Annotated in this window: 52 protein-coding genes, 3 tRNA genes and 2 pseudogenes (1 of these 57 running past the window's edge); 33 read left to right on the forward strand and 24 right to left on the reverse strand. The window is 45.7% G+C overall.

Features of this window, described 5'->3' with window-relative positions; all coding sequences use genetic code 11:
- Nucleotides 1-170: 170 nt before the first annotated feature.
- Nucleotides 171-953: an imidazole glycerol phosphate synthase subunit HisF gene (gene hisF, locus AAEY83_RS07560; protein WP_025646785.1), complete on the reverse strand. Its 783-nt coding sequence runs from the start codon at nucleotides 951-953 to the stop codon at nucleotides 171-173.
- 189 nt (nucleotides 954-1,142) lie between these two features.
- Between hisF and AAEY83_RS07565 the strand changes: the two genes are divergently transcribed.
- The 3 genes from AAEY83_RS07565 to AAEY83_RS07575 all read left to right on the forward strand — a co-directional run bounded on the left by AAEY83_RS07565 (nucleotide 1,143) and on the right by AAEY83_RS07575 (nucleotide 3,812).
- A complete protein-coding gene (locus tag AAEY83_RS07565) occupies nucleotides 1,143-2,390 on the forward strand; it encodes a homoserine kinase (protein WP_025646784.1) in 1,248 nt (415 codons plus the stop codon).
- 204 nt (nucleotides 2,391-2,594) lie between these two features.
- Nucleotides 2,595-2,915, forward strand: a complete 321-nt coding sequence (locus AAEY83_RS07570) for a hypothetical protein (protein ID WP_025646783.1) — start codon at nucleotides 2,595-2,597, stop codon at nucleotides 2,913-2,915.
- A complete protein-coding gene (locus tag AAEY83_RS07575; protein ID WP_025646782.1) occupies nucleotides 2,916-3,812 on the forward strand; it encodes a class II glutamine amidotransferase in 897 nt (298 codons plus the stop codon). It abuts the gene before it with no gap.
- A 4-nt stretch (nucleotides 3,813-3,816) separates the two neighbouring features.
- Here AAEY83_RS07575 and AAEY83_RS07580 read toward each other — a convergent pair whose 3' ends face one another.
- Nucleotides 3,817-4,329 carry a YchJ family protein gene (locus AAEY83_RS07580; RefSeq protein ID WP_025646781.1) on the reverse strand — a complete coding sequence of 171 codons (513 nt, stop codon included), beginning with the start codon at nucleotides 4,327-4,329 and terminating at the stop codon, nucleotides 3,817-3,819.
- A 36-nt stretch (nucleotides 4,330-4,365) separates the two neighbouring features.
- Entirely contained in the window at nucleotides 4,366-5,082 is a 717-nt protein-coding gene (locus AAEY83_RS07585; RefSeq protein WP_025646780.1) for a metal-dependent hydrolase, read from the reverse strand.
- Between the two features lie 143 nt (nucleotides 5,083-5,225).
- Here AAEY83_RS07585 and AAEY83_RS07590 point away from each other — a divergent pair, with 143 nt between their 5' ends.
- Complete coding sequence (locus AAEY83_RS07590) at nucleotides 5,226-6,302, forward strand: DUF3025 domain-containing protein (RefSeq protein WP_227501954.1); 1,077 nt, start codon at nucleotides 5,226-5,228, stop codon at nucleotides 6,300-6,302.
- A 335-nt stretch (nucleotides 6,303-6,637) separates the two neighbouring features.
- The gene (acnA, locus tag AAEY83_RS07595) at nucleotides 6,638-9,445 is read left to right on the forward strand and encodes an aconitate hydratase AcnA (RefSeq protein WP_025646778.1); all 2,808 of its coding nucleotides are present in this window, start codon (nucleotides 6,638-6,640) and stop codon (nucleotides 9,443-9,445) included.
- Between the two features lie 454 nt (nucleotides 9,446-9,899).
- On the opposite strand, the gene AAEY83_RS07600 is transcribed toward acnA, so the two are convergent.
- Nucleotides 9,900-10,553, reverse strand: coding sequence for a LysE family translocator (locus tag AAEY83_RS07600; protein ID WP_025646777.1), 654 nt, complete (start codon nucleotides 10,551-10,553; stop codon nucleotides 9,900-9,902).
- A 236-nt stretch (nucleotides 10,554-10,789) separates the two neighbouring features.
- Here AAEY83_RS07600 and AAEY83_RS07605 point away from each other — a divergent pair, with 236 nt between their 5' ends.
- A complete protein-coding gene (locus AAEY83_RS07605; RefSeq protein ID WP_025646776.1) occupies nucleotides 10,790-11,710 on the forward strand; it encodes a DMT family transporter in 921 nt (306 codons plus the stop codon).
- 587 nt (nucleotides 11,711-12,297) lie between these two features.
- Here AAEY83_RS07605 and AAEY83_RS07610 read toward each other — a convergent pair.
- From AAEY83_RS07610 to gltX, 3 genes are all read right to left on the reverse strand, one after another.
- Nucleotides 12,298-12,373: transfer RNA gene (locus AAEY83_RS07610), tRNA-Glu, on the reverse strand.
- Between the two features lie 166 nt (nucleotides 12,374-12,539).
- Nucleotides 12,540-12,615 (reverse strand) — tRNA-Ala (locus tag AAEY83_RS07615).
- A gap of 135 nt (nucleotides 12,616-12,750) precedes the next feature.
- Complete coding sequence (gltX, locus tag AAEY83_RS07620; protein WP_051397496.1) at nucleotides 12,751-14,307, reverse strand: glutamate--tRNA ligase; 1,557 nt, start codon at nucleotides 14,305-14,307, stop codon at nucleotides 12,751-12,753.
- 270 nt (nucleotides 14,308-14,577) lie between these two features.
- Here gltX and rsmH point away from each other — a divergent pair, with 270 nt between their 5' ends.
- From rsmH to AAEY83_RS07655, 7 genes are all read left to right on the forward strand, one after another.
- Nucleotides 14,578-15,630: a 16S rRNA (cytosine(1402)-N(4))-methyltransferase RsmH gene (gene rsmH / locus AAEY83_RS07625; RefSeq protein WP_025646773.1), complete on the forward strand. Its 1,053-nt coding sequence runs from the start codon at nucleotides 14,578-14,580 to the stop codon at nucleotides 15,628-15,630.
- Between the two features lie 256 nt (nucleotides 15,631-15,886).
- Complete coding sequence (ftsL, locus tag AAEY83_RS07630) at nucleotides 15,887-16,372, forward strand: cell division protein FtsL (protein WP_025646772.1); 486 nt, start codon at nucleotides 15,887-15,889, stop codon at nucleotides 16,370-16,372.
- Complete coding sequence (locus AAEY83_RS07635; RefSeq protein ID WP_025646771.1) at nucleotides 16,369-18,435, forward strand: peptidoglycan D,D-transpeptidase FtsI family protein; 2,067 nt, start codon at nucleotides 16,369-16,371, stop codon at nucleotides 18,433-18,435. Before ftsL ends, AAEY83_RS07635 begins: the two co-directional genes overlap by 4 nt.
- Nucleotides 18,436-18,489: 54 nt before the next feature.
- Entirely contained in the window at nucleotides 18,490-20,202 is a 1,713-nt protein-coding gene (locus AAEY83_RS07640) for a UDP-N-acetylmuramoyl-L-alanyl-D-glutamate--2,6-diaminopimelate ligase (protein WP_025646770.1), read from the forward strand.
- 117 nt (nucleotides 20,203-20,319) lie between these two features.
- Nucleotides 20,320-21,759 carry a UDP-N-acetylmuramoyl-tripeptide--D-alanyl-D-alanine ligase gene (locus AAEY83_RS07645; RefSeq protein ID WP_025646769.1) on the forward strand — a complete coding sequence of 480 codons (1,440 nt, stop codon included), beginning with the start codon at nucleotides 20,320-20,322 and terminating at the stop codon, nucleotides 21,757-21,759.
- A 3-nt stretch (nucleotides 21,760-21,762) separates the two neighbouring features.
- The gene (gene mraY, locus AAEY83_RS07650) at nucleotides 21,763-22,881 is read left to right on the forward strand and encodes a phospho-N-acetylmuramoyl-pentapeptide-transferase (RefSeq protein WP_025646768.1); all 1,119 of its coding nucleotides are present in this window, start codon (nucleotides 21,763-21,765) and stop codon (nucleotides 22,879-22,881) included.
- A gap of 155 nt (nucleotides 22,882-23,036) precedes the next feature.
- Complete coding sequence (locus AAEY83_RS07655) at nucleotides 23,037-23,963, forward strand: putative RNA methyltransferase (protein WP_025646767.1); 927 nt, start codon at nucleotides 23,037-23,039, stop codon at nucleotides 23,961-23,963.
- A 296-nt stretch (nucleotides 23,964-24,259) separates the two neighbouring features.
- Here AAEY83_RS07655 and AAEY83_RS07660 read toward each other — a convergent pair whose 3' ends face one another.
- The 5 genes and pseudogenes from AAEY83_RS07660 to AAEY83_RS07680 all read right to left on the reverse strand — a co-directional run bounded on the left by AAEY83_RS07660 (nucleotide 24,260) and on the right by AAEY83_RS07680 (nucleotide 27,290).
- On the reverse strand, nucleotides 24,260-24,688 hold the full coding sequence (locus AAEY83_RS07660; protein WP_025646766.1) for a hypothetical protein: 429 nt from the start codon (nucleotides 24,686-24,688) through the stop codon (nucleotides 24,260-24,262).
- A 155-nt stretch (nucleotides 24,689-24,843) separates the two neighbouring features.
- A pseudogene (locus tag AAEY83_RS07665) lies at nucleotides 24,844-25,368 on the reverse strand (DUF421 domain-containing protein); the annotation flags it as partial.
- A pseudogene (locus AAEY83_RS07670) lies at nucleotides 25,355-25,690 on the reverse strand (cation:proton antiporter domain-containing protein); the annotation flags it as partial. The pseudogenes AAEY83_RS07670 and AAEY83_RS07665, both read right to left, overlap by 14 nt.
- A 10-nt stretch (nucleotides 25,691-25,700) precedes the next feature.
- A complete protein-coding gene (locus AAEY83_RS07675) occupies nucleotides 25,701-26,495 on the reverse strand; it encodes a YdcF family protein (protein ID WP_025646763.1) in 795 nt (264 codons plus the stop codon).
- An 87-nt stretch (nucleotides 26,496-26,582) separates the two neighbouring features.
- Nucleotides 26,583-27,290 carry a hypothetical protein gene (locus AAEY83_RS07680; RefSeq protein ID WP_025646762.1) on the reverse strand — a complete coding sequence of 236 codons (708 nt, stop codon included), beginning with the start codon at nucleotides 27,288-27,290 and terminating at the stop codon, nucleotides 26,583-26,585.
- A 182-nt stretch (nucleotides 27,291-27,472) separates the two neighbouring features.
- Here AAEY83_RS07680 and AAEY83_RS07685 point away from each other — a divergent pair, with 182 nt between their 5' ends.
- Nucleotides 27,473-27,721 (forward strand): hypothetical protein, encoded by a 249-nt coding sequence (locus AAEY83_RS07685; RefSeq protein WP_156923988.1) that lies wholly within the window; start codon nucleotides 27,473-27,475, stop codon nucleotides 27,719-27,721.
- Between the two features lie 258 nt (nucleotides 27,722-27,979).
- Here AAEY83_RS07685 and AAEY83_RS07690 read toward each other — a convergent pair whose 3' ends face one another.
- Nucleotides 27,980-28,573, reverse strand: a complete 594-nt coding sequence (locus AAEY83_RS07690; RefSeq protein WP_198013368.1) for a BLUF domain-containing protein — start codon at nucleotides 28,571-28,573, stop codon at nucleotides 27,980-27,982.
- 593 nt (nucleotides 28,574-29,166) lie between these two features.
- On the opposite strand from AAEY83_RS07690, the gene AAEY83_RS07695 reads away from it, so the two are divergent.
- Complete coding sequence (locus AAEY83_RS07695) at nucleotides 29,167-29,580, forward strand: PaaI family thioesterase (protein WP_025646760.1); 414 nt, start codon at nucleotides 29,167-29,169, stop codon at nucleotides 29,578-29,580.
- A gap of 142 nt (nucleotides 29,581-29,722) precedes the next feature.
- Here AAEY83_RS07695 and AAEY83_RS07700 read toward each other — a convergent pair.
- Nucleotides 29,723-29,813 (reverse strand) — tRNA-Ser (locus AAEY83_RS07700).
- Nucleotides 29,814-30,013: 200 nt separating this feature from the next.
- Between AAEY83_RS07700 and AAEY83_RS07705 the strand changes: the two genes are divergently transcribed.
- The 3 genes from AAEY83_RS07705 (at nucleotide 30,014) to AAEY83_RS07715 (ending at nucleotide 31,914) form a co-directional block, all read left to right on the forward strand.
- A complete protein-coding gene (locus AAEY83_RS07705; protein WP_025646759.1) occupies nucleotides 30,014-30,874 on the forward strand; it encodes a DNA/RNA non-specific endonuclease in 861 nt (286 codons plus the stop codon).
- Nucleotides 30,875-30,975: 101 nt separating this feature from the next.
- Complete coding sequence (locus tag AAEY83_RS07710; protein WP_025646758.1) at nucleotides 30,976-31,239, forward strand: hypothetical protein; 264 nt, start codon at nucleotides 30,976-30,978, stop codon at nucleotides 31,237-31,239.
- Nucleotides 31,240-31,530: 291 nt separating this feature from the next.
- Nucleotides 31,531-31,914: a DUF2147 domain-containing protein gene (locus AAEY83_RS07715; RefSeq protein WP_025646757.1), complete on the forward strand. Its 384-nt coding sequence runs from the start codon at nucleotides 31,531-31,533 to the stop codon at nucleotides 31,912-31,914.
- Nucleotides 31,915-32,108: 194 nt separating this feature from the next.
- Here AAEY83_RS07715 and AAEY83_RS07720 read toward each other — a convergent pair whose 3' ends face one another.
- The 4 genes from AAEY83_RS07720 to AAEY83_RS07735 form a co-directional block, all read right to left on the reverse strand.
- Entirely contained in the window at nucleotides 32,109-33,371 is a 1,263-nt protein-coding gene (locus AAEY83_RS07720) for an ammonium transporter AmtB (RefSeq protein WP_025646756.1), read from the reverse strand.
- Between the two features lie 114 nt (nucleotides 33,372-33,485).
- Complete coding sequence (locus tag AAEY83_RS07725) at nucleotides 33,486-33,824, reverse strand: P-II family nitrogen regulator (protein WP_025646755.1); 339 nt, start codon at nucleotides 33,822-33,824, stop codon at nucleotides 33,486-33,488.
- A gap of 459 nt (nucleotides 33,825-34,283) precedes the next feature.
- Nucleotides 34,284-35,138: a universal stress protein gene (locus AAEY83_RS07730; protein WP_025646754.1), complete on the reverse strand. Its 855-nt coding sequence runs from the start codon at nucleotides 35,136-35,138 to the stop codon at nucleotides 34,284-34,286.
- Between the two features lie 168 nt (nucleotides 35,139-35,306).
- Complete coding sequence (locus tag AAEY83_RS07735; protein ID WP_025646753.1) at nucleotides 35,307-36,806, reverse strand: SulP family inorganic anion transporter; 1,500 nt, start codon at nucleotides 36,804-36,806, stop codon at nucleotides 35,307-35,309.
- A 530-nt stretch (nucleotides 36,807-37,336) separates the two neighbouring features.
- Between AAEY83_RS07735 and murD the strand changes: the two genes are divergently transcribed.
- Together murD and ftsW are read left to right on the forward strand one after the other, a co-directional pair.
- The gene (gene murD, locus AAEY83_RS07740; RefSeq protein ID WP_025646752.1) at nucleotides 37,337-38,764 is read left to right on the forward strand and encodes a UDP-N-acetylmuramoyl-L-alanine--D-glutamate ligase; all 1,428 of its coding nucleotides are present in this window, start codon (nucleotides 37,337-37,339) and stop codon (nucleotides 38,762-38,764) included.
- A 145-nt stretch (nucleotides 38,765-38,909) separates the two neighbouring features.
- Nucleotides 38,910-40,106 (forward strand): putative lipid II flippase FtsW, encoded by a 1,197-nt coding sequence (gene ftsW, locus AAEY83_RS07745; RefSeq protein ID WP_025646751.1) that lies wholly within the window; start codon nucleotides 38,910-38,912, stop codon nucleotides 40,104-40,106.
- A gap of 10 nt (nucleotides 40,107-40,116) precedes the next feature.
- On the opposite strand, the gene gluQRS is transcribed toward ftsW, so the two are convergent.
- The 6 genes from gluQRS to AAEY83_RS07775 all read right to left on the reverse strand — a co-directional run bounded on the left by gluQRS (nucleotide 40,117) and on the right by AAEY83_RS07775 (nucleotide 45,283).
- Nucleotides 40,117-41,067 carry a tRNA glutamyl-Q(34) synthetase GluQRS gene (gene gluQRS / locus AAEY83_RS07750; protein WP_084212656.1) on the reverse strand — a complete coding sequence of 317 codons (951 nt, stop codon included), beginning with the start codon at nucleotides 41,065-41,067 and terminating at the stop codon, nucleotides 40,117-40,119.
- A 183-nt stretch (nucleotides 41,068-41,250) separates the two neighbouring features.
- Nucleotides 41,251-41,688 carry an RNA polymerase-binding protein DksA gene (dksA, locus tag AAEY83_RS07755; protein ID WP_025646749.1) on the reverse strand — a complete coding sequence of 146 codons (438 nt, stop codon included), beginning with the start codon at nucleotides 41,686-41,688 and terminating at the stop codon, nucleotides 41,251-41,253.
- A gap of 266 nt (nucleotides 41,689-41,954) precedes the next feature.
- Complete coding sequence (locus tag AAEY83_RS07760) at nucleotides 41,955-42,800, reverse strand: metallophosphoesterase (RefSeq protein WP_025646748.1); 846 nt, start codon at nucleotides 42,798-42,800, stop codon at nucleotides 41,955-41,957.
- 202 nt (nucleotides 42,801-43,002) lie between these two features.
- Nucleotides 43,003-43,821, reverse strand: coding sequence for a metal ABC transporter permease (locus AAEY83_RS07765; RefSeq protein ID WP_025646747.1), 819 nt, complete (start codon nucleotides 43,819-43,821; stop codon nucleotides 43,003-43,005).
- Between the two features lie 77 nt (nucleotides 43,822-43,898).
- The gene (locus AAEY83_RS07770; protein WP_025646746.1) at nucleotides 43,899-44,669 is read right to left on the reverse strand and encodes a metal ABC transporter ATP-binding protein; all 771 of its coding nucleotides are present in this window, start codon (nucleotides 44,667-44,669) and stop codon (nucleotides 43,899-43,901) included.
- A 95-nt stretch (nucleotides 44,670-44,764) separates the two neighbouring features.
- Nucleotides 44,765-45,283, reverse strand: a complete 519-nt coding sequence (locus tag AAEY83_RS07775) for a Fur family transcriptional regulator (protein WP_025646745.1) — start codon at nucleotides 45,281-45,283, stop codon at nucleotides 44,765-44,767.
- Between the two features lie 119 nt (nucleotides 45,284-45,402).
- On the opposite strand from AAEY83_RS07775, the gene AAEY83_RS07780 reads away from it, so the two are divergent.
- The 13 genes from AAEY83_RS07780 to AAEY83_RS07840 all read left to right on the forward strand — a co-directional run.
- Nucleotides 45,403-46,275, forward strand: a complete 873-nt coding sequence (locus AAEY83_RS07780) for a metal ABC transporter substrate-binding protein (protein WP_025646744.1) — start codon at nucleotides 45,403-45,405, stop codon at nucleotides 46,273-46,275.
- 154 nt (nucleotides 46,276-46,429) lie between these two features.
- The gene (locus AAEY83_RS07785; RefSeq protein ID WP_025646743.1) at nucleotides 46,430-46,828 is read left to right on the forward strand and encodes an ATP synthase subunit I; all 399 of its coding nucleotides are present in this window, start codon (nucleotides 46,430-46,432) and stop codon (nucleotides 46,826-46,828) included.
- A gap of 529 nt (nucleotides 46,829-47,357) precedes the next feature.
- Entirely contained in the window at nucleotides 47,358-48,014 is a 657-nt protein-coding gene (locus AAEY83_RS07790; RefSeq protein WP_025646742.1) for an IS1595 family transposase, read from the forward strand.
- A 134-nt stretch (nucleotides 48,015-48,148) separates the two neighbouring features.
- Nucleotides 48,149-49,015: a F0F1 ATP synthase subunit A gene (gene atpB, locus AAEY83_RS07795; protein WP_025646741.1), complete on the forward strand. Its 867-nt coding sequence runs from the start codon at nucleotides 48,149-48,151 to the stop codon at nucleotides 49,013-49,015.
- Nucleotides 49,016-49,048: 33 nt separating this feature from the next.
- The gene (gene atpE / locus AAEY83_RS07800) at nucleotides 49,049-49,297 is read left to right on the forward strand and encodes a F0F1 ATP synthase subunit C (RefSeq protein WP_010197960.1); all 249 of its coding nucleotides are present in this window, start codon (nucleotides 49,049-49,051) and stop codon (nucleotides 49,295-49,297) included.
- 137 nt (nucleotides 49,298-49,434) lie between these two features.
- Entirely contained in the window at nucleotides 49,435-49,905 is a 471-nt protein-coding gene (locus AAEY83_RS07805; protein ID WP_025646740.1) for a F0F1 ATP synthase subunit B, read from the forward strand.
- 13 nt (nucleotides 49,906-49,918) lie between these two features.
- Nucleotides 49,919-50,542, forward strand: coding sequence for a F0F1 ATP synthase subunit delta (locus tag AAEY83_RS07810; protein WP_025646739.1), 624 nt, complete (start codon nucleotides 49,919-49,921; stop codon nucleotides 50,540-50,542).
- Between the two features lie 108 nt (nucleotides 50,543-50,650).
- On the forward strand, nucleotides 50,651-52,195 hold the full coding sequence (gene atpA, locus AAEY83_RS07815) for a F0F1 ATP synthase subunit alpha (RefSeq protein ID WP_025646738.1): 1,545 nt from the start codon (nucleotides 50,651-50,653) through the stop codon (nucleotides 52,193-52,195).
- Nucleotides 52,196-52,396: 201 nt separating this feature from the next.
- Nucleotides 52,397-53,278, forward strand: a complete 882-nt coding sequence (gene atpG / locus AAEY83_RS07820; RefSeq protein WP_025646737.1) for a F0F1 ATP synthase subunit gamma — start codon at nucleotides 52,397-52,399, stop codon at nucleotides 53,276-53,278.
- A 38-nt stretch (nucleotides 53,279-53,316) separates the two neighbouring features.
- Nucleotides 53,317-54,750 (forward strand): F0F1 ATP synthase subunit beta, encoded by a 1,434-nt coding sequence (atpD, locus tag AAEY83_RS07825; protein WP_025646736.1) that lies wholly within the window; start codon nucleotides 53,317-53,319, stop codon nucleotides 54,748-54,750.
- A 110-nt stretch (nucleotides 54,751-54,860) separates the two neighbouring features.
- On the forward strand, nucleotides 54,861-55,277 hold the full coding sequence (locus AAEY83_RS07830; protein WP_025646735.1) for a F0F1 ATP synthase subunit epsilon: 417 nt from the start codon (nucleotides 54,861-54,863) through the stop codon (nucleotides 55,275-55,277).
- Between the two features lie 521 nt (nucleotides 55,278-55,798).
- Nucleotides 55,799-56,515, forward strand: coding sequence for a response regulator (locus AAEY83_RS07835; RefSeq protein WP_025646734.1), 717 nt, complete (start codon nucleotides 55,799-55,801; stop codon nucleotides 56,513-56,515).
- 173 nt (nucleotides 56,516-56,688) lie between these two features.
- Nucleotides 56,689-57,671: the 5' portion of an ATP-binding protein gene (locus tag AAEY83_RS07840; RefSeq protein WP_025646733.1), read on the forward strand. The gene runs 700 nt beyond the window's last position; only the first 983 of its 1,683 coding nucleotides appear in the window; the start codon lies at nucleotides 56,689-56,691; the stop codon falls past the right edge of the window.

A 57,671-nucleotide genomic window follows, 5' to 3' on the forward strand; every position in this document is an offset into this window, starting at 1 on the left:
TTATCGTCGCTTTGTGCCTTGTCTGGAACAATTTTAGCGATCAGCAGTGCCTATTTGCGAATGTTCAACACGCCCTAATTGTTAAATAATAATTGAATAATGAAAAAGGCTAAAATAAGTTGTTGACTATGATAGCATTTTTTTGCGCTCATGGTTGACTTAAGCGCTTATTATAAACGCATTTCAATCCCGCGCGCTGCCATGTATTGCTTGGCCTCTTGTACGCTATACTCACCGAAGTGAAAGATGCTGGCGGCGAGTACCGCATCGACGCCGCCTTCAAGTACGCCATCGACTAAGTGCTGTAGATTACCGACACCGCCTGAAGCGATAACCGGAATGTTGACCTGATCGGTAATATGCTTCATTAGCGCTAAGTCATAGCCTTTTTTGGTACCATCACCATCCATCGAGGTGACCAATAGCTCGCCTGCGCCAAGCTCTGCCATTTTACGTGCCCAAGCGACGGCATCGATCCCGGTAGGCTTGCGGCCACCATGAGTGAAAATCTCCCAGCGTGGCACTTTTATGCCATTGATGTCGATATCGGCAACGCGCTTGGCATCGATGGCGACGACAATACATTGATTACCAAATTTCTGCGCAGCTTCACCGACGAATTCAGGTGTAAAAACCGCGGCTGAATTAATCGCCACCTTATCAGCGCCAGCATTGAGCAGATTGCGAATATCGCTAATTTTACGTACGCCGCCGCCTACGGTGAGTGGCACAAAGACGCTCTCCGCCATGCGCTCAACCGTATGGTAAGTGGTATCACGCGCATCGCTGGTGGCGGTAATATCTAAAAAGGTAATCTCATCTGCGCCTTGCTCATTATAGCGGCGGGCGACTTCGACAGGGTCGCCAGCATCGATAATATCGATGAATTGTACGCCTTTGACCACCCGGCCATTATCAACGTCCAAACAAGGAATGATACGCTTTGCTAACATAGGGCCTTTCACCTTATAATCAATGCATTCAAGGCGCTAGTCTACCAAAATCATTGCCATATCAGGCAGGTTTTCGCTAAATTTATCTGCTTTTAGTGACTGTTTACTCAGACCGCGTATAATTACCGGCATTACCTGCCAAATTCGCCTTATTTCTTTATTTTATTCTATTGCCACAAGTGAGATATCATGTCCGTCTATACCCAGTTAACCGATGATCAATTTGCTGCCTTTTGCGCAAGCTTTGGCGTGTCCTTTGTCCGCGCTATTCCTATTACCCAAGGCATCAAAAACTCGAACTGGTTTATTCAGACTACCGATGATGCTGAGGGCGATTACTCTTACGTCTTCACCTTGTTTGAAGAGCGCCCGCCAGAAGATATCGAAAAAATGGCGGTCATTCTTAATCAGTTAGACGGTGAGCTACCCGTTGCTGCCCCTTTAGCTTTGATTGAAGACAGTATGGGTAATAATGAAAATAGTGAAGATAAACGCTATGTCATTCGTTATGAAGATAAGGCCATCACTATCGTGCCGTGCCTGGCAGGCGCGCATCCGCAAGAGACCACGCCGGCGATGTGTCATGAGATCGGCGCGGCGTTAGCGATGCTGCATGAAACCCTGCAAGCGCTACAACCGGCACAAGACTACGGCGTGCCCCTCTATCCGTGGAGCGAGGTGCGCGACCGTGAAATGCAGTTTATGCCTGGCGATGAAGCCAAGCTGATGCGTGATATCTGGCAGGCATACGCGGATTTGCCTTTAGCTGAGCTGCCGCAAGGTCTATGCCATCTTGATATGTTTGCGGATAATACGCTATGGAACTTAGCAAGAGACAATGAGACATTAACGGGGCTGCTTGATTTTACTGAGGTCAGCGTCGAGCATTATGTGATGGATATCGCCATTACGATTAATGACTTTTGTACTACGTGGGGCGACGCTGAGCAAGGCGAAACGGTAAATTTTGATCGCCAAAAAATGAGCGCTTTTTTGCAAGGCTACGAGTCCAAACGCGCGCTGACTGATGATGAAAAGCAGGCCATGCCAGTGATGCTTGCCAAAGCGGCAGTGATTTTCTGGCTACTGCGCCTTAACGTCATCTACTACAATCGTTCTGAGGGGCGTACCGGCGACAACATCATGGTCAAAAACCCTGACCTGATGAAGCGCCTTGCCGCTTATCATTGGGCGCAGGTCGAAAAAGCGCAAGATTCGGTGTTTGTGCTAGAGCATACCCGCTATGAGGATGATAATAGCGATAATGACATCGAAGATTTTAAACTCATTGGCGTGTTTACAAGCTTAGAGCAAGCAAAAGCCGCGATCGCACAATTAACCACGCAGCCAGGCTTTAAAGACTATCCTAACGGCTTTCATATCGATGAATATCCGCTGGATCAAATCAACTGGTCATCAGGGTTTGTGGTTTACTAAGTTGGTTTGTACCTTTTTATCAGCTAATAAAAATATCTTTATGGTAAAGGCAGCGCTATTGTGACATTACTGGTGATAAAAATGTTGATCGCAAACAAGCGAGGTAAGGCTAAGCCTACGCGCGCAATCAATAAACGCGTGGCTGCAAGCTCTACGTTGCCAAATATTTCACCCCTTCACGCAGTACCTTCTAAGGATAACTCTATGAGCGATCAAGTCGACAACTGGCATAAGCTGGCGCGCTACGATACCAATATGCAAGGCGAGCTGCACGCCAACTTGCTCCGTAACAACGGCATCACCGTGTCTTTACAGCCGCTCAGCGCTATTCCCGGGATGAATTCTGGCGTAGTGCTCTGGGTGGAGGTAAGCGATTTGGCGCAGGCTCAGCGTATCTTAAGCAGTGTTGAGGACGATAGCGACGGCGAGGCGTTACTTAATACTATGAGCGATGCAGAATTAGGAATAGTGACCGATACGGCGATAAATAGTACAAATTCAGATAATCAGGGCGGTAATCGATAAATGTGTCAGCTTTTAGGAATGAACTGTAACACCCCAACAGATATTGGCTTTAGCTTTGCAGGATTTCGCAAGCGCGGCGGGATGACGGACAGTCATGAAGATGGCTTTGGCATTGCTTTTTTTGAGCGTAGTGAATGCGCGGTGCAAAACGACTCAACCGGTTTGCGCCTATTTCATGACAACCGTCCGAGTCACTTGTCGCCAGTGGCCGATTTGGTCAATAACTATCCGATCAAGGCCATGAATGTCATTGCGCATATTCGTAAAGCCACCCAAGGACAGAACTGCCTTGCCAATGCGCATCCCTTCGTGCGTGAGGTCTGGGGCGAGCAGTGGGTATTTGCGCATAATGGTCAGATGAATAAAGCCTTTATCGAGCGCTGTCAGCGGCTACAAGACAATGGTAACGCCGGGCATTGTCAGCCTGTCGGCTCGACCGATTCTGAAATGGCGTTTTGTTATTTGATTAACCGTCTTAAAAGTACATTTAAATCGCGTCCCGATGATAAGACGCTGTTTAACTTTTTGACGACCCAATGCCGTTATCTGTCCGCTAATGGGCTATTTAACTGCCTGATATCCAATGGGCGTTGGCAATTGGCTTATGCCGGCAGCTTACTGTTTTATCTCACCCGTCAAGCACCATTTGGTGAGGCTAAACTAGCGGATGATGACTTGGCCATTAACTTTGGCGATGTCACCACCGATACCGATAAAGTGACAATATTAGTCACCGTACCTTTGACCGAAAATGAAAAATGGCAACAAATTGCGGTTAATGAGTGCCTAATCTTTCAAGATGGCGAGATACTATTTAAAGACAGTCCAAGTCAGCGTAAGTTCTTGACGATTGAGGAAGGGATTGCGATTGCGCGGTCAGTCGGGGCGAGTGTTTAGGTGATTATGCTAAATAAACCCCACAACACCGCTTAAACTTCTCACCAGACCCGCAGATACACGGCTGCTTTTGTGTCACGCTCATCGCGACCGTTGGATCTAAAAAGAACCAAGTCTCATTAACAGCCTCATCTTTTACTTTTACAAAAGTAGAGCGCTCATGATGCGCCGCTTGCTGAGCATCCGCTGTCGTGTAAAACGCCTTAAACTCAACTTGCGCGTGACGCTTACCAAGCTTTGGCGTGTGTTGAATAATCTCTAATCCTGCCCAAGGCGTCTGTTTCGCCCAGTCCTCAATCGCTGCAACATCAAGTAAACTCTGCTGGGCAGGCAAGGTAGTGGTAACGATATACTCGGGTAAAACTTTGACAAAGGCGCTATAGCGAGTGCGCATCAGCCGCTCTGCAGTTTCCGCTTTTTTTAGCCCTTTATGATACGGCTGACAGCAGTCGCTATAAGCGATAGGTTGACTCAAAGAGTTTGGGGTGGGCGAGACTTGGCAAGGACATAGGGTCATAATTTACTCTACTATTGTTTCGTTTACTTATTCAGTTTAACGCAAATAATCTTCTAATATTGCAGGCAATATGCCTACTCTTAATTGGGCCCAAGGCTCAGGATTACGTAACTGCTGCCAAAACTCAGTTACAGGCGGCGCAAAATAGATAAGTAGCGCAATAAGTACATACAATAATAGATACCACCATTTATCCTTATGCTGATAAAACTTCATCGCTGTGCCTGATGAGCGCTTCATTTTCATATTTGATAAGTTAACGCTATACAGCTCATCGAGCAGCAAATGCACCATCGCCCCAGTGAACAAAAACAGGCCGTAAAACCAGCTGGCGCTCAAGGAAGCTTGTAGCACGTAATAGCTCAAACATGTCAACCCTAAGCCTAGTATCATCATATAGGGTACGGAGTGGATGACGCCGCGATGCACAGTTAAGTTGGTAAAGATATAGAACACCACATAACGCATGAACGCGTAGCCTGCCAGCCACAAAACCATCAGTGATAATAAGCTTAGCTCACTGCGCCAATGCATAACCAGAGCAAAGGCAAAGACGAACGAGATCAGATTAAACCCAAGCTTAATCGGCGTCGAGTTGTCCGAGTCCAGATCAGGTAGCAGACCGCCGACTGTGCCTAGCATTACGCACATCAAAAATCCAGAATCATCGATCAGTCCCGCTTTATACACAGTTAAGCTTGCTACCCCACTTGCCATAAATGCGACGTTTAAGTGGGTATTAAAATTTGCCATGTTTCTTTTTTATCCGTTATCTCGTTATTCATCATCTCTTGATAAGACGTACAGCCTGTTTGCCTAGCGCCAAAAAAGCGCTCTATGATAGCATAGGCCACTTTGCTATAGGCTCTAAGATAATTACTGCGACGATGCTTACTATGACTACTTCTACTTCTACTTCGACAAATCACAATTTTGCTAGCGCTCTTACTGAGCGGCGATTAGAGGCCAGCTTTGCCAATATCGATTGGCACGCGCCTTGGCTATATCATTTAAGTCAGCTTGATTATCTTAGTAAAACGATAAGCAGTTTAAGCCGCTCGTCTGACAATCAAGTGAATTCGGATAGGTATATTAACGATAATCAGCAAACAGCTCGTATCGCTAAAGTATTAAACCAAGCGCTAACGCAGCAAGGCGCGGCGGATAAACAGTCGCTACCTAGGACTAAACCTAGCGCTGATAATCACCCTCATACTCTTCAGTTTGTCTCTCAAAACGCATTGCCCGATGGCGAAGCTTACGAGCAGTTCATTGGCACCACTGGCAAGATTCCGACGCGCGATAACCTACATGATTTATTTAACGGCAGTATTTGGCTCACCTTTCCCAAGACCAAGGCCATGCTCAATTATCATCACATGCTTGAGATTGCCAAATGTAGTGAAGAGCCAACTGGTAGTAAAAACCGTGGCCGCGTGCGCGATACCATCAATGGTATGACGTACACCACTTTTAACTTGCGCAACCGTGGCCGCGTGCGCGATACCATCACCGTGTTTGATGAGAACGGTGCAATTTTAGTGACCTCTGATACTAGCATTGGTGAGGCTTTGATCGACTTTGATTGGCAAAACAGTCTAGTCAAACCAAGAAAGTATTGGGATAAAATGGATAGCCCTAGCAAAGACGCTAAAGCTGCGGTTTATATTTTTGGTCATGCCCTCCTTGAGCAATTGATAGCGCCGCGTAAGCCGTTGTGCGCGCATAGTGTGGTCATTCACGTTAGCCAAGATTTCTTTGCTTTGTCAACGAAGCAGCGCATCGCCTTTTTGGATGATAAATTGGCTGATTATATGAATGAATTATTATCAAAGGACGCAGTCACACCGCGTCATTTATCGCCATTGCCCATTTTAGGTGTGCCGCATTTTTGGTCCGACAATAGCGAGGTCAGCTTTTATGAGGACACTTTTGTCTTTCGTAGCGGTCGCCATCGGCCCAAAGGACGTTAGCAGTGACTCATAGACCTTTCAGCTGCCTTTTCTTAAGGCTTATTTCGGTTACGATTCTGCCACCATATGCCTACGCCTAGACGTTAACAAACGCCTACTTATTTGTTATGGTAAAAGAACGCTGCTGCTAACAGCAAAAGGAACGCACACCTATTTTGTTGAGCAAGCGCCTTATTAAACTCAATTAAACTGATGTTATTATTTAAGTAAATCCTGCAGATCTATTTTTCTACTTGCCAACTACAAATGTTGTCATGTATGAAAAAGATAGCTCAGACAGATCCATTAGCCACCGTTATAACAATAATTTCTACCCTGTAGATAAGGAAGCTACCATGAGTGATATTTTTAATGTAAAAGACACCATTTCGGTCGATGGCAAGGAGCATGCCTATTATAGCTTGCCCAAACTTGCCGAGACTTATGACAATATCAATACGCTACCATACTGTATGAAAGTCGTGTTAGAGAATCTACTGCGTAACGAAGATGATGGTCAGTCTGTCGGCAAAAACCATATCGAAGCAGTGGCCAACTGGGACGCTGGCGCTGAGGCGTCCAAAGAGATTGCCTTTATGCCAGCACGCGTGGTGCTGCAAGATTTCACCGGCGTGCCATCAGTCGTCGATTTAGCAGCGATGCGCGATGCAGTGGTTGAGCTTGGCGGGAAGGCTGAGCAGATTAACCCATTTATCCCTAGTGAGCTGGTCGTTGACCACTCGGTACAAGTGGATGCTTATGGCCGTGAGGATGCGCTGGACCTAAATGAGAAGATTGAGTTTAAGCGCAACAATGAGCGTTATGAGTTTCTCCATTGGGGCCGAAATGCCTTTGAGAACTTTGTCGTTGTCCCGCCAGCGACGGGTATCGTGCACCAAGTCAACCTTGAGTATCTTGCGCGCGTGGTCATGGCAGCAGAGGTCGATGGCGAGCTGACGGCCTATCCTGACACGGTATTTGGTACCGACAGTCACACGACGATGATTAATGGTATCGGTGTGCTTGGTTGGGGCGTTGGCGGTATCGAAGCTGAAGCGGCGATGCTTGGTCAGCCGTCTTCGATGCTCATCCCGCAAGTGGTTGGTTTTGAGCTGACAGGCAAACTCAGTGAAGGCGTCACCGCGACGGATTTGGTATTGCGTGTGGTCGAGATGCTACGGGCGCATGGCGTGGTCGGTAAGTTTGTCGAATTCTACGGTGAAGGCTTGCATCAAATGCCATTAGCGGATCGGGCGACGATTGCTAATATGTCGCCAGAATATGGCGCGACTTGTGGTATCTTCCCGATTGACCAAATGGCGATTGACTATCTGCGTCTATCAGGCCGTGACGAAGCGCAAATTGAGTTGGTCGAAAAATATGCCAAGGCGCAAGGCTTATGGCATGATGCCGATACGCCAGCGGCGACCTACTCAAGTAAGCTAGAGCTTGATCTGTCCTCTGTCCAGCCAGCACTGGCAGGGCCGAACTTGCCACAGCAGCGTATCAACCTGTCTGATATGCACGAAAAATTCGGCGAAACGCTTGAGAAGATGACCAAAGACCGCAAGGCAGAAGTTGAAGGCAAGGTACGCTTTGATCAAGAAGGCGGTGAGCAAGAGCAAGCCAAAAATCTAGCAGCTAAGCCGAAAAACTGCGATGAGGATGGTAACTTTTGTAGTATCGTTGACATTAACGATGAGAAGTATAAGTTACGTGACGGCGCGGTGGTGATTGCTGCGATTACCTCTTGTACCAACACCTCAAACCCAGCGGTCATGCTCGGTGCTGGACTGGTCGCCAAAAAAGCGGCGGCAAAAGGCCTTAAAGCCAAACCTTGGGTCAAAACCTCATTGGCACCTGGCTCAAAAGTGGTGACGGATTATTTAGAAAAAACCAAACTGATGGATGAGCTAGAAAAAACAGGCTTTTATTTGGTCGGTTATGGTTGTACCACTTGTATCGGTAACTCAGGACCATTGCTTGAAAGTATCGAACAAGGTATCGAAGAAAACGACTTAGTCGCCTCAGCGGTGCTCTCTGGTAACCGTAACTTTGAAGGTCGTATTCACTCACACGTCAAGGCCAGCTACCTAGCATCGCCGCCATTGGTTGTCGCTTATGCCTTAGCAGGTACAGTCGATATTGATTTAACCACCCATCCGCTCGGTCAAGATCAAGACGGCAATGATGTCTATCTAAAAGACATTTGGCCAACGTCAGATGAAATCAACGAGCTGATTGCCAATAATATCGATGCTGATATGTTCCGTAAAAACTATGGTGAAGTGTTCGATGGTAGTAAAGAATGGAACGCGATTAGCTCAGCCGATAGTCAGCTATATCCATGGGATGAAGGCTCAACGTACATCAAAAATCCACCGTTCTTCGATGGTATGACCATGGAGCCAGAGGGTATCCCTGATATCGAAGGTGCGCGTATCTTAGGTCTGTTTGGTGACTCAATCACCACCGACCATATCTCACCTGCGGGCAATATTGATCCAAATTCACCAGCAGGTAAGTACCTGCAAGAGCGCGGCGTCATGGAAGCGGACTTCAACAGTTATGGCTCACGCCGTGGTAATGATGCAGTCATGACTCGTGGTACCTTTGCCAATATCCGTATCAAAAACCAAATGATGTGCGGCAAAGAAGGCGGTTATACCTATTACTTCAAAGATGACAAGTCGACGCTACAAGATGGCGAAGAAATGGCCATCTATGATGCAGCGATGAAGTATAAAGAAGATAAACGTCCACTCGTCGTCCTCGGCGGGGCGGAGTATGGCTCAGGCTCTAGCCGTGACTGGGCAGCGAAGGGTACCATTCTGCTTGGCGTAAAAGCGGTACTCACCACTTCATTTGAGCGTATTCACCGTTCAAACCTAGTTGGTATGGGTGTGCTGCCATTGACTTTCAAAGATGGCGAAGACGCTCAAACCTACAAGCTCGATGGCTCTGAAGTGCTCAGCATCACTGGCCTAAACAATGGCGAGAGCAAAACCGCTCAAGTCACTGCCACCCGTGCCGATGGCTCGACTGAAACCTTTGAGGTCAATGTCGGCCTGCAGACACCAAAAGAGCGCGAATATGTGCGTCATGGCGGCGTACTGCACTATGTATTGCGTCAGCTCGCAAGTGACAGTAAAAACGCTGCGTAATGGTTGATTAGAGTTTATATAATACAAAGCCCATTCGCAATGAGTGGGCTTTTTTGTGTCTGCTTGCTTTTTAATTACGGTATGATCAGTCGTTTTGTGGTTGGGGTGCTGATCCTGCTTTTCGCTACTATCCGCTGCTAGAATTTGCAAGAATGCAAATTCTCTTGCACTCGGACAAAGCAGTGCTTTGTTATTTCCTCGCTCAGGGCTAGCGGTGATATCGTGTTCTTGCTGAGATTTATCGTGGTTTAAGTAGGTCTATATATCATGGTGCGCATGGCGCACCCTACACCAGACTTATTTCTTCGAGATGATTTTCGATATGAAGAGGGATTTGTAGGGGTAGGTTAGTCCAAGCGTAACCCGCCTAATTAATAACTATTAACTGGGATAAAACGCCTTTACATCATTCTCTACGAGAACTCAAAAAGCCCAACTCACATGCTAAGCACCCTTAGCCCTTCTCAGTAAGCAACTTAATCCCCAGCCCAATAAACACCGCACCGCTGATCTTATTCAGGATAGTCTCAATCGCTGGGTTTTCGCGTAGCTTTTTACTAAATCTTGACGCCAGTAGTGCCAAGCATAAGCACCACACTAAGCCGGTTACGGCAAAGGTAAGACCTAATACCAAGAATGATAGCGTGCTATGCGCGTAGCTTGAATCGATAAACTGCGGAAAAAAGGCAAGGAAGAATAGCGCGACTTTTGGGTTAAAGGTATTGGTTAAGACGCCTTGCTTATATATTTTGCCGTAATTAAGTCGCTTTGCTGACGCGGCCTTATCATTAGTAGGTAAGCCTTTTGCTATGACAGAGTCTGATTTTTGCGTGAGCATCTTGACCCCTAAGTAGCATAAGTAGATGGCCCCAATATATTTAACAAGGGTAAAGGCTAATGGCGAGTTGGCTAAGATAATCGACAACCCTAGCGCTGCTAATACGGTGTGTACTAGTATTCCGGTGACAATACCTAACACTGAGTATAAACCCGCTTTGTTCCCTTGTGAGACACTGCGTGTGATGATATACATGGTATCAGTGCCTGGGGTAAGGTTTAATAAAATCGCTGCCATGACAAAACCTAGATAGTTCTCGATACCAAACATAGCGATACGCCTTTTATTTTATTATTTGAGCTTATTATTTTTTTGATGAGGTCAGCTATTAACAGCAAAGACAGTGGCATCTGCACCAGAACAATAGCAAATACTGACGCTAAACCCACAGATAAACCCCCTTTTATACGTCTAAAAAGTTATCATCAACACTTTTTATTGCTTTAACTTTTCTTTAACAGTATTTTCAACCTATCCTATCAGACAACCGCTAAGCTGAGTACCTCATGAGTAGACGCGATCTTATTATTTTTATTAGCTTATCCTTTATGTGGTCGCTATCCTTTATATTTTATAGAGTCGGCGTGCCTGAGTTTGGCTCAATGTCGTTTGCTAGCTTGCGCGTCATATTTGCCGGTATCACGATGCTGGCTTTTGTGATGTTCAATCCTTCTCATTTAGCTGCGGTTCGGCAGCACTGGAAACTACTGACGGTAGTGGGACTAGTCTCTACAGCGATACCGTTTGTTTTATTCTCTTATGCCGCTCAAGCCGTGAATGCTGGAGTGCTCGCGGTGCTCAATGCTGCGGTACCGATGATGAGCGGCTTTATCGCTAGCACCTTTTTCAATGATAAGCTGTCAAAAAAGCAAACGCTTGGCTTATTTATCGGTATAGCTGGGGTGATTATCCTGATGAGCGAGAGCTTATTTGGCGGCGCGGTTACGGACTTAAGCTCAGGGCTATTGCCAATGGGCTATGCATTACTCGGCTGTGTCGGTTATGCAGTAGGGGCAAACGTCACCAAAAATTATTTGCAAGACACCTCGCCTGTTGCTATCACTATTGGCGCGATGCTGATTGCTAGTGTGGTAATGCTGCCGGTGGCGATTTATGAGTTCCCGTATGGTCAGACTATCAGCGTTAAGGCTTGGGTATCAGTGGTGTGTATCGGTGTATTCTCAACAGCTATCGCTTTTATCTTTATCAATGAGCTAATCAAGAGTATCGGACCGATGCGGGCGACCAGTATTACGCTCGTGATTCCGATATTTGCCATTATCTTTGGTTATATCTTACTAGGTGAAGCTTTGGATACGGCTGCCATTATAGGGTCAGCGGTGATACTTATCGGCACTTATTTATCACTGAACTTATCTTTGGCCAGCTTTACGAAGTCCTCGCCGTCATTAGATGTAGAGCATTGATAGCGCTATACAAAAAGCTTGACGCACAAAAAAGCTCAATCCTAATAAATTAAGGATTGAGCTTTTCTTTGTTTTAACCAATCAAATTTATGATAAGTCTAGTTTATCGTACATTATCACCATAAGTGACGATAGGACGATCTAAGCGATGGCTAGTAGCCGCGCTTTTTGCACCTGCTATAGCAGCTACGAAAGTTAAGATCGCACTGATTAACCAAAATAGACCACTGTATAGAGCCGCTTTACGAGCAACTTCTTCAGCATTAATAATACAGTTAAGTATAAAAACAAAGCCATCGTGTATAGGAGTGTTAAGCAATGTGAAAGAATCGAGCAAGTGTAAAGTTGTGTTGATACTGCGTGAGTTTTATACTCAATTTCCTATGGTAGATTATTGATATATATAGATATATAGATTAGTTATAGCGAATGAACCGCTTTTGGATCAGTTAAGAGATACATCAAACTATATAAAATGAAGACATAAAAAAAGCTCAGTCATCAAAGATGACTGAGCTTTTCGTAGTGTATCTATTAGTCTTATCAGATGCTATACAGCAAAAGCGCTAATAAATGACGCCAAATAGTGGCGTCCCCAGGGGGATTCGAACCCCCGTTACCGCCGTGAAAGGGCGGTGTCCTAGGCCTCTAGACGATGGGGACGCATAGAGTGTCACAGCGGCTATCTTTCAATAGGGCTACAACGGTACTGCACAATATCAGAGCGCTTATTTTATAGAAACAAGCCTTGCCTAGGTGCTGATACTGCTTCTTAACTGTGTTATCTAAAAGCTGTTTTATCTAAAAATAGCTTTTGACGATAAAAGTATGGTGGAGCTAAACGGAGTCGAACCGTTGACCCCTTGCATGCCATGCAAGTGCTCTACCAACTGAGCTATAGCCCCTCGTTAAGAGTGAGCGTATTTTAGGTAAGTTATGTCGTGCTGTCAATAACTATTTTTGAAAAATAGCAAATATACTAAAAAATAGCTGACAGGTGCGCGAGGCGCACCCTACCAAAAAAATAATACTTAAATAAACTACTCGCTATCAGCAGCCAAAAAGTCCGGTAGATCCGCCGCTTTTTTCTCAAGCTTTTTGAGTTTCTTTTTACCTAATCCGCCAAGCACCTCAACCGCGTGGCGCAAGCGGTTTAAGGTCATATCCGCGCCGATGATCCACATCGAGTTCATCACTGGTGTGGAGGAGGAGCTACCAGCGATAGCGATAAAGAAAGGCGCAATAAAGTCGCGCATCTTAATATCGAGCGCAGCAGATAAGCCTTTGATAGTGGCATAAATACTATCTTCTGACCATTCAGGTAATGACTCAAGCTGCCATAGTGTTAATTGGAGAATCTCCATGATTTGCTCAGGCGTGAGATTTTTGTGCTCAAAGTCGTCGCTGGTAATCTCAGGTAGGTTTTGGAAATAAAAACCACCCCAATTGACCGCGTCAGAGAGCAGCTCGATACGCGGCTGAATGGCGGCTGCCATTGCCGTAAGCTTATCGCTGTTATTCGCCCAATCGAGGATTTTGGTTTTTAGTTCTTCAGGCGTGAGCTCGCGTAGCCATTCGCTGTTCAGCCAATTGAGCTTTTCGATATCGAAGATAGGGCCGCCCAAAGAGACGCGCTGGATATCGAAGCTGGCTATCATCTCATCAAGCGTGAACTTCTCTTCATCATTCGGCATCGAGTAGCCCATACGGCCTAAGTAGTTGAGCAGCGCCTCTGGCAGCACGCCAGCATCACGATAATAAGTAATAGAGGTTGGGTTCTTGCGCTTAGACAGCTTGGATTTGTCCGGGTTACGTAGCAGCGGCATGTGACACAGTACTGGCATCTCCCAACCAAAATAGTCATAGAGCAGTTGATGCTTAGGCGCAGAGTTCAGCCATTCCTCGCCACGCATGACATGACTGATCTGCATCAAGTGGTCATCGACGACGTTGGCTAAATGATACGTCGGCAGGCCATCGGTCTTGAGCAGCACTTGCATATCGACTTGCTCCCACGGAATCTCAACGGTACCGCGTAGCATGTCTTCGACCCGACAAACGCCTTCGGTAGGCACACGCATACGGATCACAAACGGCTTACCCGATTCGGCAAGCTTGTCCGACTCTGCGCGCGGCAGGTCAGCATAACGACCGTCATAGCGCGGCGTCTCACCGCGCGCCATTTGCTCAGCTCGCATCGCATCTAGCTCCTCAGGCGTACAAAAGCAGCGAAACGCGTGATCATTATCGAGCAGCTTTTGCGCGTGTTCTTTATAAATATCCGCGCGCTCGCTTTGACGATAAGGCGCATGGGGTCCGCCGACATCAGGACCTTCCGCCCAGTCCAGTCCCACCCAACGTAGCGCATCCAAGATCATCTGCTCGGAGGCCTCAGTGGAGCGCGCCTGATCGGTATCTTCGATACGCAGGATAAACTCGCCGCCATGCGCCTTGGCAAAGGCTAAATTAAACAGCGCAATATAAGCGGTGCCGACGTGCGGAAAGCCAGTAGGGGAGGGCGCAATACGAGTACGCACAGGACGAGTGGCAGGGGCTAGATGGTGTAAAGTGTGTGAAGTATGTGAAGTGGTTTGCATCAGGTCGCCTTACATAGAATGATCAGTTAAAAAAATTGCTTATTGCTTTAGAAATGGAGTGAAGACGGTTATAACTAACCGCAAAAAATAGCGTAAAATAGAGCGCTATTATAACAGACAGCCAAGATATTTTTGGCGAAAAGCCCAGTTGGTGCTTGACTCGCTGTGTATCCTTGCGATAATAACGCTAGCGAGGCATAACTTGTTTATTTTTATCCTGTTTTTTTACAACATTATTGGCCCATAGGGTCGTCATCTATTGAGTTATTTGTGTCATTATCGAAGCCAAAGCCCAGTCCAAAATTAGCTGCCCAAGCAGCAACGCAGTCTGCTACTGCTAATGAATCAGAGTTTAGTCATCAAGCGGTGCTGCTAGAAGAAGCGGTCGCGGCGGTACTTGGTGTCAAATCACTGCCGAAAGCCAGTAGCGACAACAGTCTACAAGCGCGCGGCATCTATGTCGATGCGACTTTTGGGCGCGGTGGTCATAGCCGCCTGCTACTCTCGCAATTGGCTGACGATGCCAAGCTCATTGTCTTCGATAAAGATCCGACAGCGATTGCTGTGGCTAATGAATTGGCAGCTACAGATAACCGCGTAACCGTTGTGCATGATAGCTTTGCCACTTTGACAGATAGCTTAGCTGCGCTTGGTATTAGTCAAGTTGATGGGCTCATGGCAGATCTAGGTATCTCCTCGCCGCAGATAGATGATGGTAGCCGCGGCTTTAGTTTTATGCGTGATGGCGCTGTCGATATGCGTATGGATACCAGCCGTGGTCAGCCGGTTGCTGATTGGCTTGCGCAAGTCGATGATGAGACTTTGGCCAACGTGTTATACGAGTTTGGTGAGGAGCGCCACAGCCGCCGTATTGCGCGTGCAATCAAGCAGATGGACAGCTATGAGTCGACGCTTGCGCTGGCGGAGGTCATCAAAGAGGCGCATCCGAACTGGCAACGCGGTAAACATCCGGCGACGCAGAGCTTTCAGGCGATGCGCATCTTTATCAATAATGAGCTTGGCGATGTTGATAGCTTTTTGACGCAGAGCCTTAGGGTATTAAAGACGGGTGGTCAGCTGTCGGTGATCAGCTTTCACTCATTAGAGGATCGCCGCATTAAGCAGTTTTTGCAGCGCCATAGTAAGGGGCAGTATCCTGAGGACGAAAACCTGCCGATGCCGCCTAAGCGTCCGCGTTACTTTAATAAACCTAAGCGTATCGGCCCAAGCAAATCTGAGATCGCTCAAAACCCGCGCTCGCGTAGTGCTTGGCTACGTGCGGCGACTCGTACTGATATCGCTTATGAGCACCAATTTGATTGAGCGTTGAATCACTATAAGGTTTTACGGTGATCAAATAGTTAGTTAAAACTGAAAATCTCTTTATAGTAAAAATACAAAATTGCAAAAACATAAGGTTTTCAGCCATCGTTGCTTAGTATAATGTGGCAACGGATACGTAACCGTTAAAAAGCCGTAAGTAATGGCAGTTAAACTAACCTGCTAGTTACTATTGAGTTGTACTAAAAAATAGCTGTTCGTTTTTATTTATCTTTAAGTCCACCTTTTTGAGATCGTCATGGCAATATCTGGCAAACCTAAATCTGGCCGCGTAGCAAGCCCAACTCATAGCGATGTGGGCGAAATGTTTGCACAGCGTTTTAGTGTAATAAATATCTATGTAATGGTGCTATTACTGCTTGCGGCGGGTATTGTCTGGAGTGGTATCAAAACAGCTGAGGCAGTGCAACAATACCATCAGGACTATAAAACTTTGCAAGATATGAAAAAACAACAGCGCAAATTGCAAGTAGAGCATCAACGCTTGCTCATTGAGCAGCAAACCTTTAGTGCCACACCGCAGATTGCTAGCCGCGCAGTTGCAGAACTAGGCATGTACTCGCCGACGCTAAAAGACAAGCTCATTATTCAGCCGGGCGCTCCGGTGATAGCAGGCGACTCTTTTGCTCGCGCTGATACTGATAATAGTAGTACTGATGTTGCCAATACTGATCTTAGCCCAGAAAGCCCGTCCGCTGCAGACTCTAGAGGGGATGGACAATGAGTAGCAAAAAGTCATCAACCGATAAAAAATCAGCTAGCGGTAAAGTAATAAAACCACTGCGCCCGGCCAATAAAGCAAAAGCGCAGCAAAAAGCTAAAGGTAACGCTCCTAGTGCGGGTAAAAAAATATTCTCCCGTAAGAAAAAGAGCGACGCGCAAGGCGCTTACACTAGCGTAAAGAACCGTAAATCGAAACGCACCATTATGAGTAAGGCCTCAGGTGCGTCTTCGCGCGGCGGCTTTGAATATGACAAAAACCGCTTTCGGATGGTATGGGCCATCGCCCTAACGGTGTTGGTGCTATTGATAGGCCGTGCCTATTATATTCAAGTTGCCAACGCCCAGTTTTATCAAGATAAAGGTAATGAGCTAATCACCAGCGAGCGCACACAAAAATCCTATCGCGGCATGATTACCGACCGCAATAATTTACCTTTAGCGGTCAGTGCACCACTCGCGACTGTCTCCTTTAGTCCGCACGACTATGCGCGCGAGTACTATGAGCTCAACCGAGTCATCATTGAAAACCCCAGTCAACCAGTACTACGAGCGCGGATGCAAAAGCGCTTGGATAATATGGATCTGACGGTATTGGCAGCCGCGGCTAATATTCCGGTAGCTGAGCTTGAAAAGGCCGCCGCTATCGATAAGAGCGTCGATGTCACCGATGATGAGGCGGTTAAAGCGGCTCTGCCTTCAGGCCCAGGTTCACACTACCTGCCATTACTCAATAAAGTCACTCCAGAGATCGCTCAAAGCGTCAGCTCGCTTGACTTCCCAGGCGTCTATGAGAAAAACTTCTTTCAGCGCTATTATCCTCAGCCGCAGCCCAACGCGCAGCTACTTGGCTTTATGGGTCAAAACGCCAATGATCCTGACGGCGGCTATGAGGGCCGCGCGGGTATCGAGCGTCAATACGAGCAAGCGCTAGCAGGAGAGGACGGTAAGGTCTTAGTGCTAAAAGATGCCAAGCAAAATAGTCTCAAAGAGATTAAGCAATTAAAGCCAGAAGTCGCAGGCAAAGATGTGGCTTTGACTATTGATTCGCGCTTGCAGTACCTGCTTTATAAAGAATTAGAGAAAGCTGGACGTTTGCAGCAGGCGCGTTGGTCGACGGGTATGATAGTAGACGTGCAAAACGGTGAGGTATTAGCCTTGTCGACTTGGCCTTCTTTTAACTCCAATAATCTCAATGAGATGACCGGTGAAAACCAGCGCAATCGGGCGCTACTAGATACCTTTGAGCCAGGCTCAGTGATGAAACCTTTCACAGTGGCAGCGGCGCTTGATTCAAAAAAATACACCGCCAACTCAATGATTGATACCAACCCAGGCTCAATACGCGTTCGCGGCTATACGATTCGTGATCATAACAATTTGGGGGTGATTAACCTTGCCACTTTATTACAAAAATCAAGTAACGTTGCGTCAACGAAAATCGCCTTAGCACTGCCGCCTGATGGTATCACTAGTATGCAAAAGAAATTTGGTTTTGGCGCTAAGACCCCGCTACAGTTCCCAGGCGAGGGTAGTGGTAATGTCACTACACCTAAAGAAAAAGAAACCGCGCGCCGTGCTACGGTCAGTTATGGCTATGGTATGGAAGCGACACTTGCGCAAGTCGCGCAAGCTTATGCGGCATTAGCGGCAGGCGGGGTCATGCATCCTTTAACCTTGACTAAGACCAACAAACCGCTGCCTAGTAAGCGCATCATGGAGCATGATCAGGCGATGGCCATCGTCGAGATGCTTGAGTCAGTAACGCTGCCCGGTGGTACCGCAAAAGCGGCGAACATCGATGGCTACCGCGTCGCTGGCAAGACCGGTACCTCGCGCCGTATCAACCCAGATGGCGGCTACTATACCGATCAGTATCGTAATATCTTCGCCGGTATGGCGCCTGCGTCCAACCCAAGGCTAGTCGGCGTTATCTTATTAGAAGATCCGCGCGGGCTGCATTATGCTGGACTAACTGCCGCTCCCGTCTTTCATAACGTAATGAAAGAGGCGCTACGCCTGTATAATGTGCCACTTGATAAGCCACTACAAACGCAAGAGCAGTAGCAAGCTTGAGGCTAAGCATTCACTTTATTTTATTTTAAAGCTCTAGGATTTTTCATGACCGACGCTTATCAAGTTAACAGTGATCAAAGCAGTACTGACCAAAGCAATAATGACCAAAGCAATAATGACCAAAGCAGTACCGTGACCTTGCAGCAGCTACTAGAAAACAGAGACGTCAGCAGTACTTTGGCACGTGAGCGTCTAGCACAACAATTAGCGGCCATTACCGATTTGAATGCTGTGCTGGATATTGCTTTTGCGCAATTGCGTTTAGATAGTCGGCAAGTGAGCGAAAACGATGCTTTTATCCTTTTAAAGAGCCAAACACCAAACTGTCAGCAGAGCCGTCGTTATTTGCAACAAGCAGCAAAGAGCGCGGCTTTTATCTTATCTGAGCTAGATCCCGAAGCCCTGCTTAGCGAAGCTAACGCGCCAGCCGATGCTAATATTCAGCTGAATGATAATAAATTAGCGGCTGAGCAGCCACTAACGAATCTGCCTTGTCCTGTAGTTTATGTACCTAATATCCGCGATTTTCTTGGTGACTTAGTGCAGCTGCGGCTGCAATATGCGCAGCCGGTAGTCTTGCCAACAGTCGCTGCGGTCACTGGTACCAATGGCAAGACCACGATCAGCCAACTGGTCGCCCAGCTTACGCAGTTAGCGGGCATGAGTAGCGCGGTGATGGGCACAGCAGGTAATGGTAAATTAGAGGCGTTGGTACAAGCCAGCCATACCACTGGCGATGCGCTAGCGGTGCAGCAGTTTTTGCAGCATATGGGCGCGCAGCAAGTCGAGCGCTTAGCGCTAGAGGCCAGCTCGCACGGTCTTGACCAGCAGCGTCTGCAAGGCGTGCCGATTAAAGTTGCTATTTATACCAATCTGTCGCGTGATCATTTAGATTATCATGCCGATATGGATGAGTATGTGGCGGCCAAAGCGAAGCTTCTTGATAAACAGCATTTCCCTAGTCTGACTCATGCCATTATCAATATCGATGATGAGCATACGCAAACTATGCTCGATACCGCGCAAGCGAGTGGGCTTAAAGTTTGGACTTATAGTCTAGACCCATCTATGAATGCCACCTTTAGCGCCGCTAGTATTGAGCCAAGCTTGCAAGGCGTGACGATAGCTATGCAGAGCGAATTTGGTAATATTGAGATGGTCAGTCCACTATTAGGGCGCTTCAATGTTGCCAATCTATTGGCGGCTATTGCAGCGGCGGTGGCGCTCGGGGTAGATATTGAGCGCATCAGCGACTTGGTGCCTAAGCTGCACGGCGCTGTCGGACGCATGCAGCGCGTGGCTTCAAATAATGGCTGCTTTATCGTCGATTATGCACATACGCCGGACGCGCTCAGTCAAGTATTGACAAGCCTTAAAGCGCACTGTGAAGGTCAGCTTTGGGCAGTGTTTGGCTGCGGCGGCGATCGTGATGCTGGCAAGCGCCCTATTATGGCGCAAGCGGGGCTAGCTGGCGCTGATCGGGTCATATTGACCGCCGATAATCCGCGTAGCGAAGACCCCAATATCATCTTACAAGATATGCAAGCCGGCATGACGGACGAGCAATATGAGCGCATTTATATCGAGCCTGCGCGGCAAAAGGCGATAGAGCACGCCGTCAAAAATGCAGCGGCCAATGATATCGTCGTGATCGCCGGCAAAGGCCATGAGACTTATCAGGAAATCAAAGGCGTGCGTTATGACTTCGATGACAGTGTTATCTTGCAGCAAGCACTCAAACAAGCAAAGCTTGCCTAGTCTAAATCATCTAGAGCACAAGCTTTCTTGAAACATAAACACAGACTATGAGCTACTAAGTCTCAGTCAAACATCTATAAAAGTAGTCGTTAATTATTAATATACAAGGTATTCACTATGACAGCTGACCACCATAATACTATTCAGTCGCAAGGACTGTATGTCTGGCAAGCAGATAACTTGCTGGCAGCGACAGCAGCGCTTAGTGGACATTGGCAACCAGCGCAGGAGAGCCAAGACAGTACCGAGCTGGAGGTGACGAGCAATCGTATCACTACAGATACGCGTACCATCCAAGCAGGGGATATATTCTTAGCTTTGAGTGGTGATAATTTTGATGGACATGATTATATTAACGTTGCGGCCTCTAAAGGCGCTATCGCTGCTATCGTCTCGCGTCCTATCTCAACAAGCATTGCGCAGTTAGTCGTTGATGACACCCGTCTGGCTTTGGGTCAGCTCGCTGCGTATCGTCGTCAGCAGCATCCCAATCTAACCGTTATTGCCATTACCGGCTCCAGTGGTAAGACGACCTGTAAAGAGATGCTCGGTAGTATCTTTGGTCGCCTAGCGCCCACATTGATCACCCGTGGTAATCTCAATAATGATTTAGGCGTACCCATGATGCTGCTTGAGCTGTCTGATCATCATCGTTACGCCGTATTAGAATTGGGCGCCAATCATATCGGCGAGATCGCTTATACCACTGAGATTGTCCGTCCTGATGTGGCCTGTATTCTCAATATCGGTACGGCGCATTTAGGCGAGTTTGGTAGCCGTGAAGGTATCTGCCAAACCAAATCTGAGATTTACCACACCTTGACAGATAACCAGTTTGCGATTGTGCCGGACAAAGATGACTTCACCAATCAGCTGCGCCGTACTGCTGAAAAAAACACCGCAAAAGTAATCGGTTTTGGCAATACCGACGTCAGTGCGAGCCACTTAGACGTTGAGCCTGAGCGCAGCGAGTTTAAATTACATATCGGCACGCAGGTAAAAGATATCTGTCTGCCGCTCGCCGGTGAGCATAATGTCAATAACGCGCTAGCGGCAGCGGCTTGCGCTTATGCGTTAGCGATCGATGTTGAAGATATTGTCATCGGTTTAGAAAACGCCCGTCCAGCCAAAGGCCGTCTCAACAGTCAAATACTAGGCAATCATCGCTTGATTGATGATACTTATAATGCCAATCCGCACGCTGTACGCGCCGCTGCCAAAGTCTTAGCGGCGCAAACCGGTACGCAAGTTATGGTACTTGGCGATATCGGTGAGCTAGGCGACGCTGCAGTTAGCGAGCATCAAAGCTTAGGCCGTACTATTGCTGCTATCGGCATTAATGTACTGCTTTGCGTTGGGGAGTACGCTCGGTATACGGTGGCCGGAGCCGAAGAGATCGGCGGTATTACCGCGCATGATTTTGAGGATAAAGACAGATTATTACAGTATCTCCAGCAGTATCTACAAGCGCAGCAAGCACATCCTTGCACTGTGTTATTCAAAGGGTCTCGTTTTATGGAAATGGAAACCCTCATCAATGCGCTAATCAAGGAGTAAGCGGTGTTAGTTTGGTTTTTTGAATGGCTCAGCCAGTATTATTCGCCGTTTTCTGCGGTATCCTCTTTGACGCTGCGCGCACTATTAGCGGTCATTACCGCTTTAGGGTTTAGTCTGCTCCTAGGCCGGCGGGTGATTCGTCATCTGCGTACTCTTCGCTATGGACAGGCCATTCGTGATGATGGTCCGCAGTCGCATTTGGCCAAGACAGGTACGCCAACGATGGGCGGGGTGCTTATCCTCACCTCTATTGGCGTGGCGAGTCTGTTGTGGGCGCGCTTAGATAACCCTTACGTTTGGATTTTGCTCGTGGTGATGGTTATCTTTGGCGCGGTCGGTTGGGCTGACGACTGGTTGAAGATTAAATACAAAGATCCTAAAGGGCTGATTGCGCGTAAGAAGTACTTTTGGCTATCAGTCGGTGCTATCTTTGTCGGGGTCTCTTTATACTATATTGCGACCCTGCAACCTGATACTGCTACGACGCGAATGATGCAGGATCTGCTGCTGCCAGTATTTAAGGACTGGTACATTCCGTTTTCTGCAGTGCCGTTTGGCATTGCCTTTATTATCTTTACTTACTTTGTGATTAACGGTGCTTCTAACGCGGTTAACTTAACCGACGGTTTAGATGGTCTGGCGATACTGCCAGTAGTGTTGGTCGCTGCAGGCCTTGGCGCGATGGCTTATGTCTCAGGTGATGTGCGCTTCTCAGAGTACTTACACGTGCCTTATATACCTTATAATTCAGAGGTCATTATCGTCTGCGGGGCGATGGTCGGCGCAGGACTCGGGTTTTTGTGGTTCAACGCTCATCCCGCGCAAGTGTTTATGGGTGATGTTGGCGCGTTAGCACTGGGCGCGATGCTCGGTACGATCGCGGTGATGACCCGCCAAGAGATTGCCTTTGCCATTATGGGCGGCTTATTTGTCGCCGAAGCGATATCGGTGATATTGCAAGTTGGCTCTTATAAGCTACGCAAAAAACGCATCTTTCGTATGGCGCCGCTGCATCATCATTTCGAAGAGATCGGCTGGAAAGAGACACAGGTAGTAGCCAGATTTTGGATTATTGCTATTGTGCTCGTGGTGCTAGGGTTGATGACGTTAAAACTGCGTTAAATGCTTGCTTGATTAGGTTCAATACTTCTGATTACTCAGCCAAAAAGCCACTCTAGATCATTTTAGAGTGGCTTTTTTATCGCTTATCGGCAGTGATTTTTGCTAAGATGCTGATGTTAAACTATTGAGTAAATTTAGAAGAGGTTAAGAGACTGGTGTCGCTATTTATATGTCCTATTTGCCAATCACCGCTAGTACCAGCAGCTGATACTTGGCGCTGTGATGGCAGCTTAAACGCTAAAAACACTTGCCATCCTTTTGATGTAGCACGGCAAGGCTATGTCAACTTACTGCCTGTACAGCAAAAAAAGTCCAAAGCGCCTGGCGACAGTAGCGACTCTATCCTTGCTCGGAAGCGGTTTTTGGCTGCCGATTATTATCAGCCGTTACAAGATCTGCTCTGTGAGCAGATACAAAGCATCTTGCCGCAAGACGGCGCAAGAAAAAATAAAGAGTCTGTGACGTGGTTAGATATTGGCTGCGGCGAGGGGTATTACACTGAAGCCATTGCGCAAACCAAGGGCATTGATCGCTTGATCGCCGCCGATATTAGCAAGCCTGCCGTGTTAGAAGTGGCCAAAGCGAGCAAAGCGGCTAAGCGCTTATGGCTAGAGGCTGATAAGCTGGATGACAGCAAAGCGACTATTTATCCTATCGTCACAAGCGCCGCCCATCTTCCGCTAAGTAATAATAGCTTGATGGGTATCAGTAGTATTTTTAGCCCGATATTGCCTACAGCTTTTAATGATGTCTTGCAGCAGGGCGGCTATGTAGTGATAGCTAAGCCCGATATCAGCCATTTAGCTAGCGTGCGCGAGGCGCTATTTGATGAAGTACGTGAGCATAACTCAGATAAGTTTTTGACTGAGCTTGCGCCTTTTTTTGATTTATTAGAGACCCATAAAGTCAGCACTGAGCTGAGCTTGTCTGAGCAAGCATTAGCGGATTTATTAACCATGACCCCTTATGCTTATCGTGCCCAGCCAGATAAACGGCGAGCGCTCATGGCAAAAGCGGCAGCGGCGAACTTTAACACGGAAGCCAGATTTGTGGTTTATATTCTAAAAAAACGGCCGTTATAGCCTATTATAGTCGATTCTAAATAAAATAGAGACATATAAGCGGGTGTTTTGACACTGTTTTGAGAATATGTCTGATCAAGCTAAGGTCTGTTTAGCTCTTTAGAGTCGACTATACCGTATTTTATGCCGCTCAATATATCAAAACGTAAGCTAAAGACTGTGTTTAACTTGTGTTTAACATTATCAATACTACATTTGAGACAGGCATTAAAAAACGCAGCCAGCTTTTGAGCGACTGCGATTTCTTCGATTAGATTTTGAGAGTTAGACTTTTTTAATTAAGCCTAGCGTTTGCCTCATTGGTTCATATGACCCTCTTGATTCATGTGGCCTTTGTTTATCATATGGCCATCTTGATTCATATGACCTCGTTTCATCATATGACCGCCTTGTTTCATATGCTGCGCGCGCATTGTCGCAAGTTTCTGGCGTTGTTCTGGGGTTAATATATTCATCATGGCTTCACGGTTTTGCATATGATTACCACGATTATTCTGTCTAAGCGCTTGAATTTGCGCTTTTTGATTGGTGCTTAAATTTAGCTCAGCCATCATATTACTCATCATAGTGTTCATGCCGCTGTGCATATGCTGACCACCATTATTATGCTGCATTTGCTGCATATTGTTATGAGGCATAGTGTTATTAGCATTCGTATTGGCACAAGCGCTAATCGCTGTAAGGCTTGAGAGTGCAAGAGTGGCATTTAGTAATAACTTTTTCATAAAAGCTCCTTATTTTATAAGGAAATTTATATTATATGTTAACATAATTTATTTATAATGAAAGTATCTATAGTGTAAAGTATACTGCCGACGCTACTATGTATAAGACTTTATTAAAGGGAGTCAGCATTTTAGAGTTATATTTTATTGATAGATTAAGTGACGATCTCATTATTAATGGCTTTCGCCCAGCGCCGACTCTTGTTATGATAGCGATTACAAAGCTCATGCGCCTGCGTCAAATAAGCGACATTGCCGCAGTACATACAAGCGTAGTGATAGTCAGGCTGAACTTGCTGCACGGCTTGATAGGGTTTAGGAAATAGCGGCAGACCATAACGGATATCATCGAGCGGATAGAGCACGAGACTGAAATTGCCATTGACCTCTAACAGACCGATACGCACTTGCCGTAAGTGCTCAACGCCTTGTCGGCGCATCTCAGAGAAAAACTCATCGTGCGACATTTTACCTTCTTTTATTTTTTCTAGTACCAAGCGGCCATTTTCGACGATATAAACGGGTTTTCCTTCTAATAGATATTCAAAAGGCTGATACTTCATCATAAACCAAGTGCATAACCGATACAGGCCGATGACTACGCTCATGATGATCACCGCTTGAATAATGGGCAGATCCTCAGTGAACATCGGATCGCCTGCGATCGAGCCAAGTGACAAATAAGCCCAAAACCATAACGGTCGCAAAAACGCCCCAAGTAGCGAGAGTGACAGCCGGTTTAAGTCCGACTCGAAACGACTGAAAGGAAGTGCGCAGGCCGCCATCAAGCAAGATACAGGCTAAGGCAGCTTGACCGATAAAGTTGGCAATATTGTATTGTGAGAACTCAATACCCAGCAGACCTTCTTCACCTGCGAGCATGCCCACTATTAAGAATAGCAGCAACAAAGGTACGCCTAAACGCGCTGATAAGGTGCTCGCCATAATGCTAGCGAAAATCAGTAATGCCCCTACTAAATATAGGACGTTTAAAGTATCCACTTTTTATATCCTAATACTCGCCCAATAGCCAACCGCTCACAAAAGCAAAATACTCGCGAAACCAAGCGTTATAGCGGATAGATAGAGGTGTGGGGCTGGCGACGGTAATGGGCTGGGTATAGCCTTGATGGCGCGCAATAGCGGCTGAGCGTATAGTATGAAAATCGCTAGTAACGATAGCAATAGGTGCTTTGATACTGATTCCTTGTGCGGCAAGGAGTGCTTTTGAGTTCGCCAAGTTCTCCTCAGTGCTGGTGCTTTTGTCTTCTTGCCATACACTATCTAGTGCAATCTGGTGCGCCTCATTTAAGTAGCTGGCCATAATATCAGCCTCGCTACGATCGCGCCCGAAGCCAACGCCGCCACTAGTGATAGCGATGGCTGCTGGCTGAGCAATAATAATCGGCGCGGCGCTATCTAAACGACTCGCCAGTGTCGGGGTAGGTTTGCCATCGACCGTACCTGAGCCCAAAACGATAATCGCTGCGAGATCTGGTAGCGGCTGACGGCTGAGCTCAATTTGCTGCTGTAGCGAGATGATAAACACCGCGAAGCTGACTAACCAAACGCTGAATAACCCCCATAGCGCGTACCAACCACGCTTAAGTAAAGGCCTGCGCTTAATGAATCTTTGTATGCGTGGCCACGACAGTCCATGCGCGACAAATATCAGCCCAATCATCAAGGGGACAGTAGTGCCGAAGTTGATCTTGCCTACCGCTATTAGCGCGGCGCAGTCAACAATAATCACCGCGCCTGCCACGGTTAAAATAATACGAGTTAGCGTTAATAAAGGCTTTCGCATAGTAAGTATTGACTCGTGATAGTAGGGTAAAACTGGCAAACAAAACCCACCGGTTAAGTGGGCTCTGATTTTATAATAGGCTATAGGCTAGCGACTAGTAAAGGTGATGGTTTTATGACTACCGATATCGACAGGTTGGCTAATCGCGACTTTACTCGCTAGGATATCGCCTTGTGCGTTGATTTTGTAGCACTCTGTAGAGCTGCCATTAGCATCATTATTGAGCAGTAGGTTCTCTGAGGTCTCTATACACAGCCAAGCTTGGGTTTTACTCTCGCGCGTCAGTGACCAGCTTTGTTTATAGCTGCCGACTTTTTTGCGCATACTGCTATCACTATAGACGTTTTCAGTGATCAGCTGACTGCTGTCGCCAATGCTTGCCAGCTTGGGAATGGGTGCAGTCTGCTTAGATAGCGAGTATCTACCACTAGTGTCTGTAAAACCGTGAAACTCTAGTGGATTTGTCGTGAAGTAGTTGGTAGCGACCGATTGATTAGTGATTTGATCGAAGCGCTTAGTAATCGTGCCAATATCAGCCGCTTGTACGCTTTTATTATTAAAAACCGTAGCGCCTTTGGGAGTGACGTTGATGTCAGCGACGATCGTTTGCTCATCGACTTTGGCGTATAGTCTTTCGCTACGCGGCTGGGTGTAGATGTTAAGAAAAGCGGTCTCGATAGGGTACTGAGTGACGACGTTATCATTATCGTCACCCATGCCATGCATCGGCGCGTTGATGGTCACACAAGCGCTTAAACTCAGTCCTGCTAGTCCTGCTACTACTAAATTTTTCATGATTCATCCTTGCTATTGTTTTGCGTTAATGTGCAGTCGATATCGACCGCCAATAGCTACTATAAACGAGTTTTATAGCAGCTGCGTCTGACATTCGTTATTCGCCGCGCTATAGCTATAAGATTATCATTACTAGCGTTATAGTGATGACTAAATAGTTAGGGCGTGTTGAACATTCGACCTTGGCACTCACCGCGACGCTCACTCTGGTCGGGCCTATTTTGCTTGGCGCGTACATTTACGTGGTCTATTTATGGGTGATACTACGGCAAATTGAAGGCGCAGACGGACATATCGGCTATGATATGATATTCCATGGCATCCGGCGCATTTATTTCCCATCTATGAAGGGCCAGTCTATCACGACTTTCATCATGCCAAATTCAAAGGCAACTACGCGGGGTTTTTACCGTATTTGGATAAGTATCTAGGTAGAACTCATATTCCAGATTATCTGAATTATCTCAAACAAAAGAAAAAGGGCCTGAAGCCCGTTGAGATTGAGGGAAGTGCGAAGGAAGCAAAGCGGCAGGCAAAACTGCTTAAACGGCAGGCGCGGAGTGGTTAATGTTTAAAAAATTAACACCCCGTCTGGTATAAGCGCAAGTGGCATAAGTACAAGATTGTAAATATGTCAGGCAGGGTCAGCAGTAACAAAAAAGCAGAAGCTAATATAAAAGTAAGAGCGCTTAAGAGATTACGTTATATCGCAACAAGACAACGATCGTAGCAGCACTGATCAACACGCTGAGAAAGATATAGAATAAAACATTATTACTGACTAATTTCTTTTCGACGTCAGAATAGCCTAGACTATCAAAAGTAATAACTTCCTTATCGAGGGCAGAGTAGTCCAAGTTTTTCATAGAGTCGACAAAACTCTCAACAAACCAGTGCGGCCAGTGCTTTGGCTTAAAGGGGGAAATGCCATTCATACGAGTTTGATTCGAAAATCTCGCCCAGTTACTATCGCCTAAATTAAGGCTGTGCATACGCCAGTCAGTGAAGCTATAACCGCTTATCTTCTCGGTGAGGACCACATCGACGTCCTTGTGATTGGGGTCTTGGAAAATCCGCTGCATAAGGGAGAAGATGCTTTTTTTACTACCTTCCAAAAATTGCAAAAAGCTCTCATCGTCATTGCATAAAAACCCCATAATACGGTTATTTTTATTAAAATTCTCTGAGTGCTTTTGAATATGCTCAAAGACAGAACTCTCATTGGTATTTATCGTGCTCACGTATACCAATCTGATAAGGGTATCTGCAGGCGTCTTCTTCATTGACTCTTCTAGCATATCGTGAGTTGTTATAGTTATAGCGATACGCCTTGCTCCTTAGTTTATAATCTTACTTTCATTAAACACAATGTTTTTTATTGTACATTGTTACTGAATACTTATTCCGTTCTAGCGTATATAAAATAAAGTAAATCGTCCATATTTTAGTCATTTTACTATCAAAATCAACTAGTTTGTTAGCAACAAAGAGATAAAAGAGATAGTCTTGTGCATTAGCTGACGACTGGTATGCAATAGGTTCAGCATAAAGCACTACGTTTTTCATGACATCATGGCTACAATAAACTTAACCCAACACACGCTATATCTGATATGAAAGGCAAAAGACACGCCTTACGCCGTTAAACAGCTAGTAGATGATAAATCCGTATACCGATTGATACCTGCATCAAGATATCAAAGCTGAGCGGCAGATCGTTCTGAGAGTGAGGCTTCGCACTTAGGTTTATTGGCTTGTCTATCTAAAAGAGGCCTATAAAGAATTTTATAAATCAATATTCGAACAGCGGATAGTGTTAAGCACAGTAGGATGGCTTAAGACCCTTCACCACAATAGTTAATCTCAAGGAAGAGAGATGTCAGCAACCAAAGAAGAGATCATCGCTTTTATACAATCAGAGTCTCCAAACTCTAGATATAAGATTGAGTCCGTAGGGGATAGCAAAGCCACTTTGTCACTCGATGTCGGCACGGACGAACTACGACCTGGCGGCACCGTCTCTGGTCCTGTACTAATGAGTATCGCGGATATCGCGATTTATATTGCAATATTGGGTAAAATCGGTATCGTACCCTTGGCAGTGACCACTAGCTTGACGATTAACTTCTTGCGTCGACCCTCAGCAGATAGGAGTATCGTCGCCGAGTGTAGCTTGATAAAAGTCGGACGCGCACTAGTCGTAGGCGAAGTGTCGCTCTATTCCAAAGGCTCTGAGGATATGGTCGCTCACGTGGTAGGGACTTACTCTATACCGCCTAAGCGTAACTAACTCTATCCCGTCTAAACGTGACTAAGCGTACGTAAATAAGCGTGACAAAGCGCCCTTATAACCGGCTTTATGGCCGAAAATTTTTAGAAGGGTTCTAAAGGGTAGAATAGAAAACAGAAGAGATGTGCTTGATAGGAATAAATGGCGGTGACGGAGGGATTCGAACCCTCGATACGCTATGAACGTATACACACTTTCCAGGCGTGCGGTTTCAGCCACTCACCCACGTCACCAATTTTAGACGGCTAAGTATAACGGATACGATTGCTATTGTCACGGTTTGCGCTTTATCTTTCTTTATTAATTAGTGCCTGCTAGGATAGCGCATCTGTGATGACAGCAGCAGTAATTACACCGGCGAAAGGTACAAAATAACGTGATGAGTTTTGCAGTAGTAGATAGTAGGGCGTTAAGCCGTGTTAGACATAGCATAATGGCTCGCGCAGCAGCGATGATAACGGTAGGGCTACTCGCAATAGCGCCAGCCTATGCTGATGACTTAAGCCAGTGTAATGAGTCGTTTTATGGCGGGGTTTATCCGGAGTTTATCAATGATAAGCTTAGCGCCAACACCCAAGCATTATGTATGGATGGCTTTGCAGTCATGTACTCAGGGGTGACGCGTACGCCGTTATGGTCTGCAGAACATCTGACTCGCGCGCGTCTCAATCAAGCCAAAACGATAGATCGTGAAGACAGCTTTCATGAAGAGAGCCGTTTGCCAGAATCTGCTCGAGCGTCATTGGAGGATTATTCAGGCTCAGGCTATGATAGAGGGCATCTAGCGCCCAATGCCGATATGGCCACGCGCTCGCAGCAATACGACAGCTTCAGTCTGGCTAATATCGCGCCGCAATCGCCGCGCAATAATCGCTACATTTGGCGCAGCATCGAGTCGGCGACGCGCTATCTGACGCAGCAATACGGCGAAGTTTATATCGTAACCGGGGTCGCTTTTACGAATAAAAAGACCAAGCGTCTAAATAGGCAAGTGCTCGTACCGAGTCATTTTTTTAAGGCGGTTTATATACCCGCTATCGACCAAGCCGGTGTCTACTACGCGCCTAACGATGAGTCCGAACGCATTGAGGTGATTAGCCTTGATGAGCTTAGCGAGCAGATAGGAGTCGAGGTGCTACCGGTGTTAGATAGCGCGGTCAAGCGGCAAGCTTTGGCTTTACCCCTAAAAGCGGGGGAGAAGATAGACGCGCCTACTGCGCCTAGCGAGGAGCCACTATGGCTGATATTCGTCTTAGCTTTAGTGGAATGGCTATTGACGCAGCTACAAGCATAAAGACGCTATAGAGTCTAAAAATAACAATCTAAGATATCGCTGAATAAACAAGTCTATCAACGGTTTTTATTGCGAATTATTACTAATACTTGGAGTAGCTTATGATTGAACCTTTTGCAAATAATCATCAAAGTATGCAGATTGGTGAATTGGTTATCGAAAACCAACAAGATAAGATTATTATCTACGGTGATTTGGATTTGTATTTAACGAAAGCTGGATTTGCACAAGCAAAGCAGCTACACGAGCTTACTACTAAGATATTGGCGCAGTTTGAGAAAACTGATCAATACACAAAAATGGATGAAGTGTCAAAATCAAATGATGACTGGTCAGATGATAATATTGATAATCCGTTTTTGTAACTATTTGATATAGTTACGAATTACAGAAAGAAATCTTTATGAAAAATTACTAGGCAAAACGTTTTTTTTGCTTATAATGTAATCAGACAGCGCTTGTACTGTTTCGATAAAGATGATTCTTCGTCATTATCGATCTAGGTAGATAGAAAAGATAGCTCACAGAATGAACTTCTTTTTTACTTACTATAGATATATGCAGCTTTGGATATAGACAGTTCTAGTCGTAGAGGTTTTTTAAGGACAAGCGCAATATACGCAGTTTATTGCACAATCATTGAAGGGAGTCGATCTATGAAATTATTTACAAAAACCGCTTTAGCAGCTGCTGGTATTAGTATGGCGACTATGGCGTTTGCCGCTGACCCATTGCATAATACCACTTGGCAGACTTACGATGACGGCAAGCCTAAAGGCACAGTCAAAATCACTGAGTCAAATGGCGTATTGACTGGTAAGCTTATCGATACCAACTCAGCTAAAGGCAAAAAGCACGTCGGTATGACTATTATTTCTGGTCTAAAAGCTGATGGCGGTGGTAAATATAGCGGTGGTACGATTACTGATCCAGAAAAAGGTAAAGATTATCGTATGACAGCAAGCTTGAATGGTAATTCTTTGAAACTAAAAGGTTACATCGGGCCATTCTCACGCAGTCAAACATGGAAAAAGAAATAAGTCGATCAAGTAGTTTTTTATCAGATCTGTACTTAATAGATAAAATCCCGCACTACCGAAAGGTACTGCGGGATTTTTTATGTTTTACATTTTATTGTGTCAGTAAGGGGAGGTTACCCAATAAAATAATAAACGCTGACACTACATAAAGTAGTATCAGCGCATCGAGTAGGATTAAACCTGTCTGCTAGATCTTATCTGACAAATTCAGGATAAGCTTCCATACCACATTCTGCAATATCTGCCCCTTCATATTCCTCCTCTTCAGAGATACGGATACCGATGACAGCTTTGATGATGACCCAAACGATGAAGCTTGCAACAAATACCCAAGCAAAGATGGTCGCAGCGCCTGCAATCTGACCGATAAAGGTAGATGCTGGGTTCGTAATTGGCACAATGAGTAAGCCAAATAGACCGACCACACCATGAACCGAGATAGCACCAACAGGATCGTCAATTTTGATTTTGTCTAATGCCAAAATAGATAGCACCACGATGACACCAGCCACAACGCCAAAGAGTGTCGCTTGTAGGGCAGAGGGTGTTGATGGCTCTGCAGTAATAGCGACCAGACCGGCTAGGGCACCATTGAGTAGCATTGTAAGATCGGCTTTGCCAAAGATAATACGTGCGATGATTAAAGCGCCCACAGCACCGCCAGCAGCAGCAGCATTGGTATTCAAAAAGACCATGGCAACAGAGTTGGCACTAGCGATGTCACCAAGTTTGAGTACTGAGCCACCGTTAAAGCCAAACCAGCCCATCCATAGGATGAATGTACCAAGTGCCGCTAGTGGAAGATTGGCGCCAGGAATCGCACGTATCTCACCTTTAGGACCGTATTTACCTTTACGGGGTCCTAGTAGTAATACACCTGCTAGAGCAGCAGCAGCGCCCGCCATGTGTACGATACCAGAGCCTGCAAAATCAGAGAAACCCATATCGCCTAGATTGAACAGTCCAAAGACATCGTTACCGCCCCAAGTCCAACTGCCTTCTAATGGATAGATAAAGCCCGTCATGACAACAGCAAATAATAGGAAAGCCCATAACTTCATACGTTCAGCAACGGCACCTGAAACGATGGACATACAGGTTGCTACAAAGACAACTTGAAAGAAAAAGTCCGAGGCTGCAGAGTAGACAGAGTCGCCACCAAAGCCATTTTCGGCAGAGGCTGCTAGTGCGTCTTCTACTAAGGTATCGCCGCCTGCAATTCCGCTCAAGAACAGATCGCCACCATACATAATAGCGTAGCCGCATACCATGTACATGATGCTCGCCGTTGCAAATAGCGCGACATTCTTAGTTAAGATTTCGACCGTGTTTTTTGATCTGACCAATCCGGCCTCTAGCATAGTGAAGCCGGCGGCCATCCACATGACCAGCGCCCCACAGATCAAAAAATAAAACGTATCGAGCGCATACTGGAGCTCAAAGATTTGACTTTCCATTTAAATTCCCCTTGAATTGACAATGCAGCTATCGGGCGTGCCGATAATTAAGGCTTTTACTGTTGCTTGCACCAGTAGTGGGCAAGTACGGTTTTACTACTACCGCTTTATACTTTAGATCGCATTAGGACCGGTCTCGCCAGTACGAATACGAATAACTTGCTCTAAGCTGGTGACAAATATTTTGCCGTCGCCAATCTTGCCAGTGCTTGCGATACGAGTGATGGCTTCGATAGCTGGCTCGACCATCTCATCGATGACGGCGACTTCTACTTTTACTTTTGGCAAAAAATCCACCACATATTCTGCACCACGATACAGCTCAGTGTGTCCTTTTTGACGTCCAAAACCTTTGACCTCAGTGACAGTCACACCTTTGACACCGATGTCAGAGAGCGCTTCACGTACATCGTCAAGCTTGAATGGTTTTAGAACCGCAGTGATTAACTTCATAAGTGTTATCCTTACATGAGTGAGGCTACAAAGAGGACGCTATCTGGACGTATTCGCTGTATTACTCCTCTTTTGCGCTTACTAGTAGTCATTCAAGAACTGTGCCAAACCCACTCAAGGGGGAGGTAGGTTTGGGGTCTTAAACGGCTGTAGCGCATTATAAACAAAGGGTTACACAATACGACCAGGCGATTTATCAATGTAGCACTGGCTTAAAAAGAGCTTTATTATAACTAACTTATAAGCCTTCGGGGAGACGATACCCAGCTGAGTTACCAAAACATCATATAGAGCAGGCAATAGCGAGTATCAGAGGGCTGTAGCTAAGTCTTCGGAAGATAAAATAGCGCTTACCCCATAAAATCAGTAAGCGCTGTATAACAGAAGATTGTGCCCAGAGTATAAATAATAGGATGTGAATAAGCAGACGAGCTAGATAGGAGAGTCAGCTATAACAGATTATAGCTTAGGAAAGAGCAGATACGGTGTTTTGGTACTGACGAGCAGTTTTTTGGTATCACTGCCTTGTAATATCTCGCGCAGACGCGATTGTCCGAAAGCGCCGCTCATTAGCATGCCAATATCATGCTCGTTTTGATAATAAGTAAGGGCAGCGCTGACATCACGGCAATCTAGCAGAGCTTTTTTGGTATTAATTCCCGCTTGCTTGAGACGCGCATAAGCTTCTCGCAGGGCATCACAGTTGTCATTGTTGTTTTTACCGACCATGACGATATGAATGGTTAAAGCGCGCACTAAAGGCGTTTTGCACAGCCAATCGAGCATCCGGTGAGTAGTAACGCAATTATCAAAAGCAAAGAGGGCGGTAGTAGGGGTCAAAAATGGTGCATGAGTCACCAAAATGGGGCAATGACTCAGTCGCACGAGCTGACTTAGGGTAGTTTTACAAGTCACGTTATGACCGATGACAATCAGTTGCGACTTTTCATCCACGTAGTCGATACTGTCGCTGAGGTTTTCGTGGCGATGTAAGGTGTAGACAGGGCGCTTATATTGATGCTCATCGCAGTACGCCTTAGCTTGATGTAGCAGCAGTCTGCCTTGCGCCTTGAGCTCAAAGTTGCTTAAATGCTCATGGCTAGTGAATTGGTCTAGCAGGTGACTCTCGTCATTGATATTTAGGCAGCCAGAATAGTTCACCGCCGTTTTTTGCTGCATGCTTGGCACAGAGTGGAGCAAGCCAATCGGTGCTTGCAAGCGATTGGCGGCCCACATACTCGCGTCCAATACTGATTGCACGTGATCGGGACAATCTAGACAAGCAATGACACTATCTGGTTTTAAATTACTCATAAAATGGCCACATCGTTCTCATAATAAAAATCAGCCACCCAGTTTAGGATTAAGGCATCACCTGCATGCTCAATAACTGCTGCGGCTGTCTAATCATTCATTGACTCACAAAACCTTATGTTGCATCAGCCTTATAAGAGGTGAGTCTTACAAGGTATATAAAGCTGCTTAATCTAACAGGCCAATATCTCGGCGATCGTGAATAGAGAAGCGGTCAATCAGGGTTCGACTGGCATTGTTTAGTCCAACTACTTTGACATCAATACCCTCGCGTTGCAAGCGCATGACCAGCTTATCAAGCGTATCGACAGCGCTGACATCCCAAAAGTGCGCTTGGCTGACATCGATATGAATGGTATCTAAAGCCTCTTTGGTATCGAAGCTGTTCAGAAATTGCGTGGTCGAGGCAAAAAACACTTGCCCTTGCACATAATAATAGCGCGTATTGGTACTATCGTCATAATCGCTATATATGGTCAAGAACTGGCCAATCTTATTGGCAAAGGCTAAGGCGGATAGTAGTACGCCAACCCCGACGCCATAAGCAAGGTTGTGAGTGATGACGGTCGTCAATACTGTCGCTAGCATCACAATGTTAAATGACATAGGGTGCGTTTTAAACTCACGAATAGACTGCCAGTTAAAGGTACCGATAGAGACCATAATCATCACTGCCACGAGCGCTGCCATTGGGATTTGACTGACCCATTCGCTCAAGAACACCACCAGAATCAGTAGCACCACGCCCGCTATCAAAGTCGATAAACGAGTACGGCCACCAGATTTTACGTTGATCATCGATTGACCGATCATCGCACAGCCCGCCATACCACCAAAAAAACCAGAAACGACGTTAGCGATACCTTGACCGCGGCACTCTTTATTCTTATCACTTGGCGTATCGGTAAGCTCATCAACGATGGTGGCGGTCATCATCGACTCAAGCAGACCGACGATAGCCAAAGCGATGGAGTAGGGGGCGATGATAAGTAGCGTCTCAAGATTGAGCGGAATATCTGGCAATAAGAATACCGGCAATGAGTCAGGCAGATCACCCATACTACCGACATTACGAATGTCTAGGTTCATATACATCGCAACCGCTGTCAGACCGACGATACAGATCAGCGGAGAAGGGATAACGCGGCCAATCTTCGGAATGAGCGGAAACAGATAAATGATCGCAAGGCCTACCGCCGTCATAATATAGACGGTCATACCGACCCGCTCCGTCATCGGATTAAGCTCAGGGAGCTGGGCGGCGAAGATCAAAATCGCGAGCGCATTGACAAAGCCTATCACCACTGAGCGCGAGACAAAGCGCATGAGATTGCCAAGCTTTAAGATACCCATCACTACCTGAATACCGCCGCATAGCAAAGTCGCTGCTAGCAGATATTGCAGCCCGTGATCGGCGACGAGATCGACCATGACTAACGCCATCGCACCGGTGGCCGCTGAGATCATACCTGGACGTCCGCCAACGAAGCTTATGACCACAGCGATACAAAAGGAGGCGTACAAACCTACTTTTGGATCCACGCCGGCGATAATAGAGAAAGCGATGGCTTCTGGAATCAAAGCGAGGGCGACGACAAGTCCTGACAAGATATCGCCGCGAACATTAGAAAACCACTCATCACGTAAGTTATCAACAAAAGATATCATAAGTAAGCTGCATACAATAAAAGACAAAAAGGAAGTCGCTGATCGTGGGCCTATTATCTATTGATAATAGTCACTGACAAGAGAGCTAAGGCGTGGCTTAACAGACTGCGTCTGTCAAACAGTATGGCACTTGCACAGCAGCAAAAGCCAATAACGAGTAGAAGTATAATAAGGTTTAATGATGGTGCTCAATCTTAATATATGAGACTGTCAGCTCACTGGCACGATACCAAAACGGTAACGCTCATTTGACAAAAATGATAATAGAGGCAAAGGTATGCCGCTAGTGACAACATGCTAAACTAATAAAAAGCTAAGTATTTAGCCCTTAGTTATTAACACATAGCACATGGCCATTCGCCAGTAGCGATAAAAACATGGGCATAATAGCACAAAGTGGCAAAAAAGCAGTACCGAAATATCGACGTTACCGTTATCATGCTTATACTTATCGTTCAAAATGACGTGACCGCTCTCATCACTGAGCAACGTTTTCAGAGCGCCTCCATAGTTTAAGAGAAGGAAAGTATATGTCGATCTCTGCGGCACCAGCGACATTGATTCATAAAGGCAGTGGCCTACAAGTCGTCGTCGGCTTAGGGCAGTCCGGATTATCAGTAGCGCATTATCTTACCGAGCAAGGCTACCGAGTTGCCGTCACTGATAATAACTCTACGCCAGTCTTGGCTGAGCAGCTACCAGCTGCGGTTGAGATTCGTCAATTTGGCGGGATTGATAGCGAGTTATTGCTGCAGGCGGCGCGTATTATCATCAGTCCTGGTATTTCTTTGGCAACTGAGGCCGTAGCGCAAGCACGGCAAGCGAATATCCCTGTCGTCAGTGACATTCAGCTGTTTTGTGAAGCGTGTAGTGCACCGATAGTCGCTATCACCGGCTCCAATGCCAAAAGCACCGTTACTACCTTAGTGGGACAGATGGCAGGTGATGCTGGTGTACAAGTAGGCGTCGGCGGCAATATCGGCGTGCCGGCGTTAAACCTATTAGCCAATAAAGAGATGGAGCTAGCGGTTCTTGAGCTATCAAGCTTTCAGTTAGAGACCGTTACTAACCTAGGCGCGCAAGTAGCGACTGTACTCAATATGTCGCCGGATCATCTAGACCGTCATGGCGATATGCTCGGCTATCATCAGGCCAAGCACCGTATCTTTCAAGGCGCAAAGTCAGTAGTCGTCAACCGTGAAGACGCGCTGACTCGGCCTTTAGTCGCAGACAACTTGCCTCGTATTAGCGTCGGCATTCATGCTCCTGATAAAGGCCAGTATGGTTTGATCACTGATCCTGATGGGCAAATTTATTTGGCTCGCGGTACCGAGCGTCTATTATCTGCTGATAAACTACCGGTCAAGGGCCGTCATAACTTACTCAATGCCCAAGCCGCGCTCGCTTTAGGGGAGCTGGCAGGACTGCCTTTAGAGAGTATGCTCGCCACATTACAGCAGTTTACGGGGCTTGATCATCGGTGCCAGTTTGTAGCTTCAGTGACTGATATCGACTACTTCAATGACTCAAAGGGTACTAATATTGGCTCGACTATGGCAGCGGTTGAAGGCCTAGGAGCCGTTTATGCCCCAAAAGATGGTAAGCTGCTACTAATATTAGGCGGTCAAGCAAAAGGCCAGCAGTTTGGTGAGTTGACGCCGCTTATCAATCAATATGTCAGCCAAGTCCTCATCATCGGTGAAGATGCCAAACTTATCGAGCAGCACCTGCGCGATACTGAGCTTAGCGATGATGTCAGATTGCATCAATGCCAGACGTTAGATCAGGCTTTTACTTGCGTTCAGCAAGTGACGGATAGTAGCTTATCGCAGGTACAAGCGGTACTGTTATCGCCAGCTTGTGCCAGCTTCGATCAGTTCAGTGGTTATGCTGAGCGCGGTGAGCGTTTTAGTCAGCTCGTACAGCAGCTCATGACGTCAGATACTGCCGATAGCTAAATGGTCTCTTACTCTTATAAGTGATGGATATTATTGGTTATTTATTCTATAGTTTATAATAAAACTGGCATAAGTTATTTTTTAGATTTTGATGGTGGTGTTCGCTGAACGCCGTACTTTTTGTTTGTTAGTATATTTGAATATTATGGCGCTCTCCTTCTTTTCTCGCTCAAACTCCAGCTCTTATGCCAAAACCGGTAGCGATGGCGTGTTGTCCCTACCTTCAGCTCGCGCTATTTTGATAGCTAGCGTGGGCTGCATGATGGTGCTAAGTTTGCTGATGGTTGCTTCTGCTTCTATACCCTTTGCGCTCAGTCGCGGGATGACAGAGCTCTATTTTTTCAACAACCAACTGCTCTATATGTGCATTGGCTTATTTTTGGCGTTTTTACCTTATAAGTTTGTACCACTTAAGATGTTGTACCAGACGGGTACGCAGTTCTTTTTATTGATGGTGACAGCGCTATTATTAGTCATCACGTTATTTGGTACGCCAATTAATGGCTCCAAGCGTTGGCTGAGTTTAGGAGGTTTTAATTTTCAGGTTGCTGAGCTTGCCAAGCTAGTTGTTATTGTCTTTGTCGCTGACTTTGTGGTGCGCCGCTCGTTTGAGGTGCGTAATGGTTGGGATGGTTTTCTGCGTATATCACTAGTGATTGGCCTGCTGACTTTTTTACTGTTATTGCAGCCAGACTTTGGCTCACTAGTAGTCATCGTCGGGACGGTATTTGCGATATTTTATATAGCCGGCGCGCCCTATAAGCAGTTTATAGCGTTAGGGGCGGTGGTGAGTGTACTTGGGGTATTGGCAGTAACTTTGGTTCAATATCGATTGACGCGAGCTTTGTCGTTCTTAGATCCTTTCGATGATATCCAAGATACTGATTATCAGCTGGCGCGCAGTTTGATCGCCTTTGGCCGTGGTCAGTTTACCGGAGTCGGTTACGGTGAGAGCGTACAGAAGCTTTCGCACTTACCAGAAGCGCATACCGACTTCTTATTGGCGATTACTGGCGAGGAGTTGGGGTTTGTCGGCGTGACGTTGATACTGCTGCTCGAAGCCTTGATCATCGGTAGCGCTATGCGCATTAGTTATAACGCGCTCAAACGTCGGCAGATGCGCATGAGTTATACCGCTTTTGGTATCGGTATTATCTTTATTGCTCAGACGATTATTAATGCCGCGATGAATATGGGGGCAATGCCGACCAAAGGACTAACTATGCCTTTCTTTAGCTATGGCGGCTCCTCGATGCTGATTAGCTTAGTGATGGTCGCGCTGCTGCTTAAAATATATAAAGAGAGCCCTGAGATCGAGAAGAGCCAATGTCGTCATTATTAGCAGCTAGCGCTTAAAGAGTAGCCAATTGCTGTTTGTTTTGTAGTGGGGTATTGTCCCATTGGTCAATAGCTTGTTTTAGCATACGCTCTGGCGTGTCCAAATCAACGGGCTGTTGTTGCAATAATTTGAGAGCTTGCGCGATAAGTGCGCTTGGATCACGTGTATCGATAGGCTGAGCTAGGTTTTGTTTAGAGAGTTTTTGTCCATTGGTATGGCAGATCAGGGGCAAATGATACCAGTAGCTAACAGTCGGCAAGCCTGCCATTTGTAATAAGCTGATTTGCGCGGTAGTCATTGGCAAAATATCTAGACCGCGCATGATGTGAGTGATACCTTGTAAGCCATCATCGATACTCGCGGCCAAAATATAATTAATCATGCCATCTTGCCGACGGACCACCATATCGCCCAAAGTCTGTTGCGGATTATCCCACTGCATCCCTTGAATACCATCCATAAAACCAATGGCATAATCTGGAAGCTGCAAGCGTAGCTTATGCTCCTTTTTATCTAAGACATCATTAATACAGCAGCGCGGATAACGTTGCTGGTTGGGGGATGAACCACTAACCTTTTTTCTATTATCCCAATATCTGGCTAAGCTTTTACGTGAGCATTGGCAGCCATAAGTTAAAGGGGCTAGCACCGTCTGTAAGTAGTCGTTATAGATGTCGATGCGCTCAGATTGATGGATAATATCACCATCCCAGTATAGACCAAGCGTTTCTAGGTCTATTAATATCTGTTCGGTGAACTGCCGATCACAGCGCTCAGTATCCGTATCTTCTATGCGCAGTAGCCATTTTCCGCCCAAGGATTTGATATGACAGTAGCTGGCTAGCGCTGTCGTCAAAGAGCCTAAATGTAACTCACCAGTAGGAGAGGGGGCAAAACGACCTATGGGCAAATCTGTTGTATAAGGCCTTGATGATAAAGAAGGATGAGTAACCGTTGTCAAAATAAAGCACTACCAAAGTGAGAGAAGGGCTATAGCATAACTAAACTGACGGATAAAATATATTGATTTTCAGTAGCGTACTATTAGAGGCAAATGACAGGTAGAGACAAATGACGGGCAAAATAAAGCGAGCGACTCTATCAAGAGCGCTCGCTTTGAGAAGGTATAGATATCAGTAAGGGAGTGTTATTGACCCTGGTTTTGACGCTCTTTCATCTCCGATAAGGTTTTGCAATCGATACATTGCGTCGCGGTTGGACGCGCTTCCAAGCGGCGTAGGCCAATCTCCACTCCGCAAGTCTCACAGAATCCATAGTCGTCATTTTCAATATCAGCCATCGACTTATCGATCTTGCGAATCAGTTTACGCTCACGGTCACGAGTACGCAATGCTAAGGCGAACTCTTCTTCTTGAGTTGCTCTGTCGTTGATATCTGGCATGGCGCTCGACTCGTCTTGGATATAAGTCTTAGTGCGGTCAGCCTCACCGATTAGCTGGTTTTTCCAGTCCAGTAAGATTGCTTTAAAATGTTCAAGCTGCGCATCAGACATATATTCTTCGTCTTTGGCAGGAACATAAGGGGTAAATTTTACTTCAGCTGGAGACGTCGTTGAAGTGCTCATAAGGGTATCCTATTTTTCCAAATTAATTCAACAAAACGATGTTGCAAAAGACAAGACTTCAAAAACTCTCTATCGCCCTGCGACTTGTCCTTTTTAGAACGTTTCACCACGGGGTACGCCAATCATAGGATAGATAAACCTAACATCAATGTGATGCCATACGTTATCAATCGCTAATATTAACCTAATAATGATAACTTTCTTTATCATTATTATACTAACCAACGTCCACTGTCACTATTATTCATTATGCCACTAAAAACTGGCTACCAAGTATCTAGTCTTTTGACCCAGCTTGCAAGATTGCCATTGTTGGCTAATTGCAACCAGCGATAGCCGGCATGTGCTTGTTTATCATAGCTAAAGTCATCCTCATAAGGCATAAACTGATAGCAAGTCGATGGTGTCGAGTAGACTGTGACCCCGTTACGATGACGGACTTGCTCTTGATGCGTATGACCACTGACAATGACCTTTAAGTGCGCATAAGGGGCTAGACGCTGCCAAAAATAATCGGCGTTTTCTATCATGTGTGCATCTATCCACTCAGAGTACATCGGCATCACATGATGGTGTACAGCTAATAAGGCCGGCTTATCACAAGTCGCAAGCTGCGCACATAGCCAATCCATATCCGCCTCAGTCACCGCACCTCCAATCTGGCCAGGGATAGATGAGTCTAGCAGTAACAGCTGCCAAGCGTCCGTCTCAATCACATGCCGGCTCAGTAGCCGCGGATCCATAGCACAAGCGGTCAGCTTACGTTGCTCAAAGGGCAGGTCGTGACACGACTCGTCGGTGACATCATGATTACCTGCAATACAAGCAAAAGGTATCTGCGTGCTATGAAGTACCTCAAAAATATGGTCGTAAGTCACGCTATCAACCTTACTGACTAAGTCGCCGGTGACGAGTATCAAATCACAGCGAATATCTTCAGCAAGCGCTTGAGCAAGATTGGCTTCAAAGCAATGTCGACAGTTGGGTTTTTCATCGCTATGGTCTTCAGCGTTATCTGTACTAGCGGGTGATAATAAATGCATATCGGTAATTTGTAGAACATTTAACTGCCCATCTGGAGCATGAACTCGGTAAGTAGGGTAGCTCAGCATGAGTAAGGTCTCTTAGGCCATAGTAGATGATAATCCTAAACGCTCTGATAACCTTAATACTTCCTAGTCGTCTATCAGTCATTTAATGATTAGCTATCTGCCTGTTTATAGCACAGTTTTTGGTAGCAACCAACTACTTAGTAAAAGAAAGTCGATAAGAGCTAAGTGCGCTTATTAATAGTAGCCGCTCGTAGCCTAATTTTTATTGGCGATTAGTTACGTTCAATTTAGCGAATAGTTTTGAGAATAAGAGCGCAATAAAAAACAAAATAGCGAGCACTAAGACAATCGACAGACCGGTTTGTATATCCATCCAAACACTGCCCCACACTCCTAAAGTCACTCCGAATTGGGCGATGATGAGGGCAGATATGACCATCTGCTTCGGCGATGTCGTCCATAATCTAGCGCTCAATGCAGGTAGTACTAAAAGCCCGCTTATCAGTAGGCTACCGACTGCTTGTAAGGCAATCGCACAAAACCCTGCCAGTATTCCCATAAAAAACAAACGCTGGCGAGCCGGATTAACGCCTTGAATGCGAGCTAAGGCTTCATGAGTGGCAAGTTTGATTTGCGCTGGCCAAATGTATATCAGTAAGGCTAGGCCTATTAGTACGCTCGCTGCTAATATTGGCAAGTCCGCCCAATCTAGCTCTAATAAATTACCGAATAAAAACCCTAAGACGTTGGCTTGTTGGTTGGTTAATTGAGTGAGCGTCAGTAAACCTAAGCATAATAAAGTGACGGCAACTACGGCTAACACCGCATCCATTGGCAAACGCTCATCGTCAATGACCACTAAGCCGAGCACTACCAGCACGCTGACGATACCAACGCCCGCCCCCATGGGTAGCTGCCAAAGCACCGCAAGTCCCACGCCCAAGAGTGTACCGTGCGCTAAGGCATCGGCAAAAAAAGCCATACGCCGCCATAACACAAGGCAGCCTAATGGGGCTGAGAGCAGCGCAAGAATACTGCCGGCAATCCAAGCCGGAGCGATAATGGCCAACCAAGCAGTCATAACTGATATCCGTTAAATAGGCGCTAAAAGGGGGTTAAAAGGGTTTCAAGATAAAGGGGTACTCATATGACGAGCGCTTAAGATGCTACATCGCTAGGGGCATGATGCTCACAAGCGTGATGCTGATGCACATAAGGCTGCTCGTAATGATGGCCAAAGAGCTTTTGAAACTCGCTGGTGATAGCAAGCTCGCTCGGTTGTCCTTCACAGCAAATATGCTTATTGAGACAAATAACGCGCCGGCTACCTTTCATTACCCAGTGCAGGTCATGTGATACGACAAGCATGGCGCAGCGCAAAAACTCCGGCAGCTCATCAATGAACTGATAGAGCCAAACCTCAGTATCAGGATCAAGCCCCTGCATCGGCTCATCTAAGATTAGTAAGTTCGGCTTATCTAGTAAAGCGCGCGCTAGTAGCACGCGCTGCGTCTCACCACCAGATAAATGACCCATCTGCCGTGAAAGCAGGTGATTTAGCGACAACTTATCAAAAATAAACTGCCGCTGCTCTGGCTGTAGTCGGCGTTTATCCGCCTGCGCTAGCAAGTCTTTGACTCGTAGCGGTAAGATAGGCGGCACCGCAAAACGCTGCGGCACATAGCCAAGCTGCAGGGGCTGATGCGCTGTTATAGTACCTTCGCTGGCGGTTATCAGACCTAAGATAAGCTTAACTAACGTCGATTTGCCTGCGCCATTAGGTCCGATCAGACTCACCGTTTCATTAACCGCGATATCGATGCTGATATGCGACAGCAAGCGCTGTCTATCAATATCGTAGCTGACATTGTTTAGGCTTAGCAGCTCAGCACTACTATTTTGCTTAGTCGGTAAGGGGGTTGCGCTCATAGCGGACCTATGGGTTAAAGAATGGCTTTGTGCTTGATGTAAACCCTTAATGTACACAACATTATAAGAGTTAAAAATTAAAGCGATGATAAAAGCTACTGACAAGCTTGGCAGCGGCCGCTTAGTTCGATGACGCTATGATTGACCAAAAACCCTACATCTTGTTCGGCAAAGCTCATCATCTCTTGCACCGGTAAGCTGCTACATTCTTGCACTCGCTGACACTGCTCACAGATCAAGAATGCCGCGGCGTGCTCAGCACGAGGATGACAGCAAGGCACATAAGCGTTGATTGAGGTGAGCTGATGAATCAGACCCTCACCTAATAAAAATTCTAAGCTGCGATAAACCGTAGGCGGTGCGACGTTCTTATTCCGATGCTCATGGTCGTTATCTTGCAGACGAGCTTGCTGCAACTGGGTAATCAAATCATAAGCACCAACGGGCCGCTCGGCCTGCAATATCAGCTCATAGATCTGTTGACGCAGTGGGGTGAATCGCACACCGCGAAGGCGACACTGCTCTATAGCAGCAGTCAGACGCGCATGCACCTCATTAGCAGTGAACTGCTGAACATCATGCAGGTGATGACTAGCTAATGAACAATCGCTCATAACCGCTCCTAAAATAATCGTGCACTTTTTATTGTTATAGTATAACATAATGCAATTAAAAATCGATACTTTAATGACAGCTGTCAATAACAATGGGCTAAAGTGGCATGATAAAAACCATGAATAAAAAAATACTATCCCCGAAGTCTTGGCTCACAAATCTACTAGCAGGTTTACTATTAGCAGGTTTGTTTACCACGAGTGCGCAAGCGGCTGATACCGTAAGCGTCAGTAATTATCCTTTGTTTTTGCTCAGTGAAGCGGTGACAAAAGGTGCACCCTCCGCTAAAAAGCTACTTAACCCGGGTGAAGTAGGGCATCACGGCAGCATTAGCCCAAAAGATATCAAAACGGTTCAAGACAGCACCTTTGTGGTTTGGTTTGGCGCGCCACTAGAGAACAACTTGGCTTCAACTTTAGATAGTGCGCCTAATGCCATATCCTTATTCGCCTTCGATGCTTTTAAGCGTTACCCAATGCGCGATGTCGCAGGTGAGCCACTAGCCGATACCTTAGATACTCATATTTGGCTCGACCCAGAAAACGCCAAAGCCATTACCCGGGCGTTGGCCGTCATTCACAGTCATGCCGATCCAAAAAATAAAACACTCTACCAAGCCAATGCACAGAAATTTGCGCAGCGAATGGATAGGGCAGTGGCTAGTCAGAAGCGTAGTGGCCAACCCGTTAGCGCTTATTGGGCGTATCACGATGCTTATCAGTATCTTGAACCAAGTCTGAATTTGCAGCTGGCTGGTAGCTTAACAGCCGATCATCATCTAGCGCCAAAAGCCAGCCAGATACGTCAGCTGAGTGAGCGGCGTCCAAATAAACGCATGTGCTTAGTGACGCAAAGTAAGCCTGCTAAAGGGCTTATTACCAAGCTGCAACCAGTTAAAACTACTATTCAGTTAGAAGATATGAGCGCCAGCGACGACTTTGTGACCGGTTGGAGTCAGATGGCGCAGCAGATAGCGAAGTGTATAGACTAGTCTTTTGCGATTAGACTGCAAGCTGGGCTTCAGCTAAACACTTGATAGTAGCGGTATTTTCCTTGCGAAAGCTAACTTGAGTCCTTATAATATTCGCGCTTGATGAGTGGAATTAGTGAGACACTGACCTTTATCTCACACTTTAGGATAGCTGATGACCCAACCTGCCAAACGCAGTCAAAAAGATCAAATAAAGGTCTATCTGAAACGGCAAACTTGGGCGCTACTCCTAGTGATCATCGCCGCTTGGCTTATAGATCGCGTTTGGTTCGGTGGCGAGCTAGTCGTCGCAAAAAGTGCGGCTATCGGCGGGGCACTTAGTTTTGTCACGCAAATGGTGTTTGCCACTTTTACGTTTAGTCATAGTGGCTATCGTGCGCGCGATCATATCGTTAAGCAATTTTTTCGCGGTCAAGCGCTCAAGTGGCTACTGACTGTCTTTGGCTTTGCATTTATTTTTATCATGATGAAGCCTTTATCTGTATTGTCTTTATTTGCAGGTTTTATCATGATGAAAATCAGCCATGTCTTAATGCTTGGCCGAATAAAATAACCTCTTGAAAGTAAGCTATTTTCTGATAGCGACAAACGAATAGCTCTTGAGTTTTTATAATCGCTTTACGCCTAATTTGGGCTAAAGGCAACCCATTAACATAATATCTTACAATTTAATTATCGACTTAAAGCCATATGGGCGAGGATGTCACCTTCTACCTTAGCGTTACAGTTGATAAAAAACCAATAATTGACTTTACACGAATACAACGTTGCATTAATATACACAGCTAATTGTTTTGCTTAAGCATAATTTTTTGAGCAATACGCTTGCCAAATGGATAGGCAAATTAGCATATAAAAAGTTTATATGCGTATATAAAGGGCTAGTAGTGATTACTTTTAGGCCCTTTTTTGGTAGCTAAAATTTATGCAAAGCTAACAAAAAGCATTCGTGCTAACCGCACAGGTTAGATTGGGATGGCTGTATTTGAGTATGGGAGCGCTTATTATTAAGCGTGTATTTGCGCGCTATCGTATTAATGCAATGGGGCTGTAGTAGATAAGCACTATGCTAGACTACTTTTATGAAGATAACCCATTGTAAACTCAGTAAAAAAGTACAGCGAAGGCTGTTAGAGTTTTTCACAGCTGAAGTGACTGCTAGAACAGCCGCAGATTTGCTTGATATTCAGCCTAATACTGCTGCACTTTTTTATCATAAAATAAGACTTGTGATAGATCATCATCTCTCATTACAAGCTGATGAGCTTTTTGATGGCGAAGTCGAATTAGATGAAAGTTATTTTGGCGGTGTACGCAAAGGTAAAAGAGGTCGCGGGGCTGCTGGTAAAACCGCTGTATTTGGGATTCTAAAACGAAACGGTAAGGTGTATACCATTGTCGTAGCAGACACCAAACAAACCACCCTAATACCTGTCATCAAGCGTAAAATCAAGCCTGACAGCTTTGTTTATACGGATAGCTATCGAAGTTATAATGCATTAGATGTGAGCGAATTCAAACATTTCAGAGTCAATCACTCTAAAGAGTTTACTTGTGGTAAAAACAATCACATCAATGGCATTGAGAACTTTTGGAATCAGTCCAAACGAACGCTCAGAAAGTATAATGGGATTAATAAGAAAAACTTCCATTTATTTTTAAAAGAATGTGAGTTTAGATTTAACTATGGTTCACCATCTAATCAGCTGAAAACCTTGAAAAAATGGTGTGATATTTAATCCTTATCTACTACAGCCCCAATGCAATTTACGGTAGATGAGCGCAGTAAAGAGTAATCCTAATCACTCACGTATCAGATGACAGCCATGTTTTGGTAGCTGAGTAAATCGTTGATTAATGAGAAGCTGACACTATGGCAGGCGAACAAACAACAACAGAATATATCTCTCACCACTTAACAAACTGGACGTACGGCTATTTGCCGGGCGAAGGTTGGAAAGTTGCCTACACTGCTGAAGAAGCAACTGCTATGGGCTTTAATGCTATCCACCTTGATTCTATGTTGTGGTCAATAGGTTTGGGCATAGTATTTTGTGCTATCTTTTGGATGGTTGCCAGAAAGGTAACCTCAGGAGTACCTAGCAAAACGCAAGCCGCTGTCGAGATGATCGTTGAATTCGTTGATAATAACGTTCGCGATTCATATAGTGGCACCTCAAAGCTGATTGCACCTTTAGCACTAACTATCTTCGTCTGGATCTTTTTGATGAACTTGATGGATTTGCTGCCGGTCGACTTTATTCCAGCGCTTGCCGGTCAAATCGGTGCTGCTATGGGTCATGATCCGCATCATGTCTTCTTCAAAATCGTTCCAACAACCGATCCTAATATCACCCTTGGCATGTCGTTTGCTGTCTTTGCGTTGATTATTTTTTATAGTATCAAAGAAAAAGGGGTTGGTGGCTTTGTCGGAGAGCTGACGCTGCATCCGTTTAGCGCAAAAAACCCTGTCTTACAAATTATTTTAATCCCGGTAAACTTTATCTTAGAGTTTGTAACGCTGATAGCGAAACCTATCTCTTTAGGGTTACGACTATTTGGTAACATGTACGCCGGCGAGTTGATTTTCATTCTGATCGCGCTAATGCCTTTTTGGATTCAATGGGCGTTGTCAGTACCGTGGGCTATCTTCCACATCTTAATTATTACCCTTCAAGCGTTCGTATTCATGATGCTGACGATAGTTTATTTGTCACTAGCATCATCAACTGAACATTAATTAGACATTCAATAGGTAAATGAGGATACATCAATGGATCCAGTATTAGGTGGTTACACAGTTATCGCAGTAGCGCTACTTATCGGTTTAGGCGCACTTGGCACAGGTATTGGTTTTGCGATCTTAGGTGGCAAATTCTTGGAAGGCGTTGCCCGTCAGCCAGAGCTTGGTTCACAATTGCAAACCCGTATGTTCATCGTAGCAGGTCTACTTGATGCGATCCCAATGATCGGTGTCGGTATCGCTATGCTATTGTTGTTCGCTAACCCTCTAGCAGGTTAATCAGAAAGCTCAGTTGTAAATGTTTGACCGTCTTAAGTTGTCTATCTTTTTTGAGGTTACAACCTATAAGTTATACAGAGTCGGACGGTCAGACAGGATCAATGAAACTGATTTTTCATTAACAAAGAGGTGATCACGTGAACATCAATTTTACCATCGTCGGTCAAGCCATTGCTTTTGCAATATTTGTGGTTTTTTGCATGAAATTCGTGTGGCCACCACTTATCGGCGCAATCAATGAGCGTCAGCGTAAAATCGCTGATGGTCTAAATGCCGCTGAAAAAGCAAAAGCTGACTTGGCTACGGCAGAGCAAGATGTCCAGCAAGAGCTTGAACTGGCTAAGACTAAAGCTGCAGCCTTAATTGAGCAGGCGAATAAGAGCGCTAATCAACTGGTCGAAGATGCAAAATCACAAGCGCAAGCCGAAGGTGAGCGTATTCGTCAGCAAGCTCAAGCGTCAATTGATCAAGAGATCAATCAAGCGCGCGAGTCACTGCGCACGCAAGTTGCAGAGCTTTCTGTCCTTGGTGCAGAAAAGATTTTGCAAGATAGAGTCGATGAGCAAAAACATGCTAGCATGTTAGACCAACTGGCGGCGAAGCTGTAACTGTGAGGATATAATGGCTGATTTATCAACCTTAGCACGACCCTACGCAAGAGCCGCGTTTGACTATGCCAATGAGAACGGGGCCGTAAACGAGTGGGAAGATTTCTTGTTTGTCGCAAGCAACGTTGTCAATGACAAAGCGTTTCGTAATTGGCTAGAAAACCCAGCCATCACGGCTGAGCATAAGTCAGCTGCTTTGGTTGATCTTTATGACTCACAAGTGGCTGGTGATGACGATTCTGCTTTTAAGCAACTACTAGGCGAGAGCAAAGGCTCTCGCTATGGTAATAGTATTAGCTATCCTAAAGTGTCACCAGCGCTAAACAACTTCGTAGAGCAATTGGCGCAGCAAGAGCGTCTAGCCCTACTTCCTGAAGTTTATCAGCACTATCGTAGCCATAAAGCGAGTAGCTTGAAACAGCTTGATGCTTATGTCACGACCGCCTATCCATTGACTGCCGCGCAGCGCGAAACGATTCAAACGCGCCTAGCTGCATCGCTCAATGCGACTGTGGTGATTCACGAAACGGTTGATCCTAGTCTATTGGCAGGCGCTACCATAAAAGTCGGTGACAAAATCATTGATGATTCGATGCGCGGCAAGTTACAACAGTTAAAAACACAGCTAACTGCCTAATGCCAGTATAAGCGTAGCGCTACTATATTAGTAAGGAGTAGCGGCTACGTGATAGTAAGAGCATTTAAGTCAGTGGGCGGGTTATCATAAATTAAAGGAAACAAGGCAATGCAACAACTGAATCCAGCGGAAATCAGTAATCTGATTAAGCAGCGTATTCAAGACCTTGATGCAGGTGCAACTGCAAAGAATGAAGGCACGATTGTCAAAGTATCTGACGGTATTGTGCAAATTCATGGTCTTGAAGATGCCATGTACGGCGAAATGATTGAGTTTGAAGGCGAAATCTACGGAATGGCGCTTAACTTAGAGCGTGATTCTGTTGGCGCAGTCGTACTCGGTGACTATCTGCAATTGCAAGAAGGCCAAAAAGCTTATTGCACGGGTCGCATTCTTGAAGTACCAGTAGGTCCTGAATTATTAGGCCGTGTTGTTGATGCTTTAGGCAACCCTATTGACGGCAAAGGTCCTATCGATGCCAAAATGACAGATAAAGTCGAAAAGATCGCTCCAGGCGTTATCGACCGTCAATCAGTAGATCAGCCCGTTATGACCGGTTATAAAGCCGTTGATACCATGATTCCAATCGGTCGTGGCCAGCGTGAGCTTATCATTGGTGACCGTCAGACGGGTAAAACCGCTATGGCTATCGATGCGATCATCGCACAGAAATCTTCTGGCATTAAGTGTGTCTACGTGGCTATCGGTCAAAAACGCTCTACTATCGCTAACGTCGTACGTAAGCTTGAGCAAACCGGCGCTCTAGAATATACCACTGTTGTTGTTGCTTCTGCTTCTGAGCCGGCAGCGCTACAGTACATCGCACCGTACTCAGGCTGTACAATGGGCGAGTACTTTCGTGACCGCGGCGAAGATGCGCTGATTGTATTTGATGACTTATCAAAGCAAGCCGTCGCTTATCGTCAAATCTCACTACTACTACGTCGTCCGCCAGGCCGTGAAGCGTATCCTGGTGACGTATTCTATCTACATTCACGTCTACTTGAGCGTGCATCACGCGTAAACGCGGATTATGTAGAGAACTTCACAAATGGTGAAGTCAAAGGTAAAACCGGTTCATTGACCGCACTACCTATTATCGAAACACAAGCCGGTGACGTTTCTGCATTCGTACCGACTAACGTGATTTCAATCACTGATGGTCAGATCTTCTTAGAATCAAGCCTATTTAACTCAGGTATCCGTCCTGCAGTCAACGCTGGTATCTCGGTATCACGTGTTGGTGGTTCTGCTCAGACTAAGATCATCAAAAAGCTCTCAGGTGGTATCCGTACTGCACTAGCACAGTACCGTGAATTGGCTGCCTTTGCTCAGTTTGCATCTGACCTTGATGATGCGACTCGTGAACAGCTTGACCATGGTGAGCGTGTTACAGAGCTGATGAAGCAAAAGCAGTATCAGCCGATGTCTATCGCTGATCAGGCCGCAGTTATTTATGCCTCAAACGAAGGCTTCTTATCTGATGTACCGGTAGAGAAAATCGGTTCTTTTGAAGAAAGCTACTTACGTTATATGCATGACGAACAGAGCGAGCTTATGAACGAGATTAATGAGACTGCAAATTACAATGATGATATTGCTTCTCGTTTGAAGTCAGCTGTTGAGACTTTTAAACAAAATCACAGTTATTAATTTAATGGGTTAAGCCGATTTGGTTTTAGCTTATCGTATACCAAGTGGCGCGTTGTCTGAGTAGATAGTTGCGCCACTGCTTTAACCCTTATCGGTATTAGATTGCGTTATGCTCGCATATAACCCTTATTTTTAAGTGTTAATTCTCTATCATATGCGGCATGCGCCACTGCTTTTTAACCCTCTTATATTGGAATCATTATGGCAAGCTTAAAAGAGATACGTGCCAAAGTCACCAGTATTAAAAGTACCCAGAAGATTACTCGCGCTATGCAAATGGTTGCAGCGAGTAAGATGCGCCGTGCCCAAGAGCGCATGGAAGTGGGTCGCCCGTATGCTGATAGTATGCGCCGGGTTATCTCGCATTTGGTACATGCCTCATCAGATTATAAACACCCTTATATGGTAGCGCGTCCGGTTGATAAAGTGGGCTATATTGTTATCACTTCGGATCGTGGCCTAGCGGGTGGCTTGAACATTAATTTGTTCAAAGCTTTATCCACAAGTATTCAAGACTATCAAAATCAGTCTGTACAAGCCGAATTTGCGGTTATCGGTGCCAAAGGTGTCAGCTTCTTCAAGAATTTTGGCGGAAAAGTGACCTCTGCGGTGACGGATTATGGCGATAAGCCGACTTTCGAGCAGGTAAATTCACCCGTACAAGCGATGCTTGATGATTATGCTAACGGCAAGCTTGATCGCATTTATGTGGTCTATAACAAATTCGTTAATGCCATGACGCAAAAGCCAACGGTTAACCAGTTAGTGCCTTTGCCTGAAGGGTCATTTGATAGTGATTCTAGCGGTATGCAGACTGAGCTTAGTTGGGATTATATCTACGAGCCTGATGTCAAAACTTTGATTGATGAATTACTTGGACGCTATATTGAATCGATCGTTTATCAAGCGGTCATGGAAAATATTGCCTCTGAACAGTCGTCACGTATGGTTGCTATGAAAGCGGCAACTGATAACGCTGGTGACCTAATTAACGATTTACAGTTGGTTTATAACAAGCTGCGTCAAGCGGCGATTACCCGAGAAATCTCGGAAATCGTTGGCGGTGCTGCTGCTGTTTCATAATTGACTACAACCATGTATAGAAGTTCAAGGAGAACGCAATGAGTAGCGGTCGTATTGTACAGATTATTGGCGCGGTTCTTGACGTCGAGTTCAACCGTAACGAAGTTCCTCAGATTTTTGATGCCCTGCAAGTTGATGGCACCGAAACCACTCTAGAAGTACAGCAACAGTTAGGTGATGGCATCGTGCGTACGATTGCTATGGGCTCAACTGAAGGTCTAAAGCGTAACCTACCAGTGACTAATACCGGTGCAGCTATTTCTGTACCAGTTGGTACAGGTACGCTTGGCCGTATCATGGATGTTCTTGGTCGTCCTATCGATGAAGAAGGTCCCGTACAAGCTGAAGAAAAGTGGTCTATCCACCGTGATGCACCAAGCTATGCTGAGCAGTCAAACAGCACTGAGCTGCTAGAGACTGGTATTAAAGTTATCGATCTACTTTGCCCGTTTGCAAAAGGTGGTAAAGTTGGTCTGTTCGGTGGTGCCGGTGTTGGTAAAACCGTTAACATGATGGAGCTGATCAACAACATCGCGCTAAAGCATGAAGGTCTATCCGTGTTTGCTGGTGTTGGTGAGCGTACTCGTGAAGGTAACGACTTCTATCACGAAATGCAAGAAGCGGGCGTTGTCAACACTGAAGACTTTAGCAAATCTAAAGTTGCGATGGTATACGGTCAGATGAATGAGCCACCGGGTAACCGTTTGCGTGTTGCACTATCTGGTCTAACTATGGCTGAGTACTTCCGTGATACTAAAGATCCTGCCACTGGCAAAGGTCGTGACGTACTCTTGTTTGTTGATAACATCTATCGTTATACACTAGCAGGTACTGAAGTATCAGCACTGTTAGGCCGTATGCCATCAGCAGTTGGTTATCAGCCAACACTCGCTGAAGAGATGGGCTTACTACAAGAGCGTATTACCTCAACTCAGTCAGGTTCTATTACTTCAGTTCAAGCCGTTTATGTACCAGCCGATGACTTGACGGATCCATCGCCAGCAACGACGTTTGCTCACTTGGATGCGACTGTTGTACTAAGCCGTGATATTGCTTCACAAGGTATCTATCCTGCGGTTGATCCACTAGATTCAACCTCACGTCAGCTAGATCCACAAGTTATCGGTGAAGAGCACTATAACGTTGCTCGCGGTGTACAGGAAGTATTGCAGCGCTATAAAGAGCTCAAAGACATCATCGCCATCCTAGGTATGGATGAGCTGTCAGAAGAAGATAAACTGGTCGTTTATCGTGCGCGTAAGATTCAGCGTTTCTTATCACAGCCATTCCACGTCGCCGAAGTATTCACCGGCGCGCCTGGTAAATATGTGTCACTACGCGATACTATTGCTAGCTTCAAAGCAATCATCGCAGGCGAATATGATGATCTACCAGAACAAGCGTTCTATATGGCTGGCGGTATCGACGAAGTTGTCGCTAAGGCCGAAAAAATGAAATCTACAGCAGCATAAATCGCTAAAGAGTCGTCTGGCGAATAAAGGGTGTTTGTCACGTTCATTCGCTAGTCGGCTCGATAGCAAGCCCGCTGTTTTTAAGACTTTTTCATAATAAGGATTTAGGTATGGCAACGTTACAATGCCGCGTCGTAAGCGCCCGTGAAGAGCTATATTCAGGCGAGATCAGTATGCTGATTGCCACTGGTAGCGAAGGCGAGATTGGTGTTCTACCAGGTCACACGCCATTGATTACCTTGCTAAAGCCTGGCTCAATGCGAGTACAAACGCCAGATGGTCAAGAGGAAGTCATCTACGTGTCTGGCGGCGTACTTGAAGTACAGCCGAAGATGGTTACGGTATTAGCCGATACGGCTATGCGTGCGCATAATCTTGATGAAAGTAAAATCATCGAAGCGCGCCGGGAGGCTGAACAGTTACTAGTCAACCAAACAGATACCGTACAGACTAATGCCGCGCTTGCTTCATTAGCAGAATCAGTCGCTCAGCTACAAACGATTCGTAAGTATCAAAACCGCTCATAATCTGGTTTATGCGCTTAATCAGCGTTTAAGTCAGGTTCAAGGTTTCACTAGAAACAGTCCAATTTGGGCTGTTTTTTTTGGTTATAGACCCTAGTAGTCAGGCAGGAATTTCGTTATATTGTTAACATAATAAAAGAGTAGCGGGCCTTGTTTGTCACTATCCGGCATTTATATTAGTTATCCCTAGGTATCGAGCGTAACTACTCATTTATAATTTTCATAAATAGATGACGCCTACTGGTATCCATGTTGTTTGAAAGCTTTATATTTACCTACTTTCGGACGAAAACTAAGATTTTAGACGGGCTTGTTTATAGGTTTTGTTAACGATAATAGGCTATAGTAGGGTAAGCTATAAGTTTAGTAGTATACTAGCTTGCTATGACTGAGCTGCACCTATAAACAAAATATATAAAAGTATTGAGAATAAGCAGAAGCATTGTTAAGACTACTGCTCTCTTAATATTCATTCTCGCTGCAAATTTTCTGTTTTTAATTTAGATGTATTAGAGGATATAACGATGACAACCCCTGAAGATGACAACACCCCGCGAATTTTGATTGTTGAAGATGATGAGCGTCTGGCTATGTTAACCCAAGATTATTTGGTTAAAAACGGCTTAGAAGTCGCTATCGAGACAGATGGCAATCGTGCTATTCGCCGTATTGTCAATGAACAGCCTGACATGGTAGTGCTCGATGTCATGCTGCCAGGTAGTGATGGTTTGACGGTCTGCCGTGAAGTGCGCCCGCATTATCAAAATCCAATTTTGATGTTGACCGCACGTACTGAAGATATGGATCAAGTACTAGGTCTTGAGATGGGCGCGGATGATTATGTTGCCAAGCCTGCCCAGCCGCGCGTACTATTAGCTCGTATTCGTGCGTTATTGCGCCGCTCAGAAAACGCCCCATCAGAAGATGTACCGCAGCGTTTAGAGTTTGGTGAGCTAGTCATCGATAATGGTGGCCGTTCAGTGAATCTAGGCGAAGAATTGGTTGACTTCACTAGCGCTGAATATGACCTGCTTTGGTTGTTAGCATCTAATGCTGGCCGCATCTTATCTCGTGAAGATATCTTTGAGCGCCTGCGCGGTATTGAGTATGATGGTCAAGATCGCTCTATTGACGTACGTATCTCGCGTATCCGTCCTAAAATTGGTGACGATCCAGAAAACCCAAAACGTATTAAGACTGTCCGTAGTAAAGGCTATTTGTTCGTCAAAGAAGGCAACTAGGGCTATAGGGATTATTTGTAAAGAAACCAGCGCTGTGCTGGTTTTTTTATTTTTTGAATAAAGATCTTAATCAAGTTTTTAATGCAGCAAACTCTAACATATTTACGAGCGTTGCTATAGAATAGCAGCAGCAATTTACTAATAAATCATTTCATGCTTTGGTTACGGCAATTATGTCATTAGTCTCATCTTTAAAACACAGTATCTTTGTTCGTATATACGCTGGGCTCTTGATAGTCTGCTTGTGTGTTGCTCTTTTTGCGCAGTTATTGATGGATACTATCAATCAAGAGCGTATGCAAACCTATCGCGAGAATATGGCGACTGGCGCTTTTTACTTGGTAAGTGAGGGTCTTGCGCATCAGGAGTCGGAAACCCAGCGCGAGTACTGGCTATCTGATGCTAGTAGTTTATTCGGCTCAACGTTTCGTATCGTGCCAATCGAAAATATAGATTTTAGTGCTAGTGAACGACGCCGTTTCGAAAGTGGCGAAACGGTAGTTCGTTATGTCAGCCAACCGGCCTATGCTGATGTCTACCACCGTTTACCTGATGATAAAGTATTGACCGTGCGTGTCTCGCAGGTCACTGAGCAACAAGTACGCGCTATGGCGGTGTTCTTATTAGATGATTTGTCTTATTACGCGACCCTGCCGGAGAAGCGCGCACGCCTAACGGAACTTGAAAACAAATTTTCTTATCCCTTGACGTTAGACACTATAGATACTTTTGATTTAGATGATGACCAGTTGGCACGCTTGCGCCGTGATGAAGTGGTTATTTTGCTGCAAGATAGCAATAGTAGCCAAGGTAACTCTTCTATCAAGATTGTCATTCCCTCTGAGATCAATGATATGGCCGTTTTAATGGGGCCAATACCATTATTTAACTGGTTTCCACTGAATTTGATTATCAGTATGGTACTGATTAGTATGTTTCTAATCAGCTTAGGTGTCTATGCGCTTATCTTCCCACTTGAGCGCAAATTGCAGCTGATACAAGTGGGGGTGAATGAGGTCAGCGATGGTAATCTCGACATTCAGGTACAAGTGATTGGTCAAGATGAGATTGCGCGCCTCTCTGCTACTTTCAATGCGATGACCTCTCATATTAAGCGCTTGATTGAATCGCAGCGCGAGCTGACACGCGCGGTATC

Origin of the sequence: Psychrobacter sp. TB20-MNA-CIBAN-0197 (assembly GCF_040309765.1) — a bacterium.
Lineage (GTDB): Bacteria > Pseudomonadota > Gammaproteobacteria > Pseudomonadales > Moraxellaceae > Psychrobacter > Psychrobacter submarinus.

Excerpts from the sequence above, each read along its gene's own strand:
- hisF (WP_025646785.1), bottom strand. The coding sequence starts at position 953 with ATGTTAGCAAAGCGTATCATTCCTTGTTTGGACGTTGATAATGGCCGG.
- AAEY83_RS07565 (WP_025646784.1), top strand. The coding sequence starts at position 1,143 with ATGTCCGTCTATACCCAGTTAACCGATGATCAATTTGCTGCCTTTTGC.
- AAEY83_RS07570 (WP_025646783.1), top strand. The coding sequence starts at position 2,595 with ATGAGCGATCAAGTCGACAACTGGCATAAGCTGGCGCGCTACGATACC.
- AAEY83_RS07575 (WP_025646782.1), top strand. The coding sequence starts at position 2,916 with ATGTGTCAGCTTTTAGGAATGAACTGTAACACCCCAACAGATATTGGC.
- AAEY83_RS07580 (WP_025646781.1), bottom strand. The coding sequence starts at position 4,329 with ATGACCCTATGTCCTTGCCAAGTCTCGCCCACCCCAAACTCTTTGAGT.
- AAEY83_RS07585 (WP_025646780.1), bottom strand. The coding sequence starts at position 5,082 with ATGGCAAATTTTAATACCCACTTAAACGTCGCATTTATGGCAAGTGGG.
- AAEY83_RS07590 (WP_227501954.1), top strand. The coding sequence starts at position 5,226 with ATGACTACTTCTACTTCTACTTCGACAAATCACAATTTTGCTAGCGCT.
- acnA (WP_025646778.1), top strand. The coding sequence starts at position 6,638 with ATGAGTGATATTTTTAATGTAAAAGACACCATTTCGGTCGATGGCAAG.
- AAEY83_RS07600 (WP_025646777.1), bottom strand. The coding sequence starts at position 10,553 with ATGTTTGGTATCGAGAACTATCTAGGTTTTGTCATGGCAGCGATTTTA.
- AAEY83_RS07605 (WP_025646776.1), top strand. The coding sequence starts at position 10,790 with ATGAGTAGACGCGATCTTATTATTTTTATTAGCTTATCCTTTATGTGG.
- gltX (WP_051397496.1), bottom strand. The coding sequence starts at position 14,307 with ATGCAAACCACTTCACATACTTCACACACTTTACACCATCTAGCCCCT.
- ftsL (WP_025646772.1), top strand. The coding sequence starts at position 15,887 with ATGGCAATATCTGGCAAACCTAAATCTGGCCGCGTAGCAAGCCCAACT.
- AAEY83_RS07635 (WP_025646771.1), top strand. The coding sequence starts at position 16,369 with ATGAGTAGCAAAAAGTCATCAACCGATAAAAAATCAGCTAGCGGTAAA.
- AAEY83_RS07640 (WP_025646770.1), top strand. The coding sequence starts at position 18,490 with ATGACCGACGCTTATCAAGTTAACAGTGATCAAAGCAGTACTGACCAA.
- AAEY83_RS07645 (WP_025646769.1), top strand. The coding sequence starts at position 20,320 with ATGACAGCTGACCACCATAATACTATTCAGTCGCAAGGACTGTATGTC.
- AAEY83_RS07660 (WP_025646766.1), bottom strand. The coding sequence starts at position 24,688 with ATGAAAAAGTTATTACTAAATGCCACTCTTGCACTCTCAAGCCTTACA.
- AAEY83_RS07675 (WP_025646763.1), bottom strand. The coding sequence starts at position 26,495 with ATGCGAAAGCCTTTATTAACGCTAACTCGTATTATTTTAACCGTGGCA.
- AAEY83_RS07680 (WP_025646762.1), bottom strand. The coding sequence starts at position 27,290 with ATGAAAAATTTAGTAGTAGCAGGACTAGCAGGACTGAGTTTAAGCGCT.
- AAEY83_RS07690 (WP_198013368.1), bottom strand. The coding sequence starts at position 28,573 with ATGAAGAAGACGCCTGCAGATACCCTTATCAGATTGGTATACGTGAGC.
- AAEY83_RS07695 (WP_025646760.1), top strand. The coding sequence starts at position 29,167 with ATGTCAGCAACCAAAGAAGAGATCATCGCTTTTATACAATCAGAGTCT.
- AAEY83_RS07705 (WP_025646759.1), top strand. The coding sequence starts at position 30,014 with ATGGCTCGCGCAGCAGCGATGATAACGGTAGGGCTACTCGCAATAGCG.
- AAEY83_RS07710 (WP_025646758.1), top strand. The coding sequence starts at position 30,976 with ATGATTGAACCTTTTGCAAATAATCATCAAAGTATGCAGATTGGTGAA.
- AAEY83_RS07715 (WP_025646757.1), top strand. The coding sequence starts at position 31,531 with ATGAAATTATTTACAAAAACCGCTTTAGCAGCTGCTGGTATTAGTATG.
- AAEY83_RS07720 (WP_025646756.1), bottom strand. The coding sequence starts at position 33,371 with ATGGAAAGTCAAATCTTTGAGCTCCAGTATGCGCTCGATACGTTTTAT.
- AAEY83_RS07725 (WP_025646755.1), bottom strand. The coding sequence starts at position 33,824 with ATGAAGTTAATCACTGCGGTTCTAAAACCATTCAAGCTTGACGATGTA.
- AAEY83_RS07730 (WP_025646754.1), bottom strand. The coding sequence starts at position 35,138 with ATGAGTAATTTAAAACCAGATAGTGTCATTGCTTGTCTAGATTGTCCC.
- AAEY83_RS07735 (WP_025646753.1), bottom strand. The coding sequence starts at position 36,806 with ATGATATCTTTTGTTGATAACTTACGTGATGAGTGGTTTTCTAATGTT.
- murD (WP_025646752.1), top strand. The coding sequence starts at position 37,337 with ATGTCGATCTCTGCGGCACCAGCGACATTGATTCATAAAGGCAGTGGC.
- ftsW (WP_025646751.1), top strand. The coding sequence starts at position 38,910 with ATGGCGCTCTCCTTCTTTTCTCGCTCAAACTCCAGCTCTTATGCCAAA.
- dksA (WP_025646749.1), bottom strand. The coding sequence starts at position 41,688 with ATGAGCACTTCAACGACGTCTCCAGCTGAAGTAAAATTTACCCCTTAT.
- AAEY83_RS07760 (WP_025646748.1), bottom strand. The coding sequence starts at position 42,800 with ATGCTGAGCTACCCTACTTACCGAGTTCATGCTCCAGATGGGCAGTTA.
- AAEY83_RS07765 (WP_025646747.1), bottom strand. The coding sequence starts at position 43,821 with ATGACTGCTTGGTTGGCCATTATCGCTCCGGCTTGGATTGCCGGCAGT.
- AAEY83_RS07770 (WP_025646746.1), bottom strand. The coding sequence starts at position 44,669 with ATGAGCGCAACCCCCTTACCGACTAAGCAAAATAGTAGTGCTGAGCTG.
- AAEY83_RS07775 (WP_025646745.1), bottom strand. The coding sequence starts at position 45,283 with ATGAGCGATTGTTCATTAGCTAGTCATCACCTGCATGATGTTCAGCAG.
- AAEY83_RS07780 (WP_025646744.1), top strand. The coding sequence starts at position 45,403 with ATGAATAAAAAAATACTATCCCCGAAGTCTTGGCTCACAAATCTACTA.
- AAEY83_RS07785 (WP_025646743.1), top strand. The coding sequence starts at position 46,430 with ATGACCCAACCTGCCAAACGCAGTCAAAAAGATCAAATAAAGGTCTAT.
- AAEY83_RS07790 (WP_025646742.1), top strand. The coding sequence starts at position 47,358 with ATGAAGATAACCCATTGTAAACTCAGTAAAAAAGTACAGCGAAGGCTG.
- atpB (WP_025646741.1), top strand. The coding sequence starts at position 48,149 with ATGGCAGGCGAACAAACAACAACAGAATATATCTCTCACCACTTAACA.
- atpE (WP_010197960.1), top strand. The coding sequence starts at position 49,049 with ATGGATCCAGTATTAGGTGGTTACACAGTTATCGCAGTAGCGCTACTT.
- AAEY83_RS07810 (WP_025646739.1), top strand. The coding sequence starts at position 49,919 with ATGGCTGATTTATCAACCTTAGCACGACCCTACGCAAGAGCCGCGTTT.
- atpA (WP_025646738.1), top strand. The coding sequence starts at position 50,651 with ATGCAACAACTGAATCCAGCGGAAATCAGTAATCTGATTAAGCAGCGT.
- atpG (WP_025646737.1), top strand. The coding sequence starts at position 52,397 with ATGGCAAGCTTAAAAGAGATACGTGCCAAAGTCACCAGTATTAAAAGT.
- atpD (WP_025646736.1), top strand. The coding sequence starts at position 53,317 with ATGAGTAGCGGTCGTATTGTACAGATTATTGGCGCGGTTCTTGACGTC.
- AAEY83_RS07830 (WP_025646735.1), top strand. The coding sequence starts at position 54,861 with ATGGCAACGTTACAATGCCGCGTCGTAAGCGCCCGTGAAGAGCTATAT.
- AAEY83_RS07835 (WP_025646734.1), top strand. The coding sequence starts at position 55,799 with ATGACAACCCCTGAAGATGACAACACCCCGCGAATTTTGATTGTTGAA.